The sequence below is a fragment of the Prolixibacter bellariivorans ATCC BAA-1284 genome (genome assembly GCF_000621705.1).
GTDB classification, from domain to species: Bacteria; Bacteroidota; Bacteroidia; order Bacteroidales; family Prolixibacteraceae; genus Prolixibacter; species Prolixibacter bellariivorans.
In genome coordinates this window covers 230,687-288,357 of sequence record NZ_JHXO01000008.1, presented here as the reverse complement: position 1 = coordinate 288,357, position 57,671 = coordinate 230,687, and the positions used below count along the sequence as shown (strand labels likewise).

The window sequence follows — 57,671 nt, the reverse complement described above, 5'->3', positions numbered from 1 at the left end:
TTGTTTTAACCTGAGTAGGTTGCTTTTAATGGCATAGGCAACACATCGCAAGCATTTGAATGAAGGACATAAATTTTAAACTGGTTACCAATACGTTGGGCATTGCTTTGATATTCGAAAGCTTATTTATGCTCATCGATGTACCCATCTCTCTTTTATATGGTGGAACTGATGCCCATGCCATTGGTTTGTCGTTTCTGATTACCTTGGTATCAGGAGGTGCCATGGTGCTCTTAACCCAGCGCAACCTGATGAAAGAACCTGGTTTAAGAGACAGCTTCCTGGTGGTGGTACTGGTTTGGATTTTTATATCGCTGTTTGGAACTTTGCCGTACCTGCTCAGTCATTCCATTCCACGTTTTGTCGATGCATTCTTTGAAACGGTGTCCGGATTTACGACCACAGGTTCGTCTATTCTTGTCGATATTGAATCGCTTCCACGAGGTATTTTATTCTGGCGTGCCGAAACACACTGGATTGGCGGAATGGGTATTATTGTGCTGGTGATTGCCATTATGCCCTATTTCAGAGTAGGAGGACAACACCTGATGATTGCCGAAGGTTCCTTCTTTGGTGTCGATAAAATCAAGCCCCGCTTCATCGATGTGGCCAAGCGTTTGTGGTTTATTTACCTGGTGCTGACTGTCGCAGAAACTATTTTGTTGATGGCGGGTGGAATGGACTGGTTCGATTCGGTTTGCCATTCGTTTGCTACGGTGGCCACTGGTGGTTTTTCTACCAAGAATACCAGTGCGATGCAGTTTTCACCTTATACTCAATATGTTCTCATCGTTTTCATGGCCCTTTCGGGGATGAACTTTTCATTGCATTATTTCTTCGTACATAAACGGTGGAAAGCCGTATTCAAAAACGAGGAATTCCGGGTATATTGGGGAATTCTGATCCTGGTTTCCCTCTTTTTGGCGAATGAGGTTCGTCATTTCTATCACGGCGACCTGGAGGAAGCTTTCCGGCAATCGCTTTTTCAGGTGGTTTCCATTATCACCGCTACGGGATTTTCATCGGCTGATTACAGCCAGTGGCCACCCATGGCCATCCTGGTCATCTTTTTCATCATGTTTATCGGCGCAAGTGTTGGGTCTACCGGTGGAGGAATCAAGATTGCTCGTCACCTTATCATGTTAAAAAATGCCCGTCGAATTTTCCATCGGATGATCAGTCGTCATTCGGTAGTACAGGTGCGCTATAATAAGCAGGTGGTGAGTGAACGGGTCATTCTGAGTATTTACTCCTTTGTCTTCATCTATTTCCTGACTTTCCTGATTGGTTCCATTATCATGATGGGTACCGGCCTCGATTACAAATCGGCATTCAGTAGCGTGATTACCACGCTGGGCGGAATCGGTCCGGGCTTGGGGAAAGTAGGACCAGCTAATAACTTTTCCGGGATAACCGATTTCGGAAAATATTACCTTTCGTTCAATATGATCCTTGGCCGTCTGGAGATACTGTCAGTGCTGGCCATTTTTACACCCTCGTTCTACAAAACCTGATTTTTCCCGGCAGGAGATTATTCTATATCCTCGATTTCTTTCGATTCCAGTATGTGCAATCCCGGTGTTGCAGTCAATGCCATGTGATACATGCTTCCGGCCACTTTTTCGGCTGCAACGGCCCGGTATTTCTTTGGGATGAACGGTCGTAGAATCCTCATGAATACCGCGCTGACTTCTTCGGCAAAACGTTTTTCATTTCGTTCACCCAAAAGGAGAGAAGGACGAACAATAACGGTGGTTTCAATTCCGAGCTTACTGACAGCTTTTTCCATCTTTCCCTTGATGCGGTTGTAGTAAAACATCGATTTGGGCTCGGCACCCATGGCACTGACGACCAGGAATCGGTGTGCCCCCAGCTCTTTGGCCCGACGGGCCAGCGTCACCACGTATTCCAAATCAACTTTACGGAAGGCATCCTTGTTACCTGCTTTTTTCATGGTCGTGCCCAGCGCGCAATAAACGTCGTCGATACGTTCTTCCAACGAGAAGTCTTGTAGCTGGTCAAAATCAATCAGATGCTCAATGATTTTTTCATTGGTATTTCCAGTCAGATGACGGACCAATAGGTGTATCCGACTGTATTCCGGTGAACCGGAAAGATAATAGACTAGTTCTTTACCTACCAGGCCGGTAGCTCCGGCAATTATCGCTGTTCTCATGATATGGTTGAACGTTAACTTTTTCCTGAAAAAGAATTCAATAGCGGAAAATGCTACAAGTGCTTTCCTTCAACAGGGAACTTCTACAGAGGTTCACTGCTGGTCGCAAGATGACGGTGAAAATAGGCGAAATGCGGATAATATTCTATTTTTACGGCCACTTTGCTGTACATAAACTTAAGCTTATGCTGCTCCTGAAACAAATCCTGTTGGTTATCTTTTATTTATTTTCTCCGTTGCTGGTTCTGCACCTGAATCACCGATACAAGTTTGTGAATAAGCTGGGGGCGGTAGTGGTGGCTTACCTGATTGGATTGTTGTTGGGTAACCTGCCAATTTTGCCCGAAGGGAGCCATGGCATTCAGGATGCGCTTACAGCCATTGTGATTCCATTGGCCATTCCGCTGATGCTTTTTTCGGCCAATCTGCGCGATGCAGCGCATCTGGCCAGGCGTACTATGGTTGCAATGCTCATCGGGATTTTTAGCGTTACTGTGATTGTGGTCATTGGGTATTTAACTTTACGGGGGCAGGAAAAAGATTTGTGGAAGATTGCTGGCCTGCTGATTGGCGTGTATACCGGCGGCACGCCTAACCTCGCATCATTGAAGTTTATGCTGGGTGTCGACGATACGCATTACCTCATTACGCATACGAGCGATATGATCATTTCCGGAGCCTATTTCTTCTTTCTGATTTCGATAGGGCAGCGGGTTTTTAATTGGGTATTACCGGCTACACCAAAAGTAGCTGCTATCGATGATGATTTCAACGATTTGGATGGAACCGACCCTTATTGGGGCATGCTGAAGCACGACAAATACATCCCGTTGTTGAAGGCGTTTGCGTTGGCAGTCGTCATTTTCGCATTAGCTGGAGGCGCTTCCTTTCTGTTTCCCGAAAGCTACCAGGTTCCGGTAGTGATGTTGTTGATAACCACGCTGGGACTGGGCGCTTCGTTTGTGCCGGCATTCAACCGCATCGAGAAATCGTTTGAATTGGGAATGTACCTGGTGCTGGTGTTCTCCGTGGTGGTGGCATCCATGGTAAGTATTCCCGATTTGATTAACGGTGCACCGACGTTGTTCTACTACGTCACGATGGTGATTTTCGGGTCACTCATTCTGCAGGTCATCCTGTCGCGCATCTTCAAAATCGATACGGACACGGTGATTATTACCAGTACGGCATTGATTTGCAGCCCACCCTTCGTGCCGGTAGTCGCCGGAGCGCTCCATAATCGTCGCATAGTAGTTCCCGGCCTTACCGTTGGAATTATTGGCTATGCGATTGGCAACTACCTGGGCTTTGTGATTGCCGAGTTGTTGAAGAACTGGTAAGAATATGCTCAATTAACCTCATTTGCCTGCTCTCAACGGATGTTCCCCTTTGACGGCACATCGTGTCAGGTAAATTGCGCCACTGATGATTAACACAACAGAGAGTCCGACCAGAAATCCCCGCAGGAAATCATTCAGATTTTCACTGAATATTCTGCTAAACAGGAGTTGAAGGGTTCCAACTCCAAATGTCAGGAAGAGTAAGATGCGTATCGGCTTTTTCATTAGTTCGTTTTTGATTATTTATTTCTATTCGATTAGACTGGCAACTGATGAATCGTTACATTTTTTTTCGAAAAAGGTGAAACGAATTTCATTGGGCTGATAACCAGTAGCTGGAAAATCCCTACCTTTATTCCGTCTAAAAACGTTGGATGTTTAAATTGAAAATGGATTTGGTGAAGTAAATAATCCTAGGTGTTCTGCCCAGGGTTATCCCTTAAGAAACTCAGGCAGTCCTGCCGGAGTTATTTTCATGTCCGTATAGTAAATCATTTTCTGATCCACTGTAAGTGAGTATTGTGCTCTTGTGCGGAGGTTTCAGGTATCTAAAATTTAAACATTATGAGTAACGAAAATAAATCCATTCACGAATTCGATTTGAATTTAATCTGCGAATATTTTGCCACCGTTGAACGACAAGGACCCGGCAGTCCTGAAATAACCGCAAAGGCTTTGAGCTTTGTTGATAACCTGACGAACGAGTCCCGTATTGTCGACATTGGTTGCGGAACAGGCGGCCAGACGATGGTGCTGGCGCAGCATGCTCCGGGACAAATTACCGGTGTCGACCTGTTTCCAAGGTTTGTGAACCAGTTCAATGAAAATGCCCGTAAGCTGAATCTTCAAAATCGGATAAAAGGTATCGTTGGTTCCATGGATGATCTTCCTTTTCAGGAAGAAGAACTGGACTTGATATGGTCGGAAGGCGCAATCTACAACATCGGCTTCGAACGGGGTCTGAAAGAATGGCGGAAATTCCTAAAAACTGGTGGCTATATCGCTGTTTCCGAGGCTTCGTGGTTTACTGACGAACGTCCTGCTGAGATCGACACGTTTTGGCAGGATGCATATCCTGAGATCGACACGATTCCCCGTAAGGTGGCTCAAATGCAACACGCCGGCTACATTCCGGTAGCAACTTTTATCCTCCCGGAAAACTGCTGGACAGAACATTTCTATAAGCCGCAGGTGGCTGCACAGGAAGCTTTTCTGAAGAAAAATGCCGGCGATACAATGGCAGAGGAGTTCATTGCCAATCAACGGCATGAGACTAGGTTATATGGCAAGTACAAAGCGTATTACGGCTATGTTTTCTATATAGGGAAAAAGCTGTAATTCTATGATTGAGAGGGATTATTTCTGATTTTTCAGAATAATCCCTCGTTTAAATAATTCCTGTTTGGGGTCAGGTTTCCTGTTGAAAGACGTCTGTATGACAATATTGGAAAGGAAAAACCGTTTATTTCAACACGTTTAATTTTTATCTTTGGTGCAAACTGGGAGCATTCTATGAGCAGGAAACTGTTGTATATCACTATATATCTTCTGTTGTTTTCGGGTAGTTCACCACTCTTCGGACAAAATAGTCCTTCCGGTGAATTGAAGCAACTCGATCGCCTTTCCAAACGGGAGCAGGTGAAGGAACTTTCAAGGTTGTGTTGGCAAAACCGGGAGAGGCAAACTGACAAAGCGATTAAGTATGGCTTGCAAGGTATTAAGATTGCCAAAGCGGAAGGCTACGACAAAGAGCTGGCCACGCTGTACAATTACGTCGGCGTCCTGTATCAGCATTACAAGTATGAAATTCAAAAAGGGATATCGTATTACGACCTGGGGCTGCCCCTTAGTTTGCAGGTGAAGGATTCGGTGGAAATAGCTTATGTGTACAACAATCTGGGCGACGCATTTTATAAGATTGGAAATATTCCGCTGGCATTTGAGTATGCCAAAAAATCGATGGCCATATTCGAGCGTTTGCATAATGCGCCCGGTATCGCGTATAGCTACATCAACATGGGGGAGCTGAGCCGTATCAACGAAAAATACGGTACGGCGCTCGATTACTTCCGGAAGGCAATTGCCCTTCGACAAACTTTTAACGATTCCACCGGGATTGCCTCAGCCAACCTCGAGATTGCCCGGACCTTGTTCCTGAAGGGACAAACAGATTCGGCCATGCATTATTTCAGACGGTCGCTGGAAAAGCACAAACAGATTAATAACAAGAACTACATGGCTTATTCCATGCAGGGAATGGGCGATGTTTTTTTGCGAAAAGCTCAATATGATTCAGCCTATGTGTATTTCAAAGGCGCATTGAAATTGTGCAGGGAAAGAAAGAATCCGACTGGCGAAATCGACAGTCAGTTGGGAATGGCGAAAGTGTTGGCGAATACAGGAAAAGAGAAAGAAGGGGAACAAATGCTGGATGAAGCTCTGAGCAATGCCCGGAAATCGAAACTTACGCCGATTATTCTGAAGGTTTACAAAACCAAGGGCGAATTCTATCACCAGCTAAAAGAGTTCCGTAAGTCTTCCGGGAACTACCAGAATTATGTGGCTACTTACGATTCGTTGTTCTCGGTTTTGCAGTATCAAACCTTGTCCGAAGTTAAGGACCGGTTTCAGATGGCGGAGCAGTTAAATCGTGTTCATCAGGATTTAAAAGCAAAACAGAAGGACCAGATTTATGGCATAATAATCATTGTATTGCTACTGGTGTTGTCGGTTGTTCTCGTTCTGCGGCACCGGACGGTTTCCCGTTTGAGCGCCGAGCTGTTGCAGTCGAACCGGTCGAAAGATAAAATTCTCTCCATTATTTCACATGATTTGGTCAGTTCATTTAACGTCTTGCTTGGAACCAGCGAGCTGTTGATGGAGGATTTGGAAGAAGAAGATTTGAAAAGAGCCAAAAGCAACGGCCGTTTGATTCAGAAAACCTCGGAAGAAACCTATCGCTTCATTTCCAATTTGCTAACCTGGGCCCGCTCGCAGCAACATACGATTCGATTGTACAAAGAAGAATTTGATTTGACCCGGTTGCTGACTGAGGTGGAATCGATGTTCGATAATCAGGCCCGGATGAAAGAGATTCAATTCCACGTTAACGCTGGGGCTGAATTGATGGTGGATGCTGATAGGAACTTGCTTCAGATCGTGTTGGTCAATTTGCTGAATAATGCCCTGAAGTTCACCCGACGAGGTGGAACCATCGAGTTGTCCGTTGAGAAAGAAGATGGTCAGGTGAAAATTTCGGTGAAAGACAATGGCATCGGTATTTCGCCCGAGCGGATGGCGCAGCTATTTAAGAACCAAACCATCGATAGTCTGCCGGGAACCAGTAACGAAAAGGGGACTGGACTGGGATTGTTCCTGTGCAGGGAGTTCGTGGAAATGCATGGCGGCGAAATTCATGTAAGCAGTGTAGAAGGAGAGGGCTCGGAGTTCTGGTTTACGCTGCCGGTAAGTTGAGTTTGCCCTGAATGAAATGGAATCCCGGGAAGTCTGATTCTCTTTCAATATTTCAGGTGGTGGAGATGAATAGTTGTGCCTGTCAGGAAAACATCCGAACGGACATTGTACGTTGATTGATTTCCTGCTATCATCGAAGTCGTTTTTATATATTGTTAGATAGTATTGTGGGCTATCATGTCTTTGTAGATATGATTTTTTGAAGTAGTATCTTGCCGAAAATGAACATTCAGTGTTTTGTAATGTTTGGTATATTAGTTGATTAATCCATTGTTGACTGAAATGGATGCAGCAATATCTTCCCCAAATGGATAATTTCATCCAAACGAAAAAGGAGAAATAATTATGAAAATTGCAAAAGACGACATTGAAGTCAAAATGGAGATTCCCGGAGCAATTATTCGTCAGAGAACTGACTTTGGCGATGCAAGCGGATTAGGAAAGATTAGCGGCGAGTACTTCAGTCTCTCTGCAGGAGTCGATACAACTCCCTTGTTTATGGGACTTGAAGGGAATTTGTGTCAGTGCCCTCACTGGGGATATGTTTTGAAAGGTCAACTTACGACCACTGATGCGCATGGCGTTGAGGAGACGGTCAGCGCAAAAGACCTTTTTTACTGGCCGTCGGGACATAACGTAAAGGTCAATGCCGATGCAGAGATCGTCATGTTCAGTCCACAAAACCAGCATACCCATGTCATCAATCACATGATCGAAAAGGTGAAAGGGTAACTACAATGCCTAGTGACAATGACAGCACTCTTCCCAATGCGGAACAGGTGTGCAACGATAAAATTGATTAGGAGTTCTATTTTAGTTCTCCTAATTTTTTTACTTCTGAGCTTATATCAATATTTTTTGTTGGGGTATAATTATCTGTTACAGATAAATCAGAGGTACATATTTCTTATTAGTTGCCTGCCCGGCTGTGAGATTGATATTCACATCAATGAAGGGCAGGTGAACCTTCCGAAACCTGAATATAAACAGTTATTAAGAACAAAATTATCATTGTTCTAAATCTTGTTTTCTCCATCTGGTTTGAGCCCAATCTCTTCGTTCTCCCTTCGACAGAAATGTCCAGGCCACAATCCGCGTCGATTTGTTTCCTGTTCCCATGGGAATGGTTTTAATCTGGCTTGCTTCAAACTTTTCGAGTGCCTTATATATTCCCTTGAGATTGGATTGTTTTGATACCAACGTTGAAAACCAATAGCAGTTTTTTCCGAATTCTTTGCTCTCGCGAATCATCGTATGAATAAACTGATATTCTCCACCATCACATATGAGTTCATTGCTAATTCCGGCAAAATTAAGTGTCGGGTCTTTGACTTTTTTTCCCGATAGGTTCTTAATCTTTCTTCGCGTTCCTTTTTGCGCATCTTCAGATGAAGAATGAAAAGGCGGATTACATATCGATAAATCAATTTTATCTTCTTTGCCAACGATTCCGTGAAAAATGGCCGCAGGATTTACTTGCAGTTTGCACTCTATTTTTCCGTTAAGCGTTGGATTTGCACGGACAATATTCGTTGCCGACTCAAGTGATTTGGGCTCGATATCCGATCCAATAAAGTTCCAGTCATATTCCGTAACGCCAATTATCGGGTAAATACAATTGGCCCCAACGCCAATATCAAGACAAGTAATTTTACGGCCTTTGGGAATGGTGCCAAAATTGTTTTCGCCCAGTAAATCGGCCATATGATGAAGGTAATCGGCTCTTCCAGGTATGGGCGGACATAAGTTTTCATCGGGGAAATCCCAGTTCTTTATTCCGTAATAGTGGTTGAGTAACGATTGGTTGAGGATTTTTACCGCAACAGGATTTGAAAAATCGATGGAATCCTCTCCCAGTTTATTGGGCTTTATATGGTTTGCCAGTTCTGGATTCGAAGTGACTAATGCGCGTATATCGTATCTTTCCCGGTTTCTGTTTCGGGAATGCAATCTGGGTTCCTTTTTCCGATTTTCTTTTGATGACATGTTTTTCTTTTATAAATCGTTCAAAGATACGCTGAATTTGATGTATATCGATCGAATGCTGTTCAACGGGCAGTGGAGTTCAACGAAAGGCAAATCGACAAAGTCAAATCATTATTTTCTGAAGTGATTAACGGTGATTTTCCGTTGCCGAAAATCAGGATGCTCAATGTCTGCTGTGCTTAAAAACATTTTTATCGAAAATCGCCATCTTATTTAGAAACAATCTACCAGCTTTTTTATATTTGTACCCTGATTTTTTGAGTTGAAAATTGTTATAGTGAATACCGGAATCGGATGATTCTATAATTGTATATAACCAGATTAAAGAACCATAAAATGTCGCATACAGATCTTATTGACTTAACCATTATTTCCGTCATGACGCTCGGATTTTTTGCGTTTTTGCTGAGTGAAAAAGTGCATATTTCCTCTATTCCGATACTGATTGTTCTGGGTTTCTTATTTGGACCTGTTTTTGGATTGATTCCGAATGACCAGGGGCACACCATTTTTAACTATGCCCGTGTGCTGGGACTGGTCCTCATCTTGTATACTGAAGGACATAATCTGAAGTGGTCCATGATTAAAAAGCACATTGCGACCATCGGGATAATGGCTACTGTCGGAATGATTTTAACGGCCGCAGTCAGTGGTTTCCTGTTTTCTTATCTGTTCAATCTTCCCTTTGGAGCCGGAATGCTTTTCGGAACCGTTGTGGCTGCGACCGACCCGGCTACGTTGATTCCCCTGTTCAAGCAGAACAAGGTGGATGAGAACATCAAAACCGTTATTGTCACCGAATCTATTTTCAACGATCCGCTGGCGATTGTGTTGAGTACCCTGGCCATTGCCATGGTGGCTCCCCATGCCGACCAGGCGCATCTCATCGAAAATATCGCACAGTACACATCCATTTATCCGGCCGGAGTGATTTACTTCCTCTATGTGATTGTTTCATCCCTGGCGCTGGGACTGGGAATGGGGGTGCTTGGTTACTGGACCATCCGTTGGTTGAAACCGGGACTGTTTCCTCAGATATTTGGTATCTCCATCGCATTCGGAGGGTTCCTGGTCGGTGAAGCTGCTCAGTCATCGGGATACCTGGTGGCCACCATCATCGGGATTGTCTTCGGAAATCACGCCATCCTGTTTAAGAAATGGAATGAGCACGAAGGATTCAATAAATTTGTTGATGAGGAGATGCACTTTAACGAAATTATCTCTGATTTGGCCAGTGTGTTCATCTTTATTTTGTTCGGTGCCACTGTTAATATTTCCGTTCTCAACGAAACCTTATTGAAAGGTGCTATCATTGCTTTAGGGGTTGTTTTTATTGCCCGTCCCATTGCTGCGTTAGCCATCGTGCCGTTGAAAAAATGGAACTGGAAAGAATATTTGTTTATTTCACTGGAAGGGCCAAGAGGAGTGGTTCCGGCAGCTTTGGCGGCTATTCCCCTCAATATCGGGTTTATGAGTCATGACCAGACCCTGATTTACTGGGGTGAAATAATTCTCTCGGCCACCATTATGACCGTATTGATTTCCGTATTGCTCGAAACACTCTGGGTAAAACCTCTTTCGAAAAAATTGTTAGGCGGTAAAAAATAACCGGGGTATCATACCGGTCGTTCCAAAGCACCAAAGCGGTTGTAAGAAAGCCTCTTTGGTGCTTTTTTCATTTAATTCCCTGACTCTGCAACACTTCCTGACGAATGGTCTTCTTTAGTTCTTCCAGGAAGTCAGAAATGAATACCTCATTCTTTTCATTGAAATACGAGCCGATGGATAGTGTCAGGTGATTCTGATAAGTCGATGCCACTAGTTGCAACAGGCCCGGATGATTGACTCCTCCCAACATGTAGGCCCGACTGGGAGTGAGCGTATCAAAAGCTACTTTGCTCTCTTCAATGATTCCTGTATTGCTTAAACTTGGAGACGAATCCGATTTACCTTCCTTTATCTTGTCAAATTCTTTGTGAAATATGCCTTTGAGTTTTGAATAGGGTATCGTTTTAAACAGGGCAGCCATCGCAGGAAAATCGGCCAGACTGTATTTCATCTGTTTCCGTGTCCTGGTGATGGTTGATATTTCTTTCAGCAAACCGACAAAATCGTCTATCGAATTATCGACATCGATGTTGTGAATGGCCGAAAAATTCGATAACACATCATAATCTGCATCACTCAGGTACCGTCTCAAATCAGATGAATAGGTGATTCGATTGGTCTTGTTAGTATTCGGTAGCGTCTTTTTCAACGTGTAATAGTACACTGCCAAAAGAAGATCGTTCATGGTTGCTGAATGTTGCTGACCGAATTCCCTGAGCTTTTTAAATTCAGCTGGTTCGAGGGTGTAGGTGGTAAACCCCGGGTTCTGCACACTATCCAATTCCATCGTTCTCCGGAAGGTCGGAGCATCTTTTTTACCGGATAGCATCACTTGCAGAACGGAAAGCTTTTCTTTCACTCCTAATTTCTTCGACAGGGTTTTTAAACTACGCGCTGGTGTGTAGTCTGACTGCTCAACGGGTTTGTTTCGCGACAGACGGCTGTAATTCTCAGCTAACTGGTATATGAAATCCTTTACCCCGGCGGCATCAGAAATGGCATGGTTGCAGTTGAGTAGTAAGCTATCCGTTTCCGATCGGATTAACGATATAGCCAGTTGAGGACCGGTAAATGTGTTGATGGGTTTTAAAATGGTTTCCTGCAATAATTGCTCTGGCTCGTGGGATTCCTGGAAAGAATATATGTCATCTACATTCATTTCGGCAAACTCCCAGCGTATCCCTTTCTTACCTTCGACATAATGAGAAAAAACAATCGGGTTGTTTTCAGCAGTCACTTGTACGGCCTCCCTTAACGTTTTCTCATCGAGTGTTCCGTCGAAATGGAGAACCAACCGTATCTGATGATCGGCAATATGCTTGCAGAATACCTGCATTTGGTCCCACATGGGCACATGGATTGTCTTAAAACCTGCCATTTCTATCCGTTTTATGTAGAGACAAATTTTCAGGTTTTAATTCATACCTCTCTTCACTTAAGTTAACTTTTGGCTTTTTCCTGCAACTTATTTTTGATGCGGCAAAACGACTGCGGTGCCACGCCCAGAAAAGAAGCCATATCCTTTTGTAGTATTTTTTGAAGCAGTGATGGCGGATAATTCTGCGTCAACCAGGAATACCGTTGTTCGGGCGTTTGACTTTTCAGATGAATGATCATCAGTTTCGAGAACATGTCAAATTCGTTCAGCAGGCCATTGGTGAACCTCTTCCACGACGACAGTTTTTCCAGCTCTCTGTACTGCTCGTAGTTGGTTTGCCATACCGTTGAATCGTCCAATGCCTGGATGTTTTCGAGTGAAGGGCGCCGGTTAATGAAACTGGCTTCGGAAGTAAAACAATAGGGAGGAAAAGTAAATGTTTTGACGACCTCTTTGCCATCGTGATTGTAGAAGTAACGCAGCAAACCGCTTTCAAGAAAATAGAAATGCCGGCAGATTTCACCCTCCTGCAGAATGATTTCGTTCTTCGTAAATTCTCGTTGGGTAAAGGCCTGACGTATCGCGTTCCATTCATTGTCAGGTACGGTCGTGTATTTTTCTATGAAGCGTTTGAATTCTCTCATTTTTTAATCGGATGCTGTGTGAGCCGCTGATGAATGTTGCACTAAGCAAATTTACGACTATCTGCTGATATGGTTTTTCCTGTAGCGTCGGCGGCCGCAACCCGGCTTTACTTCAATATTTTCTTCAGTACCCAAAAGTATTTAAACGGCACATATTTGAAGGGCAAGTCAATCCACGTGGGGGAAGAGACGATGGAGCGCTGATTGCTGAACGCCAGAAAGCTCTCCCGGCCGTGGTAGTTGCCGGTGCCGCTGTTACCAACGCCGCCAAAGGGCATATGGTGATTGGCAATGTGCATCAGCGTGTCGTTGATGCAGCCACCGCCGGAGGTCGTTTGGGATAAAACTTCTTTGGCCTGTTTGTTCTTGCCGAAATAGTAGAAGGCGAGGGGCTTTTCGTTTTTATTCACGTACTCAATGGCTTCGTCAATGTGTTCGAACGTCATCACCGGAAGGATGGGACCGAAGATTTCATCCTGCATAATCCTGAAATCGGGTGAAACATCATCGATGATGGTGGGGGCGATGTACTTTTCACTGGTATCCACTTCTCCGCCGGTATGAATGGTTCCCTGCTCCAACAATCCGGTCAGCCGTTCCATGGCCCGTTCACTGACGATACGCGGATAAAACCGGCTTTGTTGGATGTCGGGACCGTACATCGACCGGATGTTTTCGGCTACTTTATCCAGCAGCTCGTCTTTCACCGATTGGTGGGCCAGCAGGTAGTCGGGAGCAATACAGGTTTGCCCGGCATTGATCAATTTCCCCCAGGCGATACGTTTGGCAGCGATATCGAGGTTGGCATCTGCATCCACGATGCAGGGACTTTTACCGCCCAGTTCCAGTACCACCGGCGTTAAATGTTTGGCCGCGGCTTCCATCACCACTTTCCCGACTTTCGGACTGCCGGTGAAAAAGATGATGTCGAAACGTTGGGCAAACAGACGGGTGTTGGTTTCTCTTCCTCCCTGAACAACACTCACATATTCCGGGGCGAAATGCTCGTGAATCATCTCTTCCATCACGCGGGCAATGGTTGGCGCATCGGGCGATGGCTTTAAGATACTGCAGCAGCCGGCTGAGATAGCGCCCACTAGCGAATTGATCAACAACTGAAACGGGTAGTTCCACGGGGCCACGATTAAGGCGACTCCCAGTGGTTCGTAAATGATTTTACTTGATGACGGTAACAGCTGAATGGGCGTGGAAACACGTTTCGGTTTGGCCCACTTCTTCAGGTGCTTGATGTGGTTATCGATTTCGCCCGTCACAATGCTGATTTCGGTCAGAAAGGCTTCCTCGGGCGACTTGTGCAAATCGACCCACAATGCCTGTTCTATTTTCTCCCGGTATTGGTCGATGGCTTGCCTGAGCTGGCGAAGCTGCGTTAACCGGAAACGGATATCCTGGGTTTCGTGGGTGGCGAAATAAGCCCGTTGGCTCTCCAGTTTGTCAACAATGATCTGTTCAGCTGTATCGTTCATCGTGTTGTGTTCCAAACGTTATGATTTGCGTCCCTTAAAATGCTCCATTGTTTTATAAATTCCAAATACATTACTGGCCAGCCAGTCAAAGCCATTGGTCGAAAACAGCCCCTGACTGATGCGGGTCAGCGGGTAAATGTACCGCGGGAAGGTAACCATCTTTTTCCCTTTTCTCATGGCTTTGATGATTCGGCGGGCCGTCGGTTCGGGTTTCAGAATCGGGATGCGTGATTGCACCCCGTCGAACATGCCGGTGTTGATGTAGTAGGGCATAATGGTGGTGACGCCGATATTCTTTTTGAGCTGTTTCATTTCCAGGCGCAGACTGTCCGACCAACCGGTAACGGCCCATTTACTGGCGGCATACACGGCCATTTTCGGGTTGGAAACAATCCCGGCCGATGAGGCAATGTTGCAGATGTGCCCCGAGTTTTGCTTCATCATATCGCCCAGGAACTCCCGGGTAACCAGCATGGGGGCGTTGGTGTTGACCTCCATGGTTTTCAGGATGTCGCTGGTGGTGTGTTCGTGAAAATACTTCCCAACCACGATACCGGCATTGTTGATGAGCACATCCACCACACCGTGTTCCTGCTTTACCTTTTGAGCGGTCTCTTTGACCTGCTCCACATTGGCCACATCCACCCGGTAACCGGCAATGGAACCGCGGGCAGACAACTCCCCAATGGTTACATCAATTCCTTCGGGGTTGAGGTCCCAGATGATGACCCGGGCTTTTTGATCCAACAGGATGCCGGCCATCAGTTTCCCGATGCCGGAAGCGCCTCCGGTGATCAATGCCGTTTTTCCTTCGAAGTTTTTCATGTGTGTAAAGATTCAGTTGTCGAACTTAAAATCGTCCGCCTGTCATGTGACAAATGGTTAGCAACTTAAGCTTTATTTCCAATTTGGAACATTTAGAGCTTTTCCGACCGTAAAAATAAATTTCTGATGATTCTTTAAAATAATTATTGTGTCATTATTTTCTTTTTTATAGATGGAGTCTCCTGATTTTATTATGTCACATAATCCAGATTTAGAATATGAATAATTTGTGCATTGTGGGATGAGGATTTTTCTTTTATTTGTCAGTTCAACGTAACTTGCTCCATGATCAGGTCTGCATTTTGATATTTTACTATTTATCATTGTTTCGGTGTCTACAATTTCATACTGCCTATCTGTCCATGTTTGTATTATTGCAACAGTTATTCCCAAAATAATTACCCCGATTATCGAAAATGTATACCAAAATTTATTCGAATTTACATCAATCATTTGCAGTCAATTAGTTGTCAGTTTTATCATTTAATTCTTCTTTTTGTCAGAACTTAATGGGTTCGTCTGTTTAAGTGATTCTCCATGTCGTAGTTTAGGTTATTTACAACAAGAGAATCAGTCGTCAGTTTTAGTATTAAAAGCTTTTCAATCGAGTTGTCATAATTTGTTATAACAATCGTGTCGCCTTTTAATTGGTATTTTATCCAAATGTTGGAGTCGGGATAGTAGATGGAATCTTTATAAATTCCGAAATAGGCGTTTTCCGTTTCTTCGTCACCTCCGTAAGCACCCATCAGATTTTGTTTCGTTATTTTTACCCTTTCCTCTTTTTGCTGAGTGAATGACGAGAAAATCGCAATGGTGAGAAGTAAGATAACCAGGATTGTTAGTTCTCTGTATTTCATTTTTTGTGTGTTATTTGAAAAATCTTTTTTATCATATTGTGATAGCCAGTTTCCCTGTTGTTTCCGCTATTCCAATAATGTAACAGGAATGTTCCATTCGTATTTTTAATTGTATAATAATCACCAAAATTCCAATACCAATTTCCTCCCTCAATGTACAGTTCAGAAACTCTTTTAATGAAATTACTTATTTGTCTTTCTTCTTCTGTATTCAGGACTTTCGAAGTATCGACAATGACCTCCCTTTTAGCATCATCAAGAACACCGATTCCGTGTTTCTCAACAATATCGCAAGGAACCGTGTCTTTTAGATATCTGGCTGTTATTTTACGCTCTTTATTTCTTTGCAAATAAATCGTTTCTCGATGACCTCCCCATTCACCACAATCTGTTCCCTGGAAAGCGATTATTAAAGTGTCTCTAATATTCACTATTCTCAGAGTACTTAAATCATCCTTTTGTTTCCCTTGTTGAAACGTATGGTTGGTAAATAAAAAAGTCGCTATAAAGATTTGTATGAAGAGTGTTTTCATTGTTTAGTAAGCTTATTGTAAAGGCAAATAGTATAAATAGTGGCAGAGTGCGCGGTTCTTTATAGTCAAACAGCTATGTTGTTTGAGGCTGCTACAAGCCTTGATATTTAGTATTTCCCTTGTCATTACTTATACGAATTAAGTGAACATACTTTTTTATTCTCCATTTAGCCCTTTCCAATGTAATTCATCTTTCGTTTCAATATGTTCAAGTAGTTCTTTTATGGCATCTTCTAATTGTAGTATTTTATCATCGTGTTGTTGTACTTTCTCGAATTGATTTTGATGTGAAAACCAATGCAATAATTTTGTATTATAAGTAGGTTTATCTTCTGGATTAAATACTTTTTTTATTCTATTATCAACTTCTGAATCACTCGGATATTTCATAAGAGTGTATAGTTCAAGAAATCTACGAACAGCATTAGGAAGAATTAACAAATTTGTAAAATCTTCTTTATCTGCTAATTCATTAAATTCCTTAATCGTATGGAATAGACCGACATATTCAGATTTATAAGAACTAAAAGAAAGAGGTAGTTTTTTTATCTCAGATGAGTTATTGTCATTTCTTTTTATGAAATATAGTGGACGTTTATTTCCATTTGTATCTTTGTTTTTACTTCCAAATAAGTTCGTATCCAACATAACTGAAAAGAACTCAAAATTGTGTGTTGAAATAAATAATTGAGCGTAGTTTTCTTCTTTGAAAAAAGTTTGCAATAACGAACGCACTTGAAAAATGTGATTACTATCCAAACTTGAAATCGGATCATCAATAAAAACAATAGTGTTTGGCAATTTGGGAGGGGCATCGTTTCTAAGTGCTTTAAGTTCTGTTAGAAAATAAGCAAAAGCAATTGCTGATTTTTCACCCTCACTCAAATTACTCGCAGGGTGTCCACTTCTTTCAAGCGTGAATATATCATTTTTGATTTCGATTTTGATGTCGTTTCGATGAAGTAATATTTCTAAAATATCATTTAATTCTTTCTGACCTTTCACGCTACTTTTCAACTGTGCTTCAAGAGCTAATTTTTCAGCTTTATTTGTTGTAATTTTAGAGTTGATATTTGATATAATTGTTACAGCTTCGTCTTTATCTGATTCTTTCTTGTTGTAATCCTCGGCTTGTAAATATTCTGCGACATAATGATTTAAAATTTTATCTAAAGCTTTTTTCTTATTATCGTCAAATTCTGCTAACCAATCATTATGAGCTTTTACTGCTTTCTTTATTTCCTTAAAATCCTCTTTAAAGGAAATAATTTCAATTTCAGTTACGGGAATATCATTGAAATAATCAGAGGATTTTCGTTTTAAATCTTTCTCTAAGATAGAAAGTTGGGTTTTATACTTCTTCGCAGTTTCACTGTAATTATCTATCGCTTTTTGATAATCTGGCTGAAAACCACCTCCCAAGTTTTTTTTGTCTGGAAATGTGATTTTCAACTTCTCTTTTTCAGCTTCTATCTTTTCTTGTGTGTTTGCAATTGAATCCTGAATTTCTGTAAGTTTTTTAGAATAGTATGAGTTTAAATCCTTAATTCTGTTTTGAGGTAAGGTTTTCGTGCAAAATTTACATTCTGTTTCTCCTTCGTGCAGTTTTATACCTTTTTGAACCCAGTCAAATAACGCTGGATTCTCGTCCAACTCAGGAAAGGGAATTGATTTTGGTGCGGTATCTTCTAAAATAGTTTTTACCTTTTCCGCAAGTGTTTCAAGGCCTTCAGAAAAATTATAATCTTCATTTTGTGGTTCGAAGTCTTTTGTTACAACAGCATCTGCTTTTATTTTATCTCTTTCTGTATTTGATAAAATGTATTTAGGTAGATCATTTTTTACACGACCAGTAATTTTTCTAAAATGTGAAATATTAAAATCATCTCTTGTCAGTTTGCCGTCTAAATAATTCTCTCTTATGTCCTTTGCTTTATCAGTAAACTTGCTTCCTGTTTTCTTGTCATATTTCCCAAATTCATCAACTATCTCTTGATAGCGGTTGTCTCTAATATTTTCTAATTGACCTTTATTCTTATCTAATTTCTTAATTTTTTTGTCTAATTCACCCGATGGGTCACCAAGATAAAATGATATTGGTTGAATATCAGAGTTAGGTTCGTCAAATGTAAAAACCCGTCTGATATAATTGGTATTGAAGACTTTTACAGCATAGGGGAAAGCTTCTAAATCATTTTGAGTATGAGTTGTAGTTGTATTTCCTTTTTCAGTTGTTAGGTCAAACTCTGAACCGGAGAAATATTTATTCTTATCCTTAAACTCAAGGTTTTGGAAGAGCTTTGACAGCGTTGTTTTTCCTGAATAATTCCAACCGTAAATCAGATTTTTCTTTTTGAAATCGTTTAAACCATTCCAAGCGAAGTTTTGAAATATCCCAAAATTTTTAATTTTATTGATCTTCCTTATCATTTCTATCTGATTTTAGGTTACTGAGATTGCTCTGTATGTTGTGTTGATAATATGAATGTGCATCGGTTTTTTTATCTACATAGGAATGTATTGTGTACTTGTTATGTTGAATCTTTGATTTCCGCCTTCGTTTGATTGATTCTTAAGTCTCACCCAAGTTAACAAAAAAATTATTCAGCCATCACATGTTCTTGGTGCAACCGGGTAAGTGGTTGTGACAACTTCCGAAGCCTTCTGGAGCACCCGGGAACTCGTCAGGACAACTGCAGAAGTCTTTGGGAGAACATGCGAAGGCTTAAGGACAACCGGAAAAGTGTTTAGGAGAGGATGCGAAACCGTCAGGGCAGGAGTGGAAGCCTTAAGGAAAGGTAAAGAAGTCGTCAGGAAGGATAAAAAAACTGTCAGGAACACTACGAGAGGCTTCAGGGCGAGTGACCAACCCGTCAGGACAGGTTAAATTTTCGTCAGGACTACTTCTCACCGCTCTGAAAGTAGTCCTGATGACTTTGAAAGTAGTCCTGACGGCTCTGTAAGTAGTCCTGAGCACTTCCGAAGTAGTCCTGACGGCTTCTGATGCAGGCTTGAGCATTTCGTAAGTAGCCTTGAGTGTTTCCGAAGTTGTGTTGAACACTTACGGAGTAGCCTTGAGCATTTCTGAAGTAGTCCTGATGATTCTGGAAGTAGTCATGAGGACTTCCGGAGTAGTCCTGACGGCTTCTGATGCAGGCTTGAGCATTTCCGAGGTAGCGTTGACGGCTTCCCGACCCGTGTTGATCGTTTCCTGGGTTCTGTTGATGACTTCTCCGGTAGGCTTGAGCGCTTCCAGGGCAGCGTTGACGGCTACAGTCTATGGTAGAGACGTAGCATGCTACGTCTCCACGTACTAACTGTTTTGTTTCAGCATAATCAGGAACGATTCCTTGTAGGTATCACTGATTGGGATGCTTGTTTCGCCAATGGTGATCCGGTTTTTTTCGACACTGTCAATCTTATTGATGGCGACAATATATGATTTATGCACCCTGAAAAAATTATCACGGGGAAGCGCTTCCATGATGTTCCTGAAACTTTCCAGAATCATAATTTTCTCTGTTTTCGTATGGATGCGCAGGTATTCCTTCATCCCTTCCACATATAGGATATCATCAAAATCAACGCGCTGCATGCGATATTCTGTTTTTACAAAGAAATAATCTTTACGGTACTGATTGGGTTCTGCCACCGGGGGCCTGTTTTGCGTAAATATATCGAACAACTTGTCGATAGCCTGAATAAAACGCTCGAACGAAATGGGCTTAAGCAGATAGTCTGTCACATTCAGATTAAAGGCGTCGATAGCATACCGGTCGTAGGCCGTGGTCAGGATAATTTGTGGTTTGTGCTTCAGTGCCTTGATAAACTGAAGCCCGGTGAAGCCCTCCATTTCAATGTCCAGAAATATCACATCCACCTGATTCGACTGAATGTAATTAATGGGCTCAATCGCATTGTCGAAACTCTTCAGCAAATGCAGAAACGGAACCCTGGAAATATAGTTCTCCATCAATTCGATGGCGGGGACCTCATCGTCGATGACAATACAATTAATTTTCATTGAGTCGGATTTTTAGTTGAACGTGAAAAACCTGTCCGTCGTTTTCTATCAACAGCTGGTGTCGCTTGGGGAACAATAATTCCAGCCTTCGTTTGGTATTCTCAATCCCGATGCCTCCTTCTGCCTGTTCTTCCGTATTGCTCTTGTTGCGGATGTGATTCATGCAATCGAAATGAATGGTGCTTTGCGTTACACGCAGCTTAATCCCGATGCTATTGGTCATACTGGTCTTTCCGTGTTTGAATGCATTTTCGATAAACGTGATAAACAACAGCGGGGGAACCATAACGTGACCCGTTTCATCGCTGATATCACACTTCACGAACTCCGGGTTTCGGAAACGGAGCCGCTGCAGCGAAAGATAGTTACGGATGTAGGCAATTTCCTTTTCCAGCGGCACCAGTTCATCTCTGGCATCGTATAACATGTACCGCATGATTTCCGACAGCTTGATGATGGCAAAGGACGTTTTTTCGGGATTGCTTCCCGAAAAGGAGTTAATGTTGTTCAGGGTATTAAACAGAAAATGCGGATTGATCTGTGAGCGGAGCAACGCCAGTTCCGAGCGGATTTGCTTCTCGGTGATTTCTTTTTGTTTTCTGAACTGCTCGAGCCATTCAACGGTAAATCCCAGAACAAAAGCATACAAAACACTCAGAATATTGTGTCCGAGGCTGGCTTTGTAAATCACCATTTGCTCCTGATGGCTTGTTACAACTCCCCGGTAATAATATACCCACCCCCACACAAAACCAAACGAGGCCAGAAAGAGAACGGAAAGGAGGACGGCATACCAAAACATCCTTCCCTTTGAAAACAATTGCGGGATCAGGTAAAAGTAAAACAGACAAAAGGGAATCAATTCAAGGCTGGTTGTAATGACAATCGTTTCAAGGTGCTCGGTCAGGCTGGGACCTTCGTAGAATGGGAATACTCTGATCATTTTCACCAAAAAAATCAGCGCCCAGAAAATGACAGGTGCCATTAGCCTGATTTGCCGGTCCGAGACATTTATTTCCCTGTTGAATATCATCAAGCAACGTTTAGGTACATTAAGTCGTTAGTCTCAAAAATATACAATATTCTCGCTTTCGTTTCCATATATTATACAAGTCACCGAATTCTTTCAACAAGCTCCGTGAATCAATCAATGAAATCCGCTTCCATAACAGGCAAAGTGTTTCCGGCTGTTGGTTGATTTCGTTTTGTTTTCTGACGATACTATTTTCCCTTTGTTTAGGACCAGAATGACATGCGACTGGTTTTGAGCCGGATGTCATGGTCTGCATGGTAAAGAAAACAAACTAACCTTACCCGAAGATGAGAATAAACATTCATGGATTGGCCAGGAAGATGACAGCTCTTCTGTTGCTGGTGTTAAGCATCGGATTGGATCATGGAATTGCCCAGAATAAAATGTATGTGACTGAAAGAATCACGAAAGACATTCCTGTTGTCGATGGGGTTTTTAATGATAAACTTTGGAAAACGGGAAAATGGGAGAGCGGTTTTTTTCAGAAAAGTCCCGAGAATGGCAAGGCGCCTTCGCAACAAACGGCATTTCAGTTGTATTACGACAACAACTTTATTTACGTAGCCATAAAATGCTACGATAACGAGCCGGATAAAATTGTCCGAAGGATGTCGCGCCGGGATGGCGAAACAGGCGATCGCGTGACCATTGAGTTCGATAGCTACAACGACAAACGCACCAGCTTTATTTTCGGGGTGAATGCAGCCGGGGTGAAAAACGACGGGGTAATTGTCCGCGAAGATGGGGTCGCTGATTTGACTCCCGATCCCATCTGGGTAGTAAAAACACAGGTCGTTAATGACGGGTGGAACGCGGAAATGAAGATTCCGGTCAGCCAACTACGATTCAATAACGCCGACGAAATGACCTGGGGCCTGCAGGTGAAGCGCTTCTTTTTCAGGAACCAGGAATACGACACCTGGCAAAATGTTCCCGACAGCCTTTCGGGGTGGATAAACAATTATGGAAAGTTGAAAGGAATTCATAAAATCAAAGCCAGGAAGTCGGTGGAAATAGCTCCCTATGTGATGAGCAAAATGACTACTTATGAAAAACAGGATGGAAATCCTTTTGCCGATGGCCGCGATTTTAAATTTGATGCCGGCGTTGATGGTAAAATCGGTTTAACAAACGACCTCACCATCGACTTCGCCATTAATCCTGATTTTGGCCAGGTTGAAGCCGATCCTTCCGTGGTGAATCTCACGGCATTTGAAACGTATTACGATGAAAAACGTCCCTTTTTTATCGAGGGTAGTAACATCACGAATTTCAATTTTGACATTGCCACTCAGGATAACCTGTTTTATTCGCGAAGAATAGGCCGTGCACCTCAGGGAATTCCTAGCTACACGGCAGGTGAATATGTTTCCGTGCCGGAAAGGACAAAGATTCTCGGCGCTGTTAAGCTCAGCGGGAAAACCAAGAACGGATGGTCGGTCGCTGTCATGGAAAACGTGACCAAAAAAGAAAGGGCCACTATCGACAACCATGGCGAAAGGAGGAAAGAAACCGTGGAGCCTGCCTCCAATTATTTCCTGACCAGGCTTCAGAAGGATATGAACCAGGGAAATACGATTCTGGGAGGAATGGTGACTTCCGTTTACAGAAACATTGAAAACGACAACCTGAATTTTCTCAACACGTCAGCCACTACAGCCGGACTCGATTTTACCCAGTATTTTAAAAACCGGAAATATGCGCTGACAGCCAAACTTGCCACGAGCCACATTACGGGCAGTAAGGAAGCCATGCTGTATCAGCAGCTGTCTTCCAGGCGTTATTATCAAAGTCCGGATGCGGCGCACTCGGTGGATACCACACTTACTTCCATGATAGGCTCAGGCGGCTCTCTTATGTTTTCCAAAGGTGGTAACAAAGGCTTTAACTACGGAACTCTTATCACCTGGCGTTCGCCCGGATTTGAGACTAACGATATCGGTTACCTGAAAAAGTCGGATTATGTCTTTCAGGATATCTGGGCAGAATATATTATCTCTAAACCGTTTTCTATTTTCAGGCTCGTCGATTTAAATGCCGATGTCAGCACCGTCTGGAATTTCAGAAGAAGGGAAATGTACAGTATAAACACATCAGGGTACTTTGAATTTACCAACCATTGGAACTTAAACCTTCAGCTTTCCCGGACCGGCGAAAATATTCAGCGGGCGACTTTGCGTGGCGGGCCGTCACTGAAACGCCCCGGCTATTTTGAATACCTGGTGATGGCGCATACCAGCCGTACCAAGAAGGTGAGGTTGGGAGCGGCTATCTGGCAAGCTTTGTTTGACGATAAGGCCGGACGTAATACAACGCTGATATCCAGTGTTACTTACCGTCCCGCCAATGCTTTGATGTTTTATATTTCTCCGACCTATGATTATGTGTCCAACGCTTTGCAATATGTCACTCAGAAAAGTTATGAAGGAGAACCGCGGTACATTGTGTCACACATCAAACAGGAATCATTCTATGTGACCATCCGGGCTGATTATAGTATCACACCCGATTTGACGCTGCAATATTATGCATCGCCATTCATCAGTGGCGGACTGTATGATACGTTTAAGCGGGTCACCCATCCAATGGCTGCTTCGTATTCCGACAGGTTCCATACATATCGTCCGGATGAAATATCTTATTCGGCCGGAAACATGCTGTATAATATCAGCGAAAATGGTACCGGACAAACGGATTACAGCTTTGGTAATCCCAACTTTAACTTTAAACAATTTCGGTCAAATCTGGTATTGCGCTGGGAATACCATGCGGGTTCCGTACTGTATCTGGTTTGGTCGCAGTCCAGAACAGGTGCTAATGCGGATGGTACATTTGATTTTAGCAAAAATATTTCCGATTTATTCAAGATAACGCCAACAGATGTTATTCTGCTCAAATTGTCCTATCGGTTTTTGAATTAAGGTTTCGTTTGGATTGATTATAAATGACTAAAAGCGTGTAACATGTCATGAAAAATGACTGTCTTATCATATAACACTCATTCTATAAAAAATTAGATATGAAACCTAAACTGAATCTATTCATACTGCTTTTACTGGTAATCTCCTTTAGCTATAATCAGCAGGCAAGAGCTTGTTCCTCTTTTAAACTCCAGAAAGGGAAAAAACTCGTTTACGGGCATAACCTGAATGAAGGAGATATTGGGGTTCCCGGGCTCCTGTTTGTAAACAAAAGGGGAATATTTAAAACGGGGCGTACATGGAGTGAAATTTTCACCAAAGAGCAGTCGAATCCGTCTTCTTTTGCCTGGATTTCGCGCTATGGTTCCGTTACATTTAACACTTTTGGAAGAGATCTCCCCGACGGCGGCATGAACGAAGAGGGACTGTTTATCTGGGAAATGAATGATGATACGCAATATCCAAAAAATAAGGATTTGCCAAAACTCAACCAGATGAACTGGATGCAATACATATTAGACAATTGCAGAACGACCGATGAGGCCATTAAAACGGCTTCGGAATTTGAAATTGACGGATGGGGATGGCATTATTTTGTGGGTGATGCACAGGGGAATACGGCTGCGATAGAGTTTATTAAAGGAAAAGTAGTGGTACATAAGGGTAAGGACATGCCTGTTCCGGGACTTTTTAATGAACCTTACGCAAGAGAAATGGATATTTTAAGGTATTACAAAGGGTTCGGTGGAGATTATGAACCTGACTTAAACGATTCGAAAGTACCACGCTTTGTCAAAACTGCTGTGATGACACGGGATTACAATCCTGATGAAAATATCGTGGATTACGGCCTGAAAATGCTTGATCAATTGATGGTTGATGATGTACCTGAATGGTCAGTTTTGTTTGATGTAAGAAGCCGGACGGTTTATTTTAAAACAAGAATCAATCCTGAGATTAAGAAGCTGTCTATGGATCAGGTTGACTTCTCTAATAATTCACCTACCCTGATAGCTAATATTGATATGAAGGAAGGTGGAAACATGTATGCGGAATTGCAACCTTTTACCAATGAAAGGATGAAAAACTTCACGGAAAAATTCATATTTTCCTTAATCCCCGAATTACCAGCTAAATTTTTTACCGGAGGAGGTCTTACTTTGGAAGAATATGCTCAACGAACTTCTTCCCATTCGGATTATGCAAAAACTGCTGAAGCACAGTTTTTCAAAGGGGAATGGAAGAATATGCCGGATAAATTGAAAAAAGAAATGGACATTATTCTCAAATTTGAATCAAATGGTGAAGCAATAACGGGAAGTGTTTCTAATGGAAGAGACATTTATGCAATGGACAACCTAAGTTTAGCTGGAAATAAAGTGAAGTTTACTTTTAAAACAAAAGGGGGAACATTAATTGAAATAAAGTCTGTTTTTGATGGGGGACAAATGAAAGCAACCATGGCCGGAATAGAAAATAATTACGGGACTTATGTGTTAAATCGGATATTACCATAAGGATAAAAGGCAATAAAGATGAATAAGGAAACCAAACATCAGCTAAAAGTATTTTTTATCGTCTTGCTCCTGCTCACGACTGGTGTCTTTATCTGGATGTTTAACGATTTGCCAAACAAACGTCGCATTGCCATGCTGATGATGTGGGTTCCGGGAATTTCGGCCTTGCTTGCCTCAATCATAACGCGCGAAAATATTAAGAGTTATGGATGGAAGCCGGGAAAGCTTAAATATCTGGGGTGGGCTTACATATTGCCTTTTATTGTAGCCATTATTGCCTATGGTATTGTATGGATAACAGGCATGGCCGATATCACTCTGGATGAGGTGAAAAATTACCGATGGGCCAGATATGTAGGGTTTGAAACACCGGCTCCTTTTTGGGTGGGTTTTACAGCTAAAGCAGTGCTGTATACTTTTTCTCTTAGTATTCTAACACTGGGTGAGGAGATTGGCTGGTCGGGTTTTTTGACTCCCAAGCTGTTAAAGTCTAAATCCGTTCCTGTTACAAGTATCATCGTTGGGTTGGTGTGGTCGGTTTGGCACTATCCGGCCATGATTGGCGGAATTTATGGATTTAATGCGCCGTTGTGGATTGCCTTGCCCGGTTTCTCACTGGTTTTGATAGGGAGTTCATTCATAAAAACAACATTGATTTCCAAATCAAAAAGTTTATGGACAGGAGTTTTAGTCCATTCAAGTCATAATGTGATATTGATGTCGATGTTTTGGGAAATGACAGTTAAAACAAAATACACATCTTATATCGTTTCCGAAACCGGGATTTTAACGGCTATAGTCTATTTAATCGTGGGATATCTGTTTTGGAAATGGATGGATCAAAAAAGGCAAGGTTAGCACCATCATTACAACATTGACTGTCATGAGCCTGATGAGGCCAAAGTCGATGATAAATTAAAATCAGAATCGGATGAGAAGGTATTTGTCATACATATTAGCGTTTTATCTGTTATTGGGGACAAGTGCTATCCTAAAATCTCAGAGGTTAACAAGTGCCCAAATAGATTCATTGGTGCATAAGACTTTCGAGTCGCTGCCACAGGCAGGAATAGCTGTTGCTGTAGTTAAAGATGGGAAAGTAATTCATTCAAAAGGATATGGTGTCGTATCCGTTGAAAGCGGACAAAAAGTCGATGAAAACACACTTTTCGCCATTGCATCAAATACCAAAGGTTTTACTTCGGCTGCATTGGCCATTTTGGTTGATGAAAATAAATTATCATGGGACGATAAAGTAGTTCAGTATATCCCCGAATTTAAAATGTATGATCCCTATATTACAGAACACTTCACCATCCGTGATTTACTGACGCATCGCAGCGGACTGGGACTTGGTGCCGGTGACCTGATGATTTACCCCGGCGGCAGCGATTTTACAATACAGGATGTCATCAAAAGTTTTCAGTTTCAGAAACCGGTAAGCGAATTCCGAACCCGGTTCGATTATGATAATTTATTGTATATCGTTGCCGGGGAAGTGATTAAAAGAGTGAGCGGATCAGCCTATACCGATTTTATTCAAGCAAGAATATTATCCCCTTTGGGAATGAACAATTCGGCGCCATCATTCGGAACACTGGTGAATAAAAACAATTTAGCGTTACCTCATAGTTCTCAAAACGGAACATTGAAAAAAATAAACAGCTATTCGCATGAATTAACCAATGCTGCAGGAGGAATTTATTCAAGTGCAAACGACATGAGCAAGTGGCTGATGTTGCAATTGAATAACGGAAAATATGGTGAGAACCAAGAAAAGCAATTGTTCTCACAAACTGTTCAGCAAGAGATGTGGAAACCATATACCCCCATAAGTTTTAAAGTGGTACCTGATAAACGATATAGAAATCATTTCGTTGCATACGGTCTGGGATGGAAGATCGCTGATTATTGTGGTTACATCACTTTATCACACGGGGGAGGCTTACCGGGCATGCTTTCGCAAACGACCATCATACCGGAGTTAAATTTAGGAGTAGTTGTTTTGACAAATACACAACCGGGCGGGTTAAGTCATATTACGTTAACCCGGGCAATCATGGATTCCTATTTGGGTGTTGAAAAGAAAGACTGGATCACATTAGCCGACCGGGCACTAAAATCGACAAAAAGTAATGTCGATTCAGTTAGTGTTGCTGTTTGGAAAACCGTTGAAAAATCAAAGACAAAACACATCAACTTCAATGACTACATTGGAACCTATGAAGATCATTGGTTTGGAAGAGTAGCCATTTTTGAAAAAGGTGATGAATTATGGTTTCAATCTCTTCGGTCTCCAAAATTAACCGGACAAATGTTTTATTACAAAACCACAACCTTTGCTGTAAAATGGAACTACACGGACATGCCATGCGATGCATTCGCAACATTTAACTATGACACAGAGGGCAAAGCTACTTCCATTAAAATGAAAGGAATTTCCCCCAATATCGATTTTAGTTTTGATTTTCAGGACTTAAATCTGGTGAGGGTAGATTGGAAGGATATAATTCAGAGAATTAAATGATGTTTGATGAGTGCTCATCAAAAAATTAAACCAAATGAAAAAATCACAAACTATCATATTAATAGCCTTGGGCCTGTTCCTGTCTTCAACAGTGAATGCTCCGGATAAAACCATCGCCGAATATTTGAACCAGAAGGAGAAAGTGTATGAAAAACTCTGTATGGAAAAGGGACTCGAGGTCTGGAATTCTTATACCAACCCAGACTGGTCGGGTCAGGATCAATCGAAAGAAAAATTCATGAAATTCTTTGGCGATGCGGTCCTAAATAATAATATTTCTCAATGGTATCATAATATCAATAGCATCAAAAATGATACGCTGCGAAGGAGAGTGGAGCTATGGCATAAAATTGTTACTACGGCTCAGGTGAATTTTGATCCGAAAATTATCAGGCTGCAAAGTAAATTGGAGAAAAAATTGTCTCACCACGATTATAGTGCAAGTGTAGAAGAGCGTAAAAAAACAGAGAGTGAAATTGAAAAGCTTATTCATCTCAGGAATGAAAAGGCAAAGAGCCTGGGATACGGGAATTATGCCTATATGGTATTGCAGAATACCGGGATTGATACCGTATGGTTCGAAAAAATAATAAATCTCATTGATCTGGAAACGCGTCAAGGGTATGTCCATTTCCTTTCAAAAATCAATAGAACTCAAAACAATGTTGAGTATGCTGATATCAGGCCCTATCTTATCAAAACCGATCATTTAACGGATTTAAATCTGGTTAAGAACGAAGAAAAGCAACAGTTCCTGGAAATGATCCTGAATAATATCGGTATTGACATGAACAAACTGCCCATTCGGTTTACTTTCAGGAAACTGCCTCCGGGACTGGGTGGTTTTGGAGATGCTATCGAAATTCCAAACGATTCCCGGGCTGTTGCCAGAAAGGAGTTGAGCTTTTATTACCTGCTTCACGAAATTGGTCATGGGTTGCAATGGACGCATGTAAAAATGAAGTCTCCGGTACTGAAGGGATATGAATGGTGCATGGGAAATATTCCCAGTATGTATTATGAAGGTATGGCTGAAACTGTTGCAAAATTCTCGGATGTCCCGTTTTATCTGAAGAAGTATGGTTATACAAAGTCTCAAATAGACAGCATTGCAAACGAGAAGAAATTTTTGGCTGCTTTTTATCTTAGGTATAAACTGGTCAATAGCCTGTTTGAAATTGAATTATACAAAGATCCTACGAAATCGGCTGCTGAAATCAAACACGAATTATTCAAAAAGTATCTCTTCGTTGATATGGATTTCTCTAAAAAACCAAACCTGATTATGATTTCCTATGTTTCTTACCCCGTCTACGAGCAAAATTATCTCTTTGCGGATATAATTTCATGGCAGATACATCAGTTCCTGAAAAAGAAGTTCGGGAAAAAGTATTACCTGAATAAACAGGCGGGAGAATTTCTGGTGGATAAACTATGGCAAAACGGAGAACTAATTCCGTGGCAGAACAGAATTGAAAATGCAACAGGAAAGAATCCGGATATTGAAGGGTATTTAAAAGCAAAGAAATTCTAACCTTGCTCTTGCAAGTGTTTCGAAAGACTACTCGTGAGTTTTTGAGAGTGTTCAAAAAACTGTGTTAGCAGTTCAAATAGGAATGGCACATGGTAGAGACGCAATGTTTTGCTTCTCCATGGGGTGAGCTGTTTCCTCCAACTCAGTGTTCATTTTGCTGTACAGCTTCATGTTTCCGTTAACTGCCCGGTAGCAAAGCATAACCAACGCGTAGCAACACACGACCGACCTGTAGCAGCTCGCTCCGGACGTTTAGCAATGCACGCCGTATGCGTAGCAAAACAAACGGATGAAATCAAGCCCTGAGTTTCTCCATATCCGAAAGGATTTCATCCAGCTTTTTCAATACCCGGCCGTATACAATCTGCAGGTCCCATTTGTATAGCCTTCCGCCAACAGCGTAGAGTATCCCCATGATGATGAGCACACCCAACAGCCAAAATACCGGGATTCCGTTGACCAAATAAATGGAAGGAAGGTGACTCGTTATCAACGGGAGGTAATCGGAGAACCAAAAACCCATAACCATCGACAGAAAGATGAAAGGGTAATAAAAACGGGCCATCCTGGCGTTGATGTCAATTTGCTCGTTCAACCAATGGTCAAACGATTTGACGTACTCGTAGCTGCTCACATTCGGGTTGATTTCGATTAACCTTTTCTGCAATATGCGATTGACCAACACTATGGCGCCGGCAATCAACAATAGCATGATGCCCATGACCGGTATGCCAACCACAAAAGAAAGGCCCAGGATAACGATAGCCCCAATCACAATGCCCCGAAGGTTATTGCGAAACATCCGCTTGAACTTATCGACGATGTGGATTGATTTCTGCGTGTACAGGTTATTTAATTTCGGGGCCACCAAAGCATCCGCTTCTAAAAAGCCCTCTTTCCAAATGGTTTCAATTGACTTTTCCATCTAATAATTTCTTTAATCGTTCTTTAATCCGGTTGATGCGTACGCCAATGTTGTTGGCATTCGTACCCATGATATCCGCGATTTCCTGGTAAGATTTTTCCTCCAGGTAGAGTAAAATGACGCCTCTGTCCACTTCCGACAACCGCCTGATGGCATCGTACAGCACATTCAGATTCTCGTCGGAAAAAGCGTGGGTCTCCTCTGTTTCTTCTTCGGGCACATAGTCGGAAGCAAAATGCTGCGTGTTGTTTTTCTTCTTCTTCAGCAAAGTCAAACAAACATTCAGCGATATCCGGTAGACCCACGTGCTCCATTCCGATTCGCGACGGAATTTATCCCGGGTCCTCCATATTTGCAGGCATACCTCCTGGTAATAATCTTCAAAATCTTCCTGGGTATTGGTATACGCCCGGCAAATCTTGATGATTAATGCCGAATAGGGAAGAATGTAGGCTGTATAAAAATCGCTGCTCAACTTTTCTCTTTTCTTTGTTTAGTGGCTTGCATCGCGGATTATTACACCCGGCTGCATCTTTTTTTCGGAATTGAATAGGGAAGGTACGAAAAAGGCCAATGTTGTGGTGGTCCATGGTAGAGACGCAATGCTTTGCGTCTCCTGATAAGGAAAAATCAAGCTTTTTTACCCTGACCCTAAAGGGAAACCTTGATTTTTCAGGACTCACCCTTCAGGGGTGGGGTAAAAGGACTGAAAAATCATAATGGCGTTGAACGTTCCCAATGCATCTCTACGGTCGCATATTGCCCCTAATTAATCCTTTTCACCAACCGGTTGCTGTTCCTGAATAACCAGGTTGAGCAAACTGTCGATATACGGTTGCGGATTCCGGTGTAGGTACGGGTTCGTGCGATTGTCTGAGCTCAAAATGTATTGTATCGACTGACCATCTATCTCGATTCGGCCTTTGTGTCGGGAAAAGGCATCCCATTGGGCCGGTTCCATAATACGCAGGTTGTTGATGGAGGCCAGTGAGCTGTCGAGGTGCACGATGTGGGTGTTGTACACCTTCAACTCTTTACTGAAAATTCCTCTGCGTTGGAAGTCCGAAAGGGATTTTTCGTTCGAATCGAACAGGATCACAATGAAATCTTTATCCGTTTGAAAGTTGATGTCGAGGGTTCTGTTCTGAAATGAAATGAACAGAAAAGCCATGATTCCGACTAGAACTTCGCCCAGTACCAACTTACGATAGGAGAGAATTCTGATGAATAACCGGTCAACCAAATAAAGTGTTAGTGTGACAACTGTTAGGGCAGTAGTGACGGCAACTACCAAGGCTTCGGATGGTTTGTCCACAAAATAGATGATCCACTCCCACGCCGCGATTACTAATGCAATAACGGTTATTAGCGTCAGCGGGGTGACTGGCCAAACTATACTTTTCAGGAAATTCCTGAATGTTGCCCGGGCGCCGTTTCCTTTATTGGGTTTGCCCATTGTCGTTCGTTTTTCCTGGTCCGGGTCACACCGGTTCCGTCGATAATCCCAGACTGAGACGCAACCGTTCCAGTTCCTTTTCCGGATCTTCGTTTTTACCGATGCTTTTAAGGGGAAAGAGGGAATGTCCTTTGGCATCGTATAGCTCGACAAAGGTCTGTTTTACTTCGGTATCCAGCGAGCGGTTCCCCCGGCTGTATGAGGTATACACTTCCCGCGATGTCACCAGGTGAAGTTGCATGTCCCAGTAAATGTCGTGCCATTTTCCCAGGCGTATCAGCCCAAACAGGTTGTTGCTAAATTTTACTCTCCGATTGTAATAATCGATGGTGGTACTGGTGTTGGTGAACCCCAGGAAGGCACCGATAAATACCAGAGCCAGTCCGGTGAGGGAATAATAACTGGCCACTATTCCGGCCAGAAAAACGATGATGCCGGAAGTGGAGGCTACCGGACCAAACGCTTTCTTAAATCGATACGTCTTTTTCATAAGAACAGGTTGGTGAGTAGAGTCAGTCTTTGTTTGTCTGAGAGGAAAGATACAAAAAAACCCAATGTCTTCGTCTGTAATCGAAGACATTGGGCTTTATGCAGAGACGTAGCACGCTACTTCTCTATGGTCGCATGGTTCGTGACGACCGGATCAAAACAGGTAATTCAACCCGATGTAGATACCTGTGTCACCATCCTGTTTGTCGAGAGCAATACCATAGTCAAGCGCGGCGATAAAGTTTTGGTTCATGGCCAGACGCAAACCGCCACCGACACTGTAGTGCATCTTCTCGGCGCCGAAATTGAAATACTGGTTCATCGGCTCGTTCATGTTGGAAATCTTGTTCCGGATATCCATCTTCTTCACCACGCGTCCAAAATCAAGGAACCCGTTCAGTCCGCAGTAAAAATGCTGATTCCACTTTTCAATGCGGGCGAATTTCCAGCGCATTTCGGTGTTACCCATTACAAATCCGTCGCCCACAATGCGGTTACGCAGGATACCACGCAGTGTTTTGGCGCCTCCCAATCCCGATGAGGACGAGCCGCGCAGCGCCGATGAAATGATTTGCGGCTGATAGTAAAAGGGCGCGTGTCCGCCAATGGTTTGCTGCCACTGAACGCGGTATGCAAATGAAAGATCGTTTTTAATCAGGGTGAAATATTGCCGTTGGGTAATCGATAGCTTGGCAAAGCTGCTTTCGGCCCCCATGAATTTTTGCGCTGTAGCCAGTTCGGCTTCGGCCCAGATGCCGTGCATCGGGTTGGGCTTGTTGTCGCGGGTATCGTACACCACGCCGGCTTTCACAATCGGGACAAATCCACCGTTGGCTTCTTTCGGAGAAATAATACCCCATTGCTGGTATTTCTCATACAATCCGGGCTGCTCGCTCACCGGCGGCAGTTTGTCGGCTTCTTTTTTCCCTTTGTTCAGTTTATCGACATCCACCGAGCTGATGTTGAAATCAAGAAGATTGAAACCTACCAACCAGCGGAAATTCGAATCGCCCCAGTCGCCCTGGATATCGGTTTTAAACCGGAAGAGTTTCTGATGGAATTTGTAAAACATCCGGGTACGGTAGTCTGGGGATTTGTCGTCGATCCAGTTTTTATTGTAGACCGCTTCATAGCCGTTGAAGCCAAAAAAATCGTAGGCCTGATCGGGCAAATAACTTAAGTCCGTGGTAATCTCGATACCAGGAATCAACGATTCCGAGTCGTAGTAAAACCGGTACGTTCCGCTGCCTTTGGTGTAGCGCGAAACTTCGAAATACAACGAATGGTTGTAGGCGGGATAGTTGCTGCCGTCGCCGTAGTTGAAGAAATTCACTACAGCTCCGTACTGAAAGCCCAGGTCGCTGTCGAACGAAATGGCCGGCAGTGCGCCCATGTTCCATCCGGTTTTTATCTCTTTTTTCTCGTTGTCTTGTTGGTTGTTTTGCTGCGCCATGCCCCAAAATGGAACAAGAGCAAGCAAAGCTGACAGGAAAAGGATCTTTTTCATTTCAGGTTTTTTCAAATTGCCGTGTGACGGCGGCAAGATGGTATTTTCCTTTTTATTTACAAAATGGAATCCTGCGCACGGAGCCAATTTTATTGATGTAGGGACCGGAAGCAAGGGGGTTGTGAATTATTTTGTTCAATAAGTACGAACTTTTTATTTTGTTAATCCTTTATCAGGATGAAGTCTTGATATTATACCCCCACCAAGCCTTCCCTTCAGGGAGGCTTTAAAGTCCCCTTTAGGGTCCCGAAATTTCGGGATAGGGGTGAAGATTTGATTTTTCGAAATTTGAAGAAGATGAAACGAGCATGAGTAAACGTCCTCCTCCAGGGGATATTTAATTTGCGAGTTCCATCTGGCAATAGAAAACAAATGATAAACAGATGAAATACATAGGAGCACACGTCAGTGCGGCAGGCGGTGTGGAAAATACACCAGCGAATGCGCATGCTATCGGGGCGAAAGCCTTTGCTTTGTTTACTAAAAACCAGCGGCAGTGGGTGGCCAAACCGTTAACGCAGGAAAACATCGACGGTTTCAAAGCCAACTGCGAAAAGTATGGCTACGATCCAAAGCACATTTTGCCGCACGACAGTTACCTCATTAACCTGGGGCATCCCGAAAAGGAAGGCCTCAAGAAATCGCAGGACGCGTTTCTGGATGAGATGCAGCGTTGTGAGCAGTTGGGCCTGTCGTTGCTAAACTTCCATCCTGGGAGTCACCTGAAAAAGATTTCGGAGAAAGAGTGCCTGTCGACCATTGCCGGTTCCATCAATTTGGTGCTGGAAAAAACCAACGGTGTGACGGCGGTAATTGAAAATACGGCCGGACAGGGAACCAACCTGGGATTTACGTTTGAACAACTGGCGGAAATCATTGACCAGGTGGAAGACAAATCGCGCGTGGGCGTATGCATCGATACGTGCCATGCTTTTACGGCCGGATACGATTTGATAACCGATGAAGGATACGCGGAAACGTTCAGGAAATTTGAGAAAATTGTTGGACTGGAGTACCTGAAGGGTATTCACCTGAATGACTCAAAGAAGGAGCTGGGCAGCCGTGTCGACCGGCACGACAGCATTGGCAAAGGTTTCATCGGTATCGACGCTTTCAGGCGGATGATGCAGGATGCCCGTTTCGACGATATTCCTATCATTCTGGAAACGCCCAACACGGAAGCCTGGCCCGAAGAAATTGCTATGTTGTACGGGTTTGCCAACGAGTAAACCTTTTTCGGTTACGGAAAAAGGAGCTGGTGGGGTAGTGCTCGCCCTGCCAAATTTGTTAATTTTGTATGGCCCGGTTCAGACCTGCTGTGAATCCCGCCCCTTGAAAACGGTTTCCCGGAAGAAACGGGAACCGCCAATTTTCAAGACGTGAATCAATGGCCGGCAGATTGTACAGGGTATTTGTTTTACAAACAAATCCGGCAGCTTATGATTACATTCCTGTATAAGGAAAACGGAAGAGTTCACATGGAGAAGACCCGGGATTCGGTTGCGGGTTTTGGCGATAAGGAGATCATCGGAATCGATTTGGAAAGTCCCACTCCCGAAGAACGAAAACAAGTTGAGACGCAATACAACATTAAGCTGCTGAGTTGGCAAAAAGCCGAAGAGATTGAGAGTAGCTCCCGCTACTTCGAAACCGACGATACCATTATTGCCAACTCCAACTACATGAAAATGGAGAACGGTCGATACGATTACATGCCGGTTTCCTTCATCATCAAAAACCACATCCTCTTTTCATACCATTACGACAAAGTCGATTCATTTAAACATGTGTACGACCGTGTTCAGGCCCAGTCGGTCAGCGAAATGGATGGTTACGATCTCTTCCTGTTACTACTGGATGTCCGGATTGATTACGATGCCGACTTGCTGGAAGCCGTTGGACGGAGTATTAACCAAATCAGTAAAAAGATACGAATCGACCGGGATTTAGATGAAGAGAGTATCCTGCAAATTACCCAGTTGCAGGAGGCCACGATGTTGCTGCGCGAAAATATCATGGACAAGCAGCGGGTGATGTCGGCCATCTTGAAAAGCGAGCGTTTTCACGGAAAGAAGGAGGGACGTTTGCGCATTATGCTGAAAGATACGGGGTCGCTGCTAGAACATACAGCCTTCAGTTTTGAGCGTCTCGAATTTTTGCAGGACACCCTGATGGGACTGATTGACATCGAACAGAACAAAATCATCAAGATGTTCTCGGTGGTGGCTGTGGTATTCATGCCGCCTACCTTAATTGCCAGTATGTACGGTATGAACTTCCGTATCATGCCGGAATTGAGCTGGAGTTTCGGTTACCCGTTTGCCATTGTACTGATGCTGGCTTCGTCTGTACTAACGCTTTGGTATTTTCACCGTAAGGGCTGGTTGTAGTCTTCTCTTCAGAAAAATTCCCCTGCCGTTTATCGTGCGACAAACAACAAGGGAATTATTGGTATGGTTACGAATATTATCTGTTATACTCTTCCCGTTGCGTAATGGTTTCCTTTATTATTTCTTCCAGTTTATCGGGCTCTTTAACAGCGTAGTCAAACGCCTCTTTTGTCAGATTGTCGAAACCTTCGCGTCCGGCAATAACGATGGATGTATTGGTGACATGGTAGTAGCGGGCCAGTTTCCGGTTGGGCTTCCGGTTAATATTGATGTCGATGAAGTGAACATTCACCGAATCGGCGAAGTATTTCTGAATCGTCGATTTGGTTACGTTGCCTAATGTCTGGCAAGTGGTACAGGGTTTATCGCCATGAAAAAAGTATACATTCACCGTATGTGCGGGAATCGAAATGATTGTGTCGGTCTCCATAGCCACTTTTCGTTGTGCTTCTTTTTGATGACCGGGCTTGCAGGCCGTAAATACAGCTAGTGCTATGATGGATATAAGGATGTAGTTTTTCATATTATGTCAGATTAAGTGTTTGTACAATGCAATTTAATTGGAGCTCGGTATCGTTTTACATGCTATTGTGAATCACGCTAAGACAGCCGATTCGAAATAGTTGGACAGAGGCCTTTTTCTTTTCAAGATACACAGAATTATATAAACTTAGAAGTGGGTAAAGTCACATAATGCTCTTTGCCATATACATTTTAGAGCAGGTTTTGTTTGCACGAAGAGCGTCAATTATCTGGAATTGAAGCGGACAGCCTGCCTCTCTGAATCCTATTTATAATCAGGTTGTTTTATAACATAATCAAACTGAATAATGATTCTCCCTGTTTGCATACTTGTTAAAAGGAGAAGCCTGAGGTTTGATGTATCGGCAATGGCTAATTCTTTTAAATTCTTTACATTTATTGTTTTCTTTTCTTTTCAGTGATGAAAAGTGTGAGTATTCGAGTTTGAAAACTAATAACCTAATAAATTCTTTACACGTGAAAAAATTATTCCTTTCAATGTTTCTCGTCTGGTTTGCTGCGGGGGTATTTGCTCAGCAGGAAAAGAAACCACTAACCTTTGACAATTTCAATACCTGGAAGCACATTCGGCAGCCGCAGATTTCGGAGAATGGGCAGTACCTGGTTTATGAGCTAAAGCCAGGGCATGGTGATGGCAGCCTTATCATAAAAGACATGGCCAGTAATTATATCGATACCATCGCAAGAGGATACGGTGCCAAATTAGCCGGAAACAGCTCCATCGTGACGTTCAAAATTAAACCGCCGCTCGCACTCAGGCGTGAGGCCGAAGTAAAAAAGTTCAAGAAAGATAAGCAACCGAAGGATTCCATCGGGATATACTCATTCAAGACACATTCGCTGGTAAAATATCCCAACGCAGAGTCGTTTGAAATTCCGGAAGAGGGAGCTGACTGGGTAGCATTTTTATCGGATGGCAAAATTGAAAGCCCGGCAGACACAACTAAAACAGACCAGCCGAAAGACACAAAGAAGAAAAAGAAGGAGAAAAAGGAATCGGGTAATCTGGTAGTTGTAAAACCCGGCTTGACGGATACGTTGGTTTTTCGTGATGTGAAATCCTACAGCTGGTCGAAGAACGGACAGACATTGATGTTCACGGCTGGTAAAAAAGACTCTACTGTTAACCTGGCTTCGGTAAATTACTTTGATACCAAAACGAGCCAGCGTCGGGTTGTCTATTCGGGAGAAGGATTTCCAGGTAAGATTGCCGTCAGCGAAGCTGGTGATCGCGGAGCTTTCCTGTTTTCGAAAGATACCGTTGAGAATAAGACCTACGATTTATACTTGTTGGCGAATGATGCAGAACCCAAACTGATAGCGGATACAGTTACTGCAACGTTGCCGAAGGATTGGGCGCCTTCGGAAAATGGGAAGATGAATTTTTCGAAGGATGGAAAGCGCCTGTTTTTTGGCACGGCTCCAAAACCGGAACCGGAGCCCGAAGATAGTCTGATGAGTAGCGAAAAGGCCCGTCTGGATATCTGGGCATGGACCGACAAGGAGTTGCAACCACGTCAGAAAATCAACCTGAAGAAGGAAAAGAAAAGGACATACCTGGCCGTATATGATATTGAAAAAGGTAATATAACTCAGTTGGCTGACAAAGACCTGAAAATGGTTAGGACAAAGCGAACCGGAGAGGGAGAATATGCCTATGGAGTTGATCCGGTACCCTACGAACGCGCTATGTCGTGGACGGGCCTCGACCGGGATGACTATTACCTGGTCAACATCTCAACCGGCGAGAAGAAGTTGCTGGTAAAAGGCATTATGCGGGGCTGGCTGGGTCCCGATCAGCGTTACTTCGTATATTACAATTGGCAGGATAGCATCTATTATTCGGTTAACACGAAAACAATGCAAGCGCTGGCGCTCACCTCACAGGTTAACGTGCTGATGTGTAATGAGCTGAATGATATGCCTACTCCTGCTGGACCCTATGGCGTTGCTGGTTGGGCCAAAGATGACAAATATGTTTTTGTTTACGATCGCTACGATATTTGGCGATTGGATCCATCGGGAAAAGAGCAGCCGGCTAACCTAACCGAAGGATACGGACGGAAGCATCAAATGAAATTCCGATATGTAAAATTGGATCCCGAAGAAGAGTACATCTCAACAAAAACTCCGGTATTGCTTTCTGTTTTCCAGGAGAAAACCAAGCAAGCGGGTTATGCGTCCCTGCGGATGAACAAACCGGCAACTCCCAATATGCTGCTATTGGGCGATTATACGTTCCGGAATACTGCGAAAGCGAAAAATGCAAAGCAAATCATATTCACACGGGAGTCGTTCACCGATTACCCTGATGTTTGGAAAACTAATGACCGGTTTGCCAATTACCAGAAAGAAACGGAAGCTGATCCACAGCAAAAGGACTATCTGTGGGGCTCAGCGGAGCTGGTGAGCTGGACCAACCTGGATGGAGTGCAACTGCAGGGATTGTTGTATAAACCAGAGAACTTCGACCCTTCGAAAAAATATCCCATGATGGTTTATTTCTATGAGCGCAGTTCTGATTCTTTTCATCGCTATTGGACTCCATCGCCTAGCCGTTCCATTATCAACAAACCTTTTTATACAAGCAACGGCTACCTGGTTTTTGTGCCGGATATCGTGTATACGACCGGTTACCCGGGACAAAGTGCGTATGATTGTATTATGAGTGGCGTTCATGCTTTAATGGAAAAATACTCGTTTGTCGATGCGAAGCATATGGCGTTGCAGGGGCAGAGCTGGGGCGGATATCAAACGGCCTATTTGGTGACGCAAACCAATTTGTTTGCTGCGGCTATGGCCGGAGCACCGGTTAGCAATATGACCAGTGCCTATGGCGGTATTCGCTGGGGAAGTGGTTTGAGTCGCATGTTTCAGTATGAGCATTCACAGAGCCGGTTGGGAGGAACCTTGTGGAACAAACCATGGCGCTACATTGAAAACTCTCCGCTGTTTTACGCCGATAAAGTTCACACGCCGCTGCTCATGATGCACAACGATCACGATACAGCCGTTCCGTGGTACCAGGGAATCGAATTTTTTGTGGCCTTGCGGAGGTTGAATCAGCCGGTTTGGATGCTTAGCTACAATGATGAACCCCATAATCTGAAAGCCGATAGTTGGGGTGATCGAATGGATTTGTCGATTCGAATGAAACAATTTTTCGATCACTATTTGAAAGGAGCTCCGGAACCGCGATGGATGAAATCAGGTCGTCCTGCCATTGATAAAGACACAGATGATGCAATGGAAATAAGATAGTTGCTTCAAAACACTAAGGAAAAGGCCGCATAAAAATTATACGGCCTTATTTTATGGTCTTTCCCTTCAAAATTGCGTTTATGTTAATTTATAGTGCGATTCTTTGAATAACCAAATTCTTTCACTAATTTCATAAGGCCAAAATGCACCTAAATAAAGCACTTCAGACACAATAACGACTTTTTCTCCGCCTAAATTGAACAAGCGGATTTGGAGAGAATGGGTACCATATTTGTCATTGTGTATTAATCGAATTAACTGATTTAAAGATTCTACATGTCACTCAACCGTTTCGGGAGAATTCTTTCTCTCTTTTTCCTTTGTCTGCCTTTTACCATAAAGGCACAGCCAACATCAGGGGATGCTTTGAAAAAGCAGTATGAGCATTACAATCAAAAGTATGGCTTAAATGATTTGTTGGTCAACGGGGTTTTGTATATCAACTTACATTACAATGCCACCGGATACCCGTTTATGGGAGAGAATACCTTTCGTAGAGGCTCGGTAATGGTAAAAGACGAGAATTTCTTTCCGGTTGAACTGAAGTACGATATCGTCGACCAGCAACTTGTGCTGAAAGTTATCAATTCCTTCGGGGGGCAGAGTAATATTATTCTGCGGCGGGATTTTGTTCATCAGTTTACCCTTGAAGGGGGGTATACCTTCGAGTGGCTAGACAACGATGAGTTGTCTGCATCATTTTATCAGGTGGTCGGTAAAAAAGGATTTCGCTGGTTAATCAAGTATACCAAATACCTCGAAGTACCTCAAGGGACACAAGCCAATCATTTTGCTTACACGAAAGTGTATCGAAAGTATTATTTTGAACGCCATGGTAAGGTGTTTAACATCCGAAACAGAAAATCAATCTGGAAGTATTTTCCTGAAAAGAAAAAAGAGCTGAAAAAGTATTTCCGGGCACACCGAGGTTCATTATCAGCTATTTCCAATGAAGATTTTAATAACCTGCTTAAAATCCTGAAAGACGCATGAGAATTACCAGCATTATCTGGGGAATCGTAATGATGTGTATGCTGGTGCCTGAACTCAGGGCTCAAAGCCAGGATAACGATATCAAATTTTCCGGAGACTACAACGGATTAACGTTTGAACAGTTTGTTTCCAAAGTGGAATCTCAGCAAGAGGTTCATTTTTATTATCGAAAGGATTGGGTGCAAAATATCAAACTCGATCATGCATCGGGCTCTGATTTATCAATGAAAGAGATTTTGCACCGCGCATTTCTGGGAACTGACCTGCGATATTATATTGATGCCTTCCACGATATCTATGTCCTTAAGGGGCGTGAGATGATTACGACATTACCTGAGAAGCTAATCGAAGCGTCTGGGGAAACATCGAAAAAAGGAGGCATCACTGATGTTGAAAAACGGTACCTGGAAGGTAGAAAAGAGAAGAAGAACAAGACCATTGTATTCGGTCGGGAACATATCAAAAAGCCAAATGAACGGGTTTACTTAACCGGACGCGTCATCAATGCGGAAAGTGGAGAACCGTTAGTAGGGGCGACTTTTTATGTGGAACAGCTTAAAGACGGTGTGGTGAGTGATGCCCAGGGGTATTATCGTCTGGTTATCACTCCGGGAAAATATACGCTTCAACTTGGTAGCATGGGTATGCAGAAACAGGTTTACAACCTGCAAATCTGGCAAAATGCGCACTACAACTTTCAATTCCAGAAGGATATTATTCCCTTGAAAGAGGTAGTGGTTGAAGCCAATAAATTTCACAATGTCCGGGGAACCCAAATGGGATTTCAACGTCTGGATGTGAAAGCCATCAAGGAAATTCCGGTTGTTATGGGAGAAAGCGATTTGCTGGAGGTTGCTCGTATGTTACCGGGGGTTCAGTCGGTTGGTGAAGGTAGTTCCGGTTTAAATGTACGGGGGAGCCCTGCTGACCAGAACCTGTTTTACATTAACCGGGTCCCTGTGTTCAACACATCGCACCTGTTCGGATTTTTCTCAGCATTTAACCCGGATATCGTACGGGACTTTTCCTTCTACAAAAGTAATATCCCTGCAAGGTTTGGTGGTCGGTTGGCTTCCATCTTCGATATCTCTACCCGCGAAGGAAACCAAAAGAAATTTACTGCTCGCGGTGGTATTAGTCCTATTACCGGAAGGCTTTCGGTGGAGGGACCTTTGGTGAAAGACAAAGGCTCGTTTGTCATCGGTGGTCGTTCCACTTATTCCGATTGGATTCTGAGAAGATTAAAGGATCCGGATCTAAAAAATAGTAACGCTGGTTTTTATGACATCGCTACGAACTTTAGTTTGGAGGCCAATCGAAATAATCATATTCAGCTTTTCGGATACTATAGTCACGACCGGTTTACGCTGTCCACAAACAGCCACTTTCAATACAGTAACAAGGGAAGTTCACTAAGTTGGAGACACCTTTTTAATGAGCGTTTTACCGGAACATTCAGTGGGGCATTTGGAGAGTATTCCTATGCGAATACGGAGGAACAAGATCCGTTGAATGCTTATACGAAAAATTATTCAATCGGGCATTACGAGATGAAGAGTGATTTTGACTTCAATGTCGCGCCTAATCATCTGCTCCGGTTTGGTCTCTCTGCCATTTATTATGATCTGGACAGGGGAGCGTTGACTCCTTATGGTGCTCAATCGTTACGGTATTATACCAATCTGGGACGTGAATATGGTACGGAAAACGCATTGTATGTAAGTGATGAATGGAAAATCGGGGCTAACCTCACGGTCGATGCCGGGATCCGATACAGTTACTATGCATATCTGGGTCCAAACAAGGTAAGGCAATATTACCCCGGAGCACCTTATGACGAAAGCACTGTCATCGATACAACCAGTTATAAGTCGGGTGATTTTATTCAATCATACCATGGTCCGGAATGGCGTTTGGCGTTAAATTACCTGTTGGGCCAGAACAGTTCGGTAAAACTTTCGTACAACCGGATGAGACAGTATCTGTTCATGTTGAGTAATACAGTCGCCTTGTCTCCGAATGATCAGTGGAAACTGACCGATTCACATATTAGGCCTCAGGTTGGAGATCAGTTTAGTGCTGGTTTCTATCGGAATTTTCCACAAAAACACATCGAAACATCCATTGAAGCCTATTATAAGAAAGCCAACGATTTGGTGGAATATAAGAATGGCGCTGATTTAATTGGAAACCGATGGGTTGAAACAGACGTGGTTCAAGGAAAACAGGATGCTTACGGACTTGAGTTGATGTTGCGCAAAACAGCTGGAAAACTGAATGGCTGGATTAGCTATACTTATTCTCATGCCCGGGTGAAAGTTGATAGCAAATTCCCCGAAAACCAGATTAATTCCGGCAAAGCATATCCGGCCAACTACGATATTCCACATTCGGTGAATGTTGTGACCAATTACCGGTTGAGCCGACGTGTGAGTTTTTCCGGCAATATGGTATATTATACTGGACGCCCGATTACATACCCAAGTGCTATTTACTACATCGATGGTAAAAAAGTATTAAACTATTCACTGAGAAACGAGTACCGCTTACCGGATTACTTCCGGGTTGACCTTTCCGTGAATATCGAAGGTAACCTGGTCGCTAAGAAGTTGGCTCACAGTTCATGGATGATAGGTGTTTACAACCTTACGGGACGGAAGAATGCTTATTCTGTGTACTTTAAAAATGTGGATGGCAACATCCAGGGATACAAACAATCTATTTTTGGTGTGCCGATTCTGACACTTACCTGGAATTTCAAATTGGGTAATTATGCGAGTGAATAAGAAATACATTTTGTTACTGGCGATATCATTAATTGGAGCGATTGCATTTCAGCAATGTGTTGAACCATTCACGCCCGAGATTAAGAAGTATTCCAACTTACTGGTGATTGATGGTACTTTGACGGATGAGTTGGGGAAACAGGTGATCACCGTTTCCCGGACTTCTAGCTATAATGATGACGAGTATATCGCAGAGAATGGATGTACGATCACAGTCATGGATGATCAGGGCAATATTTATCCGTATGTCGGAAAAGGAAATGGTAAGTATGAGGCCGAGTTTTATCGGGGCGATCTAGAATATGGTAGAGCTTATATGTTGCGCGTAATTTCCAATGATGGAGAAGTTTTTGAATCGAATTACGAGACGCTAATGCCTGCTCCACGAATTGATAGTGTCACCGCTGTATATGGCTCCAAGGTTACAGTGGAGCTCCCTGATGGATTAAATGGTTATCAGTTTTTTGTGAATGCGAGTGATCCGAGTGGTAATACGCGTTATTATCGCTGGAGTATGGAAGAAACATGGGAATATCGTGCACCTTATAGAGTATCTTATATGTGGAATGGTACTTTGCATGACTTTTCTTTCGCGGATGATCGGAGCAGATGTTGGAAAACAGCAGAAATTCCCGGTATATATACAGGAACAACCAGAAATTTTTCGAAAAACGTTTTGAGGAATATTAAGTTAAATTACGTGTCTACTCTAACAGAGCGATTGAAATGGCGGTATAGCTTGTTAGTTCGGGAATATGCCTTGTCAGTTGAAGCTTATGAGTTTTGGAGTGGGTTGGAAGAGCAGACCCAGGAGACTGGTGGTTTGTATGAATCGCAACCGTATATGGTTAAGGGTAATATTACTTGTATGTCAAATCCTAACGAGGCGGTATTGGGATTTTTCTCTGCTTCAGGTGTAACAAAAAAGCGGATCTTTGTCGACCCTCCGCCTGAGGATGTAAATGACTTAGAATGCCCAGGGGATACTATAAGTATTTTTAATCCACTTTTAAGTTATCCGGAGTCATCCTATCCTGTGTATTTGTTCGAAGAAAAAGGAAGTGGAATAATGGTAACGGCAGAAAGACGCTGTTTTGATTGTCTTGAAAGAGACGGCACCAATATCGAACCGGATTTTTGGAAGGATTGAAGGAGTGAAAATAGAGTATAATAACTATTGATTTATATAGAATGTTGAAGCAATCCCAAAGAAAATATCTCGTAGGAGTAGTTGCCATTTTCATGGTAATGGGATTGCATTGTTGTGTCGAACCATTTACGCCCGAGATTAAGAAGTATTCTGACTTACTTGTGGTTGACGGTACACTGACGGATGAGCTGGGATCACAGACGATTACTGTTTCACGTACGTCCAATTACAATGATGCCAAATATAAACCGGAGAATGGTTGTACGGTAACTGTATTGGATGATCAGGGAAATATTTATGCATATACCGGAAAAGGAAATGGTAAGTATGAGGCTGAATTTTACCAGGGCGATCTGCAATACGGAAGAGCCTATATGCTTAGAATAATTGCGAATAATGGGGTGGTTTTTGAATCGGATTATCAGACGTTAAAGGCTGCGCCTGCTATCGACAGTGTAACTGCTGTGTTTGAGCCCAAAATTACCGTGGAAAACCCCGAAGGTTTTAAAGGGTATCAGTTTTTCGTGAATACCAGCGATCTCAGTGGCAATACGCGTTATTATCGTTGGAGAATGGAAGAAACCTGGGAGTATCATGCACCGTTTACGGTAGCATTTATGTGGGATGGTACCATGCATGATTTCTCTTTTCCAGATGACCGTAGCACGTGTTGGAAGACATTAGATGTTCCTGGTATTTATACTGCAACAACACGTGATCTTTCAGCGGATATCCTGAAAAATATCAAATTGAATTATGTTAATACTGAAACCGATCGATTGAAGTGGAGATACAGTTTGCTGGTAAAGGAATATGCGCTTTCAGCTGAGGCTTATGAATTTTGGAATGGATTGGAAAAACAAATACAACAGACTGGTGGATTGTATGAGAGCCAACCATATATGATAAAGGGAAATATAATGTGTGTTTCGAATCCAGATGAAGTGGCTCTAGGATTTTTCTCTGCCAGCGGAGTTTCCCATGAGAGGATTTTTGTGAATCCACCACCTGTGTCGGTTCCTGAGCCAGTTTGCCTTGGAGATACCATTACGCCACGAAACCCAATTGAAGAGTATCCGGAGTCAGCATATCCTGTGTATTTGTATAAGATACCGTTGCCTTTTGGAAGATACATGAAGGCGGCTTCTGAAAGACGCTGTTTCGATTGTCTTGAAAGAGGAGGTACCAATATCAGACCCGATTTCTGGGTGTATTAATAGAAGCAAAACGATGCATCATAAATATTGATTAGGCATAAGAAGTGAAGCAGTCCCAAATAAGATACATCGTAGGAATAGTTGCCATTTTCATGGTAATGGGGAGCTTGTATTGTTGTGTCGAACCATTTACTCCGCAGATTAAGAAGTATTCTGAGCTACTTGTGGTTGACGGGGCGCTGACAGATGAGTTGGGTAATCAGGTCGTTACTGTTTCCCGGACATCGAACTATGGTGATGCCGAATTTTTACCCGAGAATGGATGTACAGTTACAGTTCTTGATGACGATGGAAATATTTATCCATACACCGGAAAAGGTGATGGCAAGTATGAAGCGGAATTCAGAGAAGGAGAATTGAAATATGGAAGAGCTTATATGTTGCGTGTTATCTCCAATAGCGGAGATGTTTATGAATCGGACTACCAGGCACTGAAACCTGCACCTAAAATCGATAGTGTGACTGCTCAGTATGAGACCAAAGCTACCGCGGAAAATCCGAGAGGTCAGAAGGGATACCAATTCTTAGTGAATACCAGTGATCCGACCAACAACACACACTATTATCGCTGGAGTGTGGAAGAGACCTGGGAGTATCATGCGCCATATGAAGTTATGTTTATGTGGGACGGAGCTTTGCATTTCTTTTCTTTTCCTGATGACAGGAGCACGTGTTGGAAAACGTTAGATGTTCCCGGCATTTTTACTGCGACAACACGTGATATGTCTGAGGATATATTGACGAATGTCAAATTAAGTTTTGTTTCCACCGAAAGTGATCGGTTGAAGTGGCGATATAGTCTGTTGGTCAGAGAATATTCCCTTTCGGCGGAAGCCTATGAGTTTTGGAATGGTTTGGAAAAACAAACTCAAAAAACCGGTAGTTTGTATGAAACACAACCTTACATGATTCAGGGAAATATTACCTGTGTTTCTAATCCAAATCAGGTCGTACTGGGGTTTTTCTCCGTTAGTGGAGTTAGTATGAAAAGAATTTTTGTAGGACCGGCTCCTGATCCTGTCGTTGAAATGATTTGCAATTTGGATGACATAACCCCAAGAAATCCGATCGAAAGTTATCCAGCTTCTTCTTTTCCTGTTTATCTTCAGGGTACTCCTTTGCCAAATGGTCAGTATCAGATGGCAGCAAGTGAAAGACGCTGCTTCGATTGTCTTGCAAGGGGAGGCACTAATGTTAGGCCGGATTTTTGGCAGTAGTAGGTTGATGAAAGTACTTATACCATATACAATAGATGAATGTAGAAAATAACTGACGGGTTTTTCATTTGAAGTAAGAAGTATGATGCAATCCCAAAAGAATTACATAGTAGCTGTTTTTGCTATCCTTAGCGTGATAGGGGGATTGTATTCCTGTGTGGAGCCGTTCAGTCCTTCAGTTAAAAAATACAATGATATCATCGTCATTGATGGTACACTGACGGGCGAACAAGGAATTCAGAGAGTAACTGTTTCCAGAACATCAAGCCTCACTGATTCAATATATAAACCCGAGAATGGTTGTACCGTAACAATTTTGGATGATCAGGGAAATATATACGATTTGACTGGTGATGGTAATGGTAATTATACAACCGAGTTCAGTAGCGAACAGTTGCAACACGGAACTTCGTATATGCTGAGGGTAATTGATAATGGTGGGGATGTCTTTGAATCAGATTATCAGGAGTTATTGTCACCTCCAACAATTGACAGCTTAACAGCCGGATATGAACCGAAATATACGGCTGAAGTTCCTGAAGGGCTTAACGGGTGTCAGTTTTATGTGAATACAAGTGACCATAGTGGTAAAACGAGGTATTATCGATGGAGTATGCAGGAAACATGGGAATACCATTCGATATATAAGGTAGGAGCCATGTGGGATGGAGTCTTACATGACAATTACTACTTTAAGGAAAACCGGACGACTTGCTGGATGACGAAGGAAGTGCCCGGCATTTTCACGGCTACCACTCGCGACATGGAAGGAGATGTATTGAAGAATTTTAAACTGAATTATGTTTCTACTGAGAGCGATCGATTAAAATTCCGGTACAGTCTCTTGGTCAGGGAATATTCTCTCTCGCCTGATGCCTATGAGTTTTGGAGCGGGCTTGAAAAACAGACGCAAAAAACAGGTGGACTATATGAATCGCAACCGTATATGATTACCGGAAATATTAAGTGTGTTTCCAATCCGGACAGAATTGCACTTGGATTTTTTTCCGCGAGCGGGGTCAGTCAAAAGCGGATTTTTGTTGATCCGTCACCGTATCCGGTAACAGACATTGTTTGTTCTTCTGATACAATCAGAGGAACAGGCGATTTAATGCCTTATCCGCCATCAGCCTATCCGGTTTATATGTATTACTTTATTTTGCCTTCTGGCGGATTGGTTAGAGTTGCCTCCAATCAACGATGTTTTGATTGTTTAAAACGAGGAGGTACAAATGTCAAGCCTGATTTTTGGAAAGATTGATGATTGAAAAATATATGTGCTTAATCTGAGTATGATAATTGGTAATTATAACGGTATATTTCAAATGGAAGAAAGATGAGCGTGAAGAAAAGATATCTGATTATTGTAGCCATTGTTTTGGTCGCTTTTGGAATTCAGCGTTGTGTGGAGCCGTTTAATCCACCGATAACTAACTATCGTGATTTACTGGTTATCAGCGGAACATTGACTGATGAGCCAGGAACACAAACGATTACAGTATCTAAAACAAGTTCTTATACTGATTCAGCTTATATTCCGGAAAATGGTTGCTCTGTAACTGTTCTTGACGATAAAGGCAATATTGTAGCTTATAGTGAAGAGGGTGAAGGGAAATATACGGCCGAATTTACTAGTGACGAGTTGCAACATGGCACCGCATACAAATTGCGGGTAATTGATAATGATGGAGATGTATATGAATCCGATTATCAGACGTTGAATCCGGCTCCAGCCATCGACAGTCTGACAGCCAGTTATCAGCCCCTGGTTACGGCGGAAAATCCGGAAGGTTTAAAAGGATACCAGTTTTATGTGAATACCAGTGATCATAGTGGCAAAACTCAGTACTATCGTTGGAGTATGGAGGAGACGTGGGAATATCATTCGCCTTATACCGTGTTTGCCATGTGGGATGGAGCATTGCACCTTAATTATTTTTTCCCAGATAACCGGACTATTTGTTGGATGACAAAGGAAGTACCCGGAATTTATACGGGAACAACCCGTGACATGGCAGAGGATGTTTTGAGAAACATTAAATTGAATTATGTGTCAACACAAACAGACCGGTTGATGTGGAGATACAGTCTGTTAGTTCGGGAATATGCTTTATCGGCAGAAGCCTATGAATTTTGGAATGGCTTGGAGAAACAAACACAACAGACAGGAGGTTTGTACGAAAGTCAGCCATACATGATTACGGGAAACATTACCTGTGTATCGCAACCGAATAAACAGGTGCTTGGTTTTTTTTCCGCCAGCGGCGTTAGCAAAAAGCGAATTTTTGTTGGTCCGGCACCCGACCCAGTGAAACAAATAGTCTGTAGTTCTGACACGATAAAATCAGTTACGGAGGATTTAATGCCCTATCCACCTTCTTCCTATCCAGTTTATATGTATAAATTTATTCTTCCATCGGGAGCATTTATGAAGGTGGCTTCAGACCAACAATGTTTTGATTGTTTGAAACGCGGAGGAACCAATGTCAGGCCCTCATATTGGCAATAAAAAAACGGGAATATGAAGATAAAAATGAAGACACTAGTAAAACTACTGGTAGCATCCGTTACCTTGTTCGTTGTTGCATTACCCCTTAATTCGCGGGCAGCCGATAAATCTGCCGGCAATGAAAAGGTTGCTTTTGTTACCGATCGTGATTTTTATACTGCTGGTGAGGACCTGTACTTCAAGGCGTGTAATTTGTCGGATAGCGAGATGGCAGCGTTGGAATGGAGCAAGGTTTTGTATGTGGAATTGATTGACGGTAATGCCAACCCGGTAGTTCGTGAGAAATTTACATTCGGTGCAAATGGTACTGATGGAAAAATAACCATTCCCGAAGTGGTTCCTTCAGGATACTATTACGTGATGGCCTATACCCGTTGGATGCGTAATTTTCCGGCGTCCGGCTTTGCCTGGAAAACGATAAAAATATTGAATCCTTATTCCGAGGAAGTGGTATCGGGAGAAGATTCCCTGAAAATGGCTGCCAACAAGAATTGGCACGTTGCAAAAGACTCTATCGCTCATCAGACCTTCAAAAGGAGGCAGAATGTATCACTTAATCTAACACTTCCACATTCGGATGGCCCAACTTGTGTTTCAACGGTGTCTGTCGTTCGGAAAGGAAGTCATGTGGCTTATCATCAGCCGACGGAGGTTCGTGATCCGGATTATGATAAAGTAACTGGTGATACAATTACTTTCATACCCGAAACACGTGGCGTAAGTGTCAATGGGCGGGTGATTAATAAGAATACAGGGAGAGGAGTATCGTATGCCCGGATTAATTTGTCGGTTTTAGGTGGCGAAGGTAACTTCCACGGTACTTACAGCCGTGCGGACGGAGTATTTCATTTTGCTATTCCCGAAGAGTATGGCAAGCGCGAATTATTTATGTCGGTCGAAAAAGACAGTGTTCCATGCAAGCTGCTGGTGGATAACGATTTTATACAGAGAAAGCTTGAGGTGCCTAATCTGGCTTTTAAACTAACTTCCGACGAGAGAAAATTGGCTGAAAGAATGATGATAAGTCAGGAGCTGGCCAGTAATTTTACACTAAAAACGCCGCTGGATTCGGGTAAAACAAAGAAGAGTGAAGAGTACTTCTTTGGACAGCCCGTTTTTCATACTGATTTGGATAAGTACATAAAACTGCCCACGCTTGAGGAGGTGTTTTATGAATTGGTTCCCAGTGTTGTGGTTGTTCGTCATCGTGGTGTTCCGCGTTTCTTTGTGTCAGGCAATCACTCTGATTTACACCTCTATCCGCCGCTTGTTTTACTCGATAGGGTACCGTTGTCGGATATGAAGAACATTCTTTCTATTCCACCTGAGCGCATCAAGTCCATTGATGTGGTGAATGCCACATACCAAAGAGGCGACGTAATATACGGCGGTATTATTAGCATGAAATCGCGACTGGACGATTTGGCGGGGATTGATTTGCCGGAAAGTTCTTTCTTCCTTGAGTTTCAAACACTCGATAAGGCTGATAGCTTGCATGCCTTGAATGATGTGAAGGGAGCTGGTTTGCCCAATATTCCAATGATGGGAAATACGTTGTACTGGAACTCGGATGCCGTTGCTGATAAAAATGACCAAGTGCACGTTGCATTTGATACGGGTGATGAAACCGGTGATTTCGAGGTTTGGTTGACCTCTGTAACAACCGATGGGAAGGTATTCGAAAAATGTGTTCCCATCACGATTACCCGGTAAAAGAAAATATATGAATGAAAAAAAGCGGAACCTGAAAAATGGCTCCGCTTTTTTTATGCCAAATGTATTGGCTGAAATATTATAAATCCAATAGCAACTCTTCAGGCGAGCTTCCGCCGAAAAGCAGTTTTTCCGGATTTTCAATGAATTCCTTTAAGTCAACGAGGAAACCGACCGAATCCTTTCCATCGATAACGCGATGGTCATAGGAGAGGGCAGTATACATCATCGGACGAATTTCAACTTTACCGTTTACGGCAATGGGGCGTTCCTTGATGCTGTGCATTCCCAGAATTCCACTTTGCGGCGGATTGATAATGGGAGTAGACATCAGCGACCCAAACACGCCACCGTTGGTAATGGTAAAGGTTCCTCCGGTCATTTCTTCGATGGTCAACCTCCGGTTACGGGCTTTGGCTGCCAGCTCTTTAATTTCCAGTTCAATTTCCGGAATCGATTTGGTCTCCACATTGCGTACAATCGGAACCATCAGTCCTTTTGGCGTCATTACGGCAATACCCACGTCGTGGTAACGTGGTGTAACAATTTCATCGCCTTCAATCATGGAATTGACTCCCGGATGTAGTTTCAGGGCTTCGCTGACTGCTTTGGTGAAGAAAGACATGAATCCCAGTTTGAATCCGTGTTTTTCAACAAATCTTTCCTGGTATGTTTTGCGCAATTGCATAACCCGGCTCATGTCCAACTCGTTGAATGTGGTCAACATGGCTGTCTCGTTCTTCACTGAAACCAGACGTTGACTCAACTTTTTCCGCAACGAGGTCATCGTTTGCCGATCCTCTTCGCGACTGGCTTCCGGCTTCTGAAGTGACGGATGATTTCTCAGTGCATCTGCAGCTGTTTCGACATCCTTGCGGGAAAGTCGCCGTAATCCTTCGAGAACTTCTTCGACAGATAAACCTTTGGCTTCCATCACTGCTTTGGCTGCAGGAGTCGTTTTCACATGGGATACATCCTCTCCTGATGGTTTTGTCGTTTCAGGCTTTTTCTCAGTCTTCGGTGGCTCCGGTTTTTTCGATTCAGCTTCCTGTTTCTTTTCTTCCGGAGCTTCTTTTCTCTCTTCAGCTTTAGGTTCTTCTTTTGGTGCAACAGGAGCCTCTCCGGCTTTGTCTGTGTCGATGGTGCAGGCAACACCGCCTACCTCAATAGAATCCCCTTCTTCAGCTTTAAGACTTACTTCTCCGGCTTCGGTAGCCACCAGGGCCAGGGTGGCTTTATCTGATTCAATTTCTGCTATTTCCTGGTCCTTTTCAACTATATCACCGTCAGAAACGAGCCATCTTCCTATCTCTACTTCAGTGATAGATTCACCCGGACTGGGTACTTTTATTTCGATGATCATCTTATGATACTTTTTTGATGAATTGTGATTGCTTTGGTTTATTTAAAAACGGCTTCCAGGATTCGTTCTAGGCGTCGTTTGTGTTGTTCCATTAATCCGCCGGCCGGGCTGGCACTTTCCGGACGGGAAATCAGCTCGAGATTCAAACCCGGATACTTGCGGGCAATATATGGCCAGGCTCCCATGTTTTCCGGTTCATCCTGAACCCAGAGTTTGCTTTTTGCATTTTTATTCTCGTAAATGATATTCCTGACGGTTTCTACCGGGAAGGGATATAACTGTTCAATGCGGATAATCGCCACATCTTTCTTTTGCAGCTCGTCGCGCCGTTCCATCAATTCGTAATAAATTTTTCCGGAAGTAAATACCAGTTTGGAAGCTTTTCCCGGTTTAACGGTGTCATCCGGTATAAGCGGTTGGAATTTTCCATTAGCCAAATCTTCAAAGCTGGAAATAACTTTCGGATGGCGCAGGAGGCTTTTGGGCGTAAAGATGATCATAGGAATCCGGAAATCCCATTTTACATGACGGCGTAACATATGGAACAGACTGGCTGGGGTAGTTGGCAGCATTACCTGCATGTTGTTGCCGGCGGCTTGCGAAAGCATACGCTCGATGCGGCCACTGGAGTGTTCGGGTCCCTGGCCTTCGTATCCATGCGGAAGCATCAGTACCAGACCGTTCATCATACCCCACTTTTCGCCGGCAGAGCTGATGTATTGGTCAATAATAACCTGTGCGACATTGCTGAAATCACCAAACTGTGCCTCCCAAATGGTTAATCCTTTCGGACAGGCAAGCGCATAACCGTATTCAAATCCCATCGCTGCATATTCATTCAGCGGTGAATTGTAGACGTGAAATGGTGCCTGATTTTCGCCAATGTGTTTGAGTGGGAAGTACTTTTGGTCAGTCGCTTCCATCACCAGAGCGGCGTGCCGGTGGGCAAATGTACCACGTTCGCTGTCTTGTCCGCCCATGCGCACGGGATGACCTTCCAATAATAATGCTGCATAGGCAAGCAATTCGCCCATTGCCCAATCGAGTCGATTGTTGGATGCAGCTTTTTTACGGTCATTCAGAAGCTTAATAATTTTCCGGAAAAAGCTCTTGTCATCCGGAAGCGTATTCATTTTTTCAGCAACCGCTTTTAGTTGGTCGATATCGTATCCGGTATCGGTGTCATGATCCGCTTCAGTTGGTTCCGGCAATCGATAATTCTTGTATTCGTTTAGCAAAAACCGCTCAATACGAAGTTTTTGAATATGCTGACTCTCTTCGAATTTCACTTCGAGCGATTGATTGAAATCATCAATCTCCTTTTTGATCTCTTCCTTGGTCATGATACTTTTTTGTATCAGTTTCTCAGCGTAGAGATCACGCGGATTGGGATGACTGGCAATTGCTTTGTACAACGTAGGCTGTGTAAAACGTGGTTCGTCACCTTCGTTGTGTCCGTATTTCCGGTAGGAAAGAATGTCGATGAAAATATCGGATTCGAATTGCTGCCGGAACTCCATCGCCAATTTGATCGTAAAGATGAGGGCTTCCACATCATCGCCGTTGACGTGGAAAACAGGAGAACGCGTAACCTTGGCAACGTCGGTGCTATAAGTACTTGAACGGGCATCGAGGTAATTGGTGGTAAAACCAACCTGGTTGTTCAGTACCATGTGAATCGTACCTCCGGTTTTGTAACCTTTGAGCTGCGACATTTGCACAGTTTCATAAACTACTCCCTGACCTGCAATGGCAGCATCACCGTGAATGACGATGGGAGCCAGTTTTTTGAAGTCTTTACCATATTCATGATCCAGCTTAGCTCTGGCAACGCCTTCTACTAATGGTGCTACCGCTTCCAGATGCGATGGGTTGGGAAGAAGATTCAGTTTTACTTTATGGCCATGGTCGGTAGTGACCTCATTTTCGTAACCCAGGTGATATTTTACATCGCCAAGGGCAATCCCTTCTTCAAATTCGGTTCCGTAAAATTCCTTGAAAATATTCTTGTATGGTTTTTCTACGATATTGGCCAGTACATTCAGCCTGCCCCGGTGCGACATCCCGATGACAAATTCCTCGATTCCCAGTTCTGCACCACGTTCGATGATGGCATCCATCGCCGGAATCAGGGTTTCCGTTCCCTCCAGGGAAAAACGCTTTTGTCCTACAAACTTTTTGTGGATGAAGTTTTCAAATCCTACCGCCAGTTTAAGGTGATAGAAAATGTGTTTCCGGTTTTCGTCGGTAAACTCCTGCTGATTTTTGGTTCCTTCCATGCGCTCCCGAAGCCACTTAACTACTTCTGGTTTTCGCATGAAAAGGTACTCCACGCCAATCGATTCGCAGTACGTTGTTTCGAGATGTGCTACAATATCACGCAGTGATGCCGGTCCAATACCGATCTCATTTCCCGCCTGGAAAACAATGTCCAGATCAGCTTCGTTTAACCCAAAATTTTCGATGTCTAGTGTCGGTGAGTAAGTCCGGCGTGTCCGTACGGGGTTGGTTCGGGTAAACAGGTGTCCTCGTTGTCGGTAATTGTGAATAAGATTCAGAATCTTAAACTCTTTGTCCAGGTGTTTGCAATCCTCAGGTGTTTCGGCGTCGGCCCATGATTGACGGGCGAACTCGAAGCCTTTGAAAAATGATTTCCAGCTTGCATCCACATTCTCCGGATCTTCAAGGTACGCTTTGTATAGGTCCTCTATCGCCCCAATCTCTTGGTTGCCAACCTGTGAGAATTTGTCCATGTTAGTGTTATTCATAAGTTGATGATAAAAATAATACAAAGATGTACCGACATATGTTCAGTAAAATTTTAAACTTTCGTTGATGATTTTTCAAAGATGTGTGATGATAAATAAAAAAGTATCAACTTTACGCTTCCACATCTTTTTTCCCAGTGAAAACCAATAAAGATTTAAATAGTTCTGAATAAACTGATAAATAATTTTATGCAGGGATTTTTAGCACGGCTGGCCGACCATTTATATGAGGTTTACGGAGACAATATTTCGGAGCAAATGATCGTTTTTCCGAACCGAAGAGCGGGAATTTTTTTCAACAATTATCTCAATGGACAGGTTTCTCAACCGATTTTCAGTCCTGAAATTGTCACCATCAGCGATTTTTTTGCCCGTCAGACCGATTTGCATGTGGCCGATCCGCTTACACTTGTTTTTTACCTGTACGAAATTTATCGCGAAGTTACGGGTTCGGAAGAATCATTCGATGATTTTTACTTCTGGGGCGAGATGCTGGTTAACGATTTCGACGACATCGATAAATACAATGTAGATGCGGTTGGTCTCTTCCAGAATATTTCTGATTTAAAAGAGATTGATTTGCTTTTTCAGTATTACGATGAAGAAAGCCGGGAGCATATGACGGGTTTTTGGCGTAGCCTGAGTAATCGGGACAAAACGCCGAACCAGAATGAATTCTTACGTATCTGGCAGTCGCTCTTTCCTATTTATGAAAAATTCAGACAGCGCTTGCGAAGTGAGGGCGTTGCTTATGAAGGAATGGTTTATCGGGAAACTGCACAACGAATTAAGGAGAAAAAACTGCAACTAAAGCATGACGGAGATATTATACTGGCTGGTTTCAACGCGTTAAACCGGTGTGAGGAAATTCTGTTCTCGTTCTTCCGGGAAACCGGAAAAGCGCGGTTTTATTGGGACTATGACCGCTATTATTTGGATGATCCGCAGCAGGAAGCCGGTTTGTTCATGCGGAAAAATCTGAAGAAATTTCCGCAAGCAGCTTCACTAGGTGGAGAATCGGGTTTTATGCAACATCCACCACACATCGAGATCATCAATGTGCCATCGCAGGTGGGACAGGCCCAGGTAGCATCGAACCAGCTAATGAAGATACCGGTACCCGACCGGCAGTTTGATGACGCGGCTGTCGTTTTGTGTGACGAAGGCTTGCTTTTACCCGTGTTGGGAGCTTTGCCACAGCAAATTGGCAAGGTGAATGTGACGATGGGATTTCCGGTGAATGCCAGTCCGGCTTATAGTCTGGTAAATCAATTAATAGAGTTGCAGCGAAATATCCGCAAGCATGAGGAATCTGTTTTTTACTATAAAAATGTACTGGCGCTTTTAGGGCACCAGTTGGTTTCGGGTATTGAGCCGGAAATAAGCCGAAAGCTGACGGAAGAGATTATTTCACAAAACATGGTTTACCTTCCGGCGAAGAAACTGCAGCAAACTTCATTTCTGAGCCTGATTTTTCAATTGCCCCAAACCATTGATGCTTACTCCGATTATTTTCT

At 43.1% G+C, this 57,671-nt stretch carries 45 protein-coding genes (1 of these 45 cut by a window edge); 24 read left to right on the top strand and 21 right to left on the bottom strand.

Going from position 1 to position 57,671, the window contains the following annotated elements:
* Nucleotides 1-59: 59 nt before the first annotated feature.
* On the top strand, nt 60-1,514 hold the full coding sequence (locus tag T426_RS0111205) for a TrkH family potassium uptake protein (protein WP_025864656.1): 1,455 nt from the start codon (nt 60-62) through the stop codon (nt 1,512-1,514).
* Nucleotides 1,515-1,531: 17 nt separating this feature from the next.
* On the opposite strand, the gene T426_RS0111200 is transcribed toward T426_RS0111205, so the two are convergent.
* The gene (locus T426_RS0111200) at nt 1,532-2,176 is read right to left on the bottom strand and encodes an oxidoreductase (protein WP_027585708.1); all 645 of its coding nucleotides are present in this window, start codon (nt 2,174-2,176) and stop codon (nt 1,532-1,534) included.
* Nucleotides 2,177-2,361: 185 nt separating this feature from the next.
* Between T426_RS0111200 and T426_RS0111195 the strand changes: the two genes are divergently transcribed.
* Nucleotides 2,362-3,516, top strand: a complete 1,155-nt coding sequence (locus T426_RS0111195; RefSeq protein WP_169737682.1) for a DUF819 family protein — start codon at nt 2,362-2,364, stop codon at nt 3,514-3,516.
* Nucleotides 3,517-3,534: 18 nt separating this feature from the next.
* On the opposite strand, the gene T426_RS0111190 is transcribed toward T426_RS0111195, so the two are convergent.
* Entirely contained in the window at nt 3,535-3,741 is a 207-nt protein-coding gene (locus T426_RS0111190; protein ID WP_027585706.1) for a hypothetical protein, read from the bottom strand.
* 339 nt (nt 3,742-4,080) lie between these two features.
* On the opposite strand from T426_RS0111190, the gene T426_RS0111180 reads away from it, so the two are divergent.
* From T426_RS0111180 to T426_RS0111170, 3 genes are all read left to right on the top strand, one after another.
* Entirely contained in the window at nt 4,081-4,854 is a 774-nt protein-coding gene (locus T426_RS0111180; RefSeq protein WP_025864659.1) for a class I SAM-dependent methyltransferase, read from the top strand.
* 174 nt (nt 4,855-5,028) lie between these two features.
* Complete coding sequence (locus T426_RS0111175; protein WP_025864660.1) at nt 5,029-6,990, top strand: tetratricopeptide repeat-containing sensor histidine kinase; 1,962 nt, start codon at nt 5,029-5,031, stop codon at nt 6,988-6,990.
* Nucleotides 6,991-7,335: 345 nt separating this feature from the next.
* Nucleotides 7,336-7,722, top strand: a complete 387-nt coding sequence (locus T426_RS0111170) for a cupin domain-containing protein (RefSeq protein WP_027585705.1) — start codon at nt 7,336-7,338, stop codon at nt 7,720-7,722.
* Between the two features lie 276 nt (nt 7,723-7,998).
* On the opposite strand, the gene rlmF is transcribed toward T426_RS0111170, so the two are convergent.
* Nucleotides 7,999-8,976, bottom strand: a complete 978-nt coding sequence (rlmF, locus tag T426_RS0111165; protein WP_025864661.1) for a 23S rRNA (adenine(1618)-N(6))-methyltransferase RlmF — start codon at nt 8,974-8,976, stop codon at nt 7,999-8,001.
* 336 nt (nt 8,977-9,312) lie between these two features.
* On the opposite strand from rlmF, the gene T426_RS0111155 reads away from it, so the two are divergent.
* On the top strand, nt 9,313-10,584 hold the full coding sequence (locus tag T426_RS0111155; protein ID WP_027585704.1) for a cation:proton antiporter: 1,272 nt from the start codon (nt 9,313-9,315) through the stop codon (nt 10,582-10,584).
* A gap of 67 nt (nt 10,585-10,651) precedes the next feature.
* Here the strand turns inward: T426_RS0111155 and T426_RS0111150 are convergent, their stop codons facing one another.
* The 8 genes from T426_RS0111150 to T426_RS25125 all read right to left on the bottom strand — a co-directional run bounded on the left by T426_RS0111150 (nt 10,652) and on the right by T426_RS25125 (nt 18,741).
* Nucleotides 10,652-11,962 carry a condensation domain-containing protein gene (locus T426_RS0111150; protein WP_025864662.1) on the bottom strand — a complete coding sequence of 437 codons (1,311 nt, stop codon included), beginning with the start codon at nt 11,960-11,962 and terminating at the stop codon, nt 10,652-10,654.
* Between the two features lie 62 nt (nt 11,963-12,024).
* The gene (locus T426_RS0111145; protein WP_025864663.1) at nt 12,025-12,606 is read right to left on the bottom strand and encodes a Crp/Fnr family transcriptional regulator; all 582 of its coding nucleotides are present in this window, start codon (nt 12,604-12,606) and stop codon (nt 12,025-12,027) included.
* A gap of 107 nt (nt 12,607-12,713) precedes the next feature.
* Complete coding sequence (locus T426_RS0111140) at nt 12,714-14,093, bottom strand: aldehyde dehydrogenase (protein WP_025864664.1); 1,380 nt, start codon at nt 14,091-14,093, stop codon at nt 12,714-12,716.
* An 18-nt stretch (nt 14,094-14,111) separates the two neighbouring features.
* Nucleotides 14,112-14,918 (bottom strand): SDR family oxidoreductase, encoded by an 807-nt coding sequence (locus T426_RS0111135; RefSeq protein ID WP_025864665.1) that lies wholly within the window; start codon nt 14,916-14,918, stop codon nt 14,112-14,114.
* Nucleotides 14,919-14,990: 72 nt separating this feature from the next.
* Nucleotides 14,991-15,371 carry a hypothetical protein gene (locus T426_RS0111130; protein WP_025864666.1) on the bottom strand — a complete coding sequence of 127 codons (381 nt, stop codon included), beginning with the start codon at nt 15,369-15,371 and terminating at the stop codon, nt 14,991-14,993.
* 53 nt (nt 15,372-15,424) lie between these two features.
* Nucleotides 15,425-15,778: a hypothetical protein gene (locus tag T426_RS0111125; RefSeq protein ID WP_025864667.1), complete on the bottom strand. Its 354-nt coding sequence runs from the start codon at nt 15,776-15,778 to the stop codon at nt 15,425-15,427.
* Entirely contained in the window at nt 15,775-16,311 is a 537-nt protein-coding gene (locus tag T426_RS0111120) for a hypothetical protein (RefSeq protein ID WP_025864668.1), read from the bottom strand. Before T426_RS0111120 ends, T426_RS0111125 begins: the two co-directional genes overlap by 4 nt.
* A 156-nt stretch (nt 16,312-16,467) precedes the next feature.
* Nucleotides 16,468-18,741 (bottom strand): AAA family ATPase, encoded by a 2,274-nt coding sequence (locus tag T426_RS25125; RefSeq protein ID WP_027585703.1) that lies wholly within the window; start codon nt 18,739-18,741, stop codon nt 16,468-16,470.
* A gap of 644 nt (nt 18,742-19,385) precedes the next feature.
* On the opposite strand from T426_RS25125, the gene T426_RS25770 reads away from it, so the two are divergent.
* Entirely contained in the window at nt 19,386-19,628 is a 243-nt protein-coding gene (locus T426_RS25770; protein ID WP_153637602.1) for a hypothetical protein, read from the top strand.
* Here T426_RS25770 and T426_RS0111110 read toward each other — a convergent pair.
* Nucleotides 19,625-20,335, bottom strand: a complete 711-nt coding sequence (locus T426_RS0111110; protein ID WP_027585702.1) for a LytR/AlgR family response regulator transcription factor — start codon at nt 20,333-20,335, stop codon at nt 19,625-19,627. The two genes, T426_RS25770 and T426_RS0111110, sit on opposite strands and share 4 nt — an antisense overlap.
* Nucleotides 20,325-21,368 carry a sensor histidine kinase gene (locus T426_RS25120; RefSeq protein ID WP_025864671.1) on the bottom strand — a complete coding sequence of 348 codons (1,044 nt, stop codon included), beginning with the start codon at nt 21,366-21,368 and terminating at the stop codon, nt 20,325-20,327. Before T426_RS25120 ends, T426_RS0111110 begins: the two co-directional genes overlap by 11 nt.
* Nucleotides 21,369-21,655: 287 nt before the next feature.
* On the opposite strand from T426_RS25120, the gene T426_RS0111100 reads away from it, so the two are divergent.
* From T426_RS0111100 to T426_RS0111080, 5 genes are all read left to right on the top strand, one after another.
* On the top strand, nt 21,656-24,289 hold the full coding sequence (locus T426_RS0111100) for a DUF5916 domain-containing protein (RefSeq protein ID WP_051538889.1): 2,634 nt from the start codon (nt 21,656-21,658) through the stop codon (nt 24,287-24,289).
* A gap of 410 nt (nt 24,290-24,699) precedes the next feature.
* On the top strand, nt 24,700-25,806 hold the full coding sequence (locus T426_RS25115; protein WP_169737681.1) for a linear amide C-N hydrolase: 1,107 nt from the start codon (nt 24,700-24,702) through the stop codon (nt 25,804-25,806).
* 18 nt (nt 25,807-25,824) lie between these two features.
* A complete protein-coding gene (locus tag T426_RS0111090) occupies nt 25,825-26,664 on the top strand; it encodes a CPBP family intramembrane glutamic endopeptidase (protein WP_025864675.1) in 840 nt (279 codons plus the stop codon).
* Between the two features lie 175 nt (nt 26,665-26,839).
* Complete coding sequence (locus T426_RS0111085) at nt 26,840-28,333, top strand: serine hydrolase (RefSeq protein ID WP_199898597.1); 1,494 nt, start codon at nt 26,840-26,842, stop codon at nt 28,331-28,333.
* A gap of 34 nt (nt 28,334-28,367) precedes the next feature.
* Complete coding sequence (locus tag T426_RS0111080; RefSeq protein ID WP_027585699.1) at nt 28,368-29,867, top strand: M3 family metallopeptidase; 1,500 nt, start codon at nt 28,368-28,370, stop codon at nt 29,865-29,867.
* Between the two features lie 295 nt (nt 29,868-30,162).
* Here the strand turns inward: T426_RS0111080 and T426_RS0111075 are convergent, their stop codons facing one another.
* The 5 genes from T426_RS0111075 to omp85 form a co-directional block, all read right to left on the bottom strand.
* Nucleotides 30,163-30,792, bottom strand: coding sequence for a hypothetical protein (locus T426_RS0111075; RefSeq protein ID WP_027585698.1), 630 nt, complete (start codon nt 30,790-30,792; stop codon nt 30,163-30,165).
* Nucleotides 30,776-31,267, bottom strand: a complete 492-nt coding sequence (locus tag T426_RS0111070) for an RNA polymerase sigma factor (protein WP_025864680.1) — start codon at nt 31,265-31,267, stop codon at nt 30,776-30,778. The genes T426_RS0111075 and T426_RS0111070 overlap by 17 nt, the downstream gene beginning before the upstream one ends.
* A gap of 294 nt (nt 31,268-31,561) precedes the next feature.
* Complete coding sequence (locus T426_RS0111065) at nt 31,562-32,248, bottom strand: hypothetical protein (protein ID WP_025864681.1); 687 nt, start codon at nt 32,246-32,248, stop codon at nt 31,562-31,564.
* 25 nt (nt 32,249-32,273) lie between these two features.
* Nucleotides 32,274-32,738 carry a hypothetical protein gene (locus tag T426_RS0111060; protein WP_025864682.1) on the bottom strand — a complete coding sequence of 155 codons (465 nt, stop codon included), beginning with the start codon at nt 32,736-32,738 and terminating at the stop codon, nt 32,274-32,276.
* 153 nt (nt 32,739-32,891) lie between these two features.
* On the bottom strand, nt 32,892-34,244 hold the full coding sequence (omp85, locus tag T426_RS0111055; RefSeq protein ID WP_148303753.1) for an Omp85 family outer membrane protein: 1,353 nt from the start codon (nt 34,242-34,244) through the stop codon (nt 32,892-32,894).
* 383 nt (nt 34,245-34,627) lie between these two features.
* On the opposite strand from omp85, the gene nfo reads away from it, so the two are divergent.
* A complete protein-coding gene (gene nfo / locus T426_RS0111050) occupies nt 34,628-35,473 on the top strand; it encodes a deoxyribonuclease IV (RefSeq protein WP_025864685.1) in 846 nt (281 codons plus the stop codon).
* Nucleotides 35,474-35,683: 210 nt separating this feature from the next.
* The gene (gene corA, locus T426_RS0111045; RefSeq protein ID WP_025864686.1) at nt 35,684-36,634 is read left to right on the top strand and encodes a magnesium/cobalt transporter CorA; all 951 of its coding nucleotides are present in this window, start codon (nt 35,684-35,686) and stop codon (nt 36,632-36,634) included.
* Between the two features lie 76 nt (nt 36,635-36,710).
* Here the strand turns inward: corA and T426_RS0111040 are convergent, their stop codons facing one another.
* Nucleotides 36,711-37,157, bottom strand: coding sequence for a nitrophenyl compound nitroreductase subunit ArsF family protein (locus T426_RS0111040; RefSeq protein ID WP_025864687.1), 447 nt, complete (start codon nt 37,155-37,157; stop codon nt 36,711-36,713).
* Nucleotides 37,158-37,633: 476 nt separating this feature from the next.
* Here T426_RS0111040 and T426_RS23450 point away from each other — a divergent pair, with 476 nt between their 5' ends.
* From T426_RS23450 to T426_RS0110995, 9 genes are all read left to right on the top strand, one after another.
* A complete protein-coding gene (locus T426_RS23450) occupies nt 37,634-40,438 on the top strand; it encodes an alpha/beta hydrolase family protein (protein ID WP_025864688.1) in 2,805 nt (934 codons plus the stop codon).
* A gap of 276 nt (nt 40,439-40,714) precedes the next feature.
* Complete coding sequence (locus tag T426_RS0111030) at nt 40,715-41,431, top strand: hypothetical protein (RefSeq protein ID WP_025864689.1); 717 nt, start codon at nt 40,715-40,717, stop codon at nt 41,429-41,431.
* Nucleotides 41,428-44,217, top strand: a complete 2,790-nt coding sequence (locus tag T426_RS0111025) for a TonB-dependent receptor (protein WP_025864690.1) — start codon at nt 41,428-41,430, stop codon at nt 44,215-44,217. Before T426_RS0111030 ends, T426_RS0111025 begins: the two co-directional genes overlap by 4 nt.
* Nucleotides 44,204-45,367: a DUF4249 domain-containing protein gene (locus T426_RS0111020; protein ID WP_025864691.1), complete on the top strand. Its 1,164-nt coding sequence runs from the start codon at nt 44,204-44,206 to the stop codon at nt 45,365-45,367. The genes T426_RS0111025 and T426_RS0111020 overlap by 14 nt, the downstream gene beginning before the upstream one ends.
* A gap of 41 nt (nt 45,368-45,408) precedes the next feature.
* Entirely contained in the window at nt 45,409-46,584 is a 1,176-nt protein-coding gene (locus T426_RS0111015; RefSeq protein WP_027585696.1) for a DUF4249 domain-containing protein, read from the top strand.
* A 44-nt stretch (nt 46,585-46,628) separates the two neighbouring features.
* Nucleotides 46,629-47,801: a DUF4249 domain-containing protein gene (locus T426_RS25110; protein ID WP_148303755.1), complete on the top strand. Its 1,173-nt coding sequence runs from the start codon at nt 46,629-46,631 to the stop codon at nt 47,799-47,801.
* Nucleotides 47,802-47,883: 82 nt separating this feature from the next.
* Nucleotides 47,884-49,062 carry a DUF4249 domain-containing protein gene (locus T426_RS0111005; RefSeq protein ID WP_027585695.1) on the top strand — a complete coding sequence of 393 codons (1,179 nt, stop codon included), beginning with the start codon at nt 47,884-47,886 and terminating at the stop codon, nt 49,060-49,062.
* A 75-nt stretch (nt 49,063-49,137) separates the two neighbouring features.
* On the top strand, nt 49,138-50,310 hold the full coding sequence (locus T426_RS0111000) for a DUF4249 domain-containing protein (protein ID WP_025864697.1): 1,173 nt from the start codon (nt 49,138-49,140) through the stop codon (nt 50,308-50,310).
* 24 nt (nt 50,311-50,334) lie between these two features.
* On the top strand, nt 50,335-52,023 hold the full coding sequence (locus T426_RS0110995) for a hypothetical protein (RefSeq protein ID WP_148303756.1): 1,689 nt from the start codon (nt 50,335-50,337) through the stop codon (nt 52,021-52,023).
* Nucleotides 52,024-52,102: 79 nt separating this feature from the next.
* On the opposite strand, the gene odhB is transcribed toward T426_RS0110995, so the two are convergent.
* Together odhB and T426_RS0110985 are read right to left on the bottom strand one after the other, a co-directional pair.
* On the bottom strand, nt 52,103-53,386 hold the full coding sequence (gene odhB, locus T426_RS0110990; protein ID WP_025864699.1) for a 2-oxoglutarate dehydrogenase complex dihydrolipoyllysine-residue succinyltransferase: 1,284 nt from the start codon (nt 53,384-53,386) through the stop codon (nt 52,103-52,105).
* A 38-nt stretch (nt 53,387-53,424) separates the two neighbouring features.
* Complete coding sequence (locus T426_RS0110985) at nt 53,425-56,139, bottom strand: 2-oxoglutarate dehydrogenase E1 component (RefSeq protein WP_027585693.1); 2,715 nt, start codon at nt 56,137-56,139, stop codon at nt 53,425-53,427.
* 204 nt (nt 56,140-56,343) lie between these two features.
* Between T426_RS0110985 and T426_RS0110980 the strand changes: the two genes are divergently transcribed.
* Nucleotides 56,344-57,671, top strand: the start of a protein-coding gene (locus T426_RS0110980; protein ID WP_027585692.1) for a PD-(D/E)XK nuclease family protein. It continues 1,546 nt past the right edge of the window; 1,328 of the gene's 2,874 nt are visible here — the first part of the coding sequence; its start codon is at nt 56,344-56,346; the stop codon falls past the right edge of the window.

Coding starts and splice junctions, on each gene's coding strand:
- T426_RS0111065 (WP_025864681.1), bottom strand. CDS start 32,248: ATGGGCAAACCCAATAAAGGAAACGGCGCCCGGGCAACATTCAGGAAT.
- T426_RS0111075 (WP_027585698.1), bottom strand. CDS start 30,792: ATGGAAAAGTCAATTGAAACCATTTGGAAAGAGGGCTTTTTAGAAGCG.
- T426_RS0110995 (WP_148303756.1), top strand. CDS start 50,335: ATGAAGACACTAGTAAAACTACTGGTAGCATCCGTTACCTTGTTCGTT.
- T426_RS0111025 (WP_025864690.1), top strand. CDS start 41,428: ATGAGAATTACCAGCATTATCTGGGGAATCGTAATGATGTGTATGCTG.
- T426_RS0111040 (WP_025864687.1), bottom strand. CDS start 37,157: ATGAAAAACTACATCCTTATATCCATCATAGCACTAGCTGTATTTACG.
- T426_RS0111145 (WP_025864663.1), bottom strand. CDS start 12,606: ATGAGAGAATTCAAACGCTTCATAGAAAAATACACGACCGTACCTGAC.
- T426_RS0111130 (WP_025864666.1), bottom strand. CDS start 15,371: ATGATTGATGTAAATTCGAATAAATTTTGGTATACATTTTCGATAATC.
- T426_RS0110985 (WP_027585693.1), bottom strand. CDS start 56,139: ATGGACAAATTCTCACAGGTTGGCAACCAAGAGATTGGGGCGATAGAG.
- T426_RS0111190 (WP_027585706.1), bottom strand. CDS start 3,741: ATGAAAAAGCCGATACGCATCTTACTCTTCCTGACATTTGGAGTTGGA.
- T426_RS0111030 (WP_025864689.1), top strand. CDS start 40,715: ATGTCACTCAACCGTTTCGGGAGAATTCTTTCTCTCTTTTTCCTTTGT.
- T426_RS0111060 (WP_025864682.1), bottom strand. CDS start 32,738: ATGAAAAAGACGTATCGATTTAAGAAAGCGTTTGGTCCGGTAGCCTCC.
- omp85 (WP_148303753.1), bottom strand. CDS start 34,244: ATGAAAAAGATCCTTTTCCTGTCAGCTTTGCTTGCTCTTGTTCCATTT.
- T426_RS25120 (WP_025864671.1), bottom strand. CDS start 21,368: ATGATATTCAACAGGGAAATAAATGTCTCGGACCGGCAAATCAGGCTA.
- T426_RS0111110 (WP_027585702.1), bottom strand. CDS start 20,335: ATGAAAATTAATTGTATTGTCATCGACGATGAGGTCCCCGCCATCGAA.
- T426_RS0111140 (WP_025864664.1), bottom strand. CDS start 14,093: ATGAACGATACAGCTGAACAGATCATTGTTGACAAACTGGAGAGCCAA.
- rlmF (WP_025864661.1), bottom strand. CDS start 8,976: ATGTCATCAAAAGAAAATCGGAAAAAGGAACCCAGATTGCATTCCCGA.
- T426_RS0111020 (WP_025864691.1), top strand. CDS start 44,204: ATGCGAGTGAATAAGAAATACATTTTGTTACTGGCGATATCATTAATT.
- T426_RS0111175 (WP_025864660.1), top strand. CDS start 5,029: ATGAGCAGGAAACTGTTGTATATCACTATATATCTTCTGTTGTTTTCG.
- T426_RS0111195 (WP_169737682.1), top strand. CDS start 2,362: ATGCTGCTCCTGAAACAAATCCTGTTGGTTATCTTTTATTTATTTTCT.
- T426_RS0111135 (WP_025864665.1), bottom strand. CDS start 14,918: ATGAAAAACTTCGAAGGAAAAACGGCATTGATCACCGGAGGCGCTTCC.
- T426_RS0111100 (WP_051538889.1), top strand. CDS start 21,656: ATGAGAATAAACATTCATGGATTGGCCAGGAAGATGACAGCTCTTCTG.
- T426_RS0111120 (WP_025864668.1), bottom strand. CDS start 16,311: ATGAAAACACTCTTCATACAAATCTTTATAGCGACTTTTTTATTTACC.
- odhB (WP_025864699.1), bottom strand. CDS start 53,386: ATGATCATCGAAATAAAAGTACCCAGTCCGGGTGAATCTATCACTGAA.
- T426_RS0111200 (WP_027585708.1), bottom strand. CDS start 2,176: ATGAGAACAGCGATAATTGCCGGAGCTACCGGCCTGGTAGGTAAAGAA.
- T426_RS25115 (WP_169737681.1), top strand. CDS start 24,700: ATGAACGAAGAGGGACTGTTTATCTGGGAAATGAATGATGATACGCAA.
- nfo (WP_025864685.1), top strand. CDS start 34,628: ATGAAATACATAGGAGCACACGTCAGTGCGGCAGGCGGTGTGGAAAAT.
- corA (WP_025864686.1), top strand. CDS start 35,684: ATGATTACATTCCTGTATAAGGAAAACGGAAGAGTTCACATGGAGAAG.
- T426_RS0111000 (WP_025864697.1), top strand. CDS start 49,138: ATGAGCGTGAAGAAAAGATATCTGATTATTGTAGCCATTGTTTTGGTC.
- T426_RS0111015 (WP_027585696.1), top strand. CDS start 45,409: ATGTTGAAGCAATCCCAAAGAAAATATCTCGTAGGAGTAGTTGCCATT.
- T426_RS0111150 (WP_025864662.1), bottom strand. CDS start 11,962: ATGGCAGGTTTTAAGACAATCCATGTGCCCATGTGGGACCAAATGCAG.
- T426_RS25125 (WP_027585703.1), bottom strand. CDS start 18,741: ATGATAAGGAAGATCAATAAAATTAAAAATTTTGGGATATTTCAAAAC.
- T426_RS0111090 (WP_025864675.1), top strand. CDS start 25,825: ATGAATAAGGAAACCAAACATCAGCTAAAAGTATTTTTTATCGTCTTG.
- T426_RS0111205 (WP_025864656.1), top strand. CDS start 60: ATGAAGGACATAAATTTTAAACTGGTTACCAATACGTTGGGCATTGCT.
- T426_RS0111005 (WP_027585695.1), top strand. CDS start 47,884: ATGATGCAATCCCAAAAGAATTACATAGTAGCTGTTTTTGCTATCCTT.
- T426_RS0111155 (WP_027585704.1), top strand. CDS start 9,313: ATGTCGCATACAGATCTTATTGACTTAACCATTATTTCCGTCATGACG.
- T426_RS0111180 (WP_025864659.1), top strand. CDS start 4,081: ATGAGTAACGAAAATAAATCCATTCACGAATTCGATTTGAATTTAATC.
- T426_RS0111170 (WP_027585705.1), top strand. CDS start 7,336: ATGAAAATTGCAAAAGACGACATTGAAGTCAAAATGGAGATTCCCGGA.
- T426_RS0111125 (WP_025864667.1), bottom strand. CDS start 15,778: ATGAAATACAGAGAACTAACAATCCTGGTTATCTTACTTCTCACCATT.
- T426_RS0111080 (WP_027585699.1), top strand. CDS start 28,368: ATGAAAAAATCACAAACTATCATATTAATAGCCTTGGGCCTGTTCCTG.